General features: G+C 39.8%; 40 protein-coding genes (1 of these 40 running past the window's edge). 23 read left to right on the top strand and 17 right to left on the bottom strand.

Annotated features, from left to right (window positions below):
* The first annotated feature begins 521 nt into the window (after nucleotides 1–521).
* The 7 genes from B3E92_RS01380 to rlmB all read left to right on the top strand — a co-directional run bounded on the left by B3E92_RS01380 (nucleotide 522) and on the right by rlmB (nucleotide 12,251).
* On the top strand, nucleotides 522–1,844 hold the full coding sequence (locus B3E92_RS01380) for an IPT/TIG domain-containing protein (protein ID WP_286895024.1): 1,323 nt from the start codon (nucleotides 522–524) through the stop codon (nucleotides 1,842–1,844).
* A gap of 19 nt (nucleotides 1,845–1,863) precedes the next feature.
* The gene (locus tag B3E92_RS01385; protein WP_286895026.1) at nucleotides 1,864–4,995 is read left to right on the top strand and encodes a SusC/RagA family TonB-linked outer membrane protein; all 3,132 of its coding nucleotides are present in this window, start codon (nucleotides 1,864–1,866) and stop codon (nucleotides 4,993–4,995) included.
* A 23-nt stretch (nucleotides 4,996–5,018) separates the two neighbouring features.
* A complete protein-coding gene (locus B3E92_RS01390) occupies nucleotides 5,019–7,067 on the top strand; it encodes a RagB/SusD family nutrient uptake outer membrane protein (protein WP_286895028.1) in 2,049 nt (682 codons plus the stop codon).
* Between the two features lie 73 nt (nucleotides 7,068–7,140).
* On the top strand, nucleotides 7,141–8,034 hold the full coding sequence (locus B3E92_RS01395; RefSeq protein WP_286895029.1) for a DUF1735 domain-containing protein: 894 nt from the start codon (nucleotides 7,141–7,143) through the stop codon (nucleotides 8,032–8,034).
* An 85-nt stretch (nucleotides 8,035–8,119) separates the two neighbouring features.
* On the top strand, nucleotides 8,120–9,322 hold the full coding sequence (locus B3E92_RS01400) for a BACON domain-containing protein (RefSeq protein ID WP_286895030.1): 1,203 nt from the start codon (nucleotides 8,120–8,122) through the stop codon (nucleotides 9,320–9,322).
* A gap of 218 nt (nucleotides 9,323–9,540) precedes the next feature.
* On the top strand, nucleotides 9,541–11,385 hold the full coding sequence (locus B3E92_RS01405; protein ID WP_286895031.1) for a DNA polymerase III subunit gamma/tau: 1,845 nt from the start codon (nucleotides 9,541–9,543) through the stop codon (nucleotides 11,383–11,385).
* A gap of 77 nt (nucleotides 11,386–11,462) precedes the next feature.
* Nucleotides 11,463–12,251, top strand: a complete 789-nt coding sequence (rlmB, locus tag B3E92_RS01410) for a 23S rRNA (guanosine(2251)-2'-O)-methyltransferase RlmB (protein WP_046672182.1) — start codon at nucleotides 11,463–11,465, stop codon at nucleotides 12,249–12,251.
* A 61-nt stretch (nucleotides 12,252–12,312) separates the two neighbouring features.
* Here rlmB and B3E92_RS01415 read toward each other — a convergent pair whose 3' ends face one another.
* Nucleotides 12,313–14,076 (bottom strand): AMP-dependent synthetase/ligase, encoded by a 1,764-nt coding sequence (locus B3E92_RS01415; RefSeq protein ID WP_286895033.1) that lies wholly within the window; start codon nucleotides 14,074–14,076, stop codon nucleotides 12,313–12,315.
* Between the two features lie 174 nt (nucleotides 14,077–14,250).
* Nucleotides 14,251–16,128 (bottom strand): DEAD/DEAH box helicase, encoded by a 1,878-nt coding sequence (locus tag B3E92_RS01420; protein ID WP_286769272.1) that lies wholly within the window; start codon nucleotides 16,126–16,128, stop codon nucleotides 14,251–14,253.
* Between the two features lie 261 nt (nucleotides 16,129–16,389).
* Here B3E92_RS01420 and B3E92_RS01425 point away from each other — a divergent pair, with 261 nt between their 5' ends.
* From B3E92_RS01425 to B3E92_RS01450, 6 genes are all read left to right on the top strand, one after another.
* Entirely contained in the window at nucleotides 16,390–17,004 is a 615-nt protein-coding gene (locus B3E92_RS01425) for an RNA polymerase sigma factor (protein ID WP_286895035.1), read from the top strand.
* A 134-nt stretch (nucleotides 17,005–17,138) separates the two neighbouring features.
* Nucleotides 17,139–18,098, top strand: coding sequence for a FecR family protein (locus B3E92_RS01430; protein ID WP_286841350.1), 960 nt, complete (start codon nucleotides 17,139–17,141; stop codon nucleotides 18,096–18,098).
* A gap of 162 nt (nucleotides 18,099–18,260) precedes the next feature.
* Nucleotides 18,261–21,596 (top strand): TonB-dependent receptor, encoded by a 3,336-nt coding sequence (locus B3E92_RS01435; protein WP_286895036.1) that lies wholly within the window; start codon nucleotides 18,261–18,263, stop codon nucleotides 21,594–21,596.
* 217 nt (nucleotides 21,597–21,813) lie between these two features.
* On the top strand, nucleotides 21,814–23,169 hold the full coding sequence (locus tag B3E92_RS01440; protein ID WP_286752885.1) for a hypothetical protein: 1,356 nt from the start codon (nucleotides 21,814–21,816) through the stop codon (nucleotides 23,167–23,169).
* 56 nt (nucleotides 23,170–23,225) lie between these two features.
* Nucleotides 23,226–24,029 carry a hypothetical protein gene (locus tag B3E92_RS01445; RefSeq protein ID WP_286841356.1) on the top strand — a complete coding sequence of 268 codons (804 nt, stop codon included), beginning with the start codon at nucleotides 23,226–23,228 and terminating at the stop codon, nucleotides 24,027–24,029.
* Between the two features lie 78 nt (nucleotides 24,030–24,107).
* Nucleotides 24,108–24,422 (top strand): hypothetical protein, encoded by a 315-nt coding sequence (locus B3E92_RS01450; RefSeq protein ID WP_286895037.1) that lies wholly within the window; start codon nucleotides 24,108–24,110, stop codon nucleotides 24,420–24,422.
* 5 nt (nucleotides 24,423–24,427) lie between these two features.
* On the opposite strand, the gene B3E92_RS01455 is transcribed toward B3E92_RS01450, so the two are convergent.
* The 5 genes from B3E92_RS01455 to B3E92_RS01475 all read right to left on the bottom strand — a co-directional run bounded on the left by B3E92_RS01455 (nucleotide 24,428) and on the right by B3E92_RS01475 (nucleotide 30,600).
* Nucleotides 24,428–25,786 carry a S41 family peptidase gene (locus B3E92_RS01455; protein ID WP_286895038.1) on the bottom strand — a complete coding sequence of 453 codons (1,359 nt, stop codon included), beginning with the start codon at nucleotides 25,784–25,786 and terminating at the stop codon, nucleotides 24,428–24,430.
* 207 nt (nucleotides 25,787–25,993) lie between these two features.
* Nucleotides 25,994–27,319, bottom strand: a complete 1,326-nt coding sequence (locus tag B3E92_RS01460) for an OmpA family protein (RefSeq protein WP_286895040.1) — start codon at nucleotides 27,317–27,319, stop codon at nucleotides 25,994–25,996.
* A 145-nt stretch (nucleotides 27,320–27,464) separates the two neighbouring features.
* Nucleotides 27,465–28,808, bottom strand: a complete 1,344-nt coding sequence (locus B3E92_RS01465; protein WP_286752880.1) for an OmpA family protein — start codon at nucleotides 28,806–28,808, stop codon at nucleotides 27,465–27,467.
* Nucleotides 28,809–28,898: 90 nt separating this feature from the next.
* Nucleotides 28,899–29,741, bottom strand: coding sequence for a universal stress protein (locus B3E92_RS01470; protein WP_286895042.1), 843 nt, complete (start codon nucleotides 29,739–29,741; stop codon nucleotides 28,899–28,901).
* Between the two features lie 10 nt (nucleotides 29,742–29,751).
* Entirely contained in the window at nucleotides 29,752–30,600 is an 849-nt protein-coding gene (locus tag B3E92_RS01475) for a universal stress protein (protein WP_070567245.1), read from the bottom strand.
* Nucleotides 30,601–31,022: 422 nt separating this feature from the next.
* On the opposite strand from B3E92_RS01475, the gene alaS reads away from it, so the two are divergent.
* The 6 genes from alaS to B3E92_RS01505 all read left to right on the top strand — a co-directional run bounded on the left by alaS (nucleotide 31,023) and on the right by B3E92_RS01505 (nucleotide 39,765).
* On the top strand, nucleotides 31,023–33,638 hold the full coding sequence (gene alaS, locus B3E92_RS01480; protein ID WP_286895044.1) for an alanine--tRNA ligase: 2,616 nt from the start codon (nucleotides 31,023–31,025) through the stop codon (nucleotides 33,636–33,638).
* Nucleotides 33,639–33,806: 168 nt separating this feature from the next.
* The gene (locus tag B3E92_RS01485) at nucleotides 33,807–34,904 is read left to right on the top strand and encodes a TlpA family protein disulfide reductase (protein ID WP_286895045.1); all 1,098 of its coding nucleotides are present in this window, start codon (nucleotides 33,807–33,809) and stop codon (nucleotides 34,902–34,904) included.
* Between the two features lie 103 nt (nucleotides 34,905–35,007).
* On the top strand, nucleotides 35,008–35,703 hold the full coding sequence (locus B3E92_RS01490; RefSeq protein ID WP_046672195.1) for a response regulator transcription factor: 696 nt from the start codon (nucleotides 35,008–35,010) through the stop codon (nucleotides 35,701–35,703).
* Between the two features lie 239 nt (nucleotides 35,704–35,942).
* Nucleotides 35,943–37,280 carry a dihydroorotase gene (locus B3E92_RS01495; protein ID WP_286895047.1) on the top strand — a complete coding sequence of 446 codons (1,338 nt, stop codon included), beginning with the start codon at nucleotides 35,943–35,945 and terminating at the stop codon, nucleotides 37,278–37,280.
* 9 nt (nucleotides 37,281–37,289) lie between these two features.
* The gene (locus tag B3E92_RS01500) at nucleotides 37,290–38,345 is read left to right on the top strand and encodes a S66 peptidase family protein (protein WP_286895048.1); all 1,056 of its coding nucleotides are present in this window, start codon (nucleotides 37,290–37,292) and stop codon (nucleotides 38,343–38,345) included.
* 1 nt (nucleotide 38,346) lies between these two features.
* The gene (locus tag B3E92_RS01505) at nucleotides 38,347–39,765 is read left to right on the top strand and encodes a M14 family zinc carboxypeptidase (RefSeq protein WP_286895049.1); all 1,419 of its coding nucleotides are present in this window, start codon (nucleotides 38,347–38,349) and stop codon (nucleotides 39,763–39,765) included.
* A 58-nt stretch (nucleotides 39,766–39,823) separates the two neighbouring features.
* Here the strand turns inward: B3E92_RS01505 and B3E92_RS01510 are convergent, their stop codons facing one another.
* The 4 genes from B3E92_RS01510 to B3E92_RS01525 all read right to left on the bottom strand — a co-directional run bounded on the left by B3E92_RS01510 (nucleotide 39,824) and on the right by B3E92_RS01525 (nucleotide 46,929).
* Nucleotides 39,824–41,293: a RagB/SusD family nutrient uptake outer membrane protein gene (locus tag B3E92_RS01510; protein ID WP_286895050.1), complete on the bottom strand. Its 1,470-nt coding sequence runs from the start codon at nucleotides 41,291–41,293 to the stop codon at nucleotides 39,824–39,826.
* Nucleotides 41,294–41,309: 16 nt separating this feature from the next.
* Nucleotides 41,310–44,516: a SusC/RagA family TonB-linked outer membrane protein gene (locus tag B3E92_RS01515; protein ID WP_286895051.1), complete on the bottom strand. Its 3,207-nt coding sequence runs from the start codon at nucleotides 44,514–44,516 to the stop codon at nucleotides 41,310–41,312.
* A gap of 122 nt (nucleotides 44,517–44,638) precedes the next feature.
* Nucleotides 44,639–45,694, bottom strand: coding sequence for a dipeptide epimerase (locus B3E92_RS01520; RefSeq protein WP_286895052.1), 1,056 nt, complete (start codon nucleotides 45,692–45,694; stop codon nucleotides 44,639–44,641).
* Nucleotides 45,695–45,702: 8 nt separating this feature from the next.
* Entirely contained in the window at nucleotides 45,703–46,929 is a 1,227-nt protein-coding gene (locus tag B3E92_RS01525; protein WP_112374222.1) for an NlpC/P60 family protein, read from the bottom strand.
* Between the two features lie 420 nt (nucleotides 46,930–47,349).
* Between B3E92_RS01525 and B3E92_RS01530 the strand changes: the two genes are divergently transcribed.
* Nucleotides 47,350–48,381 (top strand): N(4)-(beta-N-acetylglucosaminyl)-L-asparaginase, encoded by a 1,032-nt coding sequence (locus B3E92_RS01530; protein WP_070567228.1) that lies wholly within the window; start codon nucleotides 47,350–47,352, stop codon nucleotides 48,379–48,381.
* Between the two features lie 151 nt (nucleotides 48,382–48,532).
* Entirely contained in the window at nucleotides 48,533–49,048 is a 516-nt protein-coding gene (gene msrA / locus B3E92_RS01535) for a peptide-methionine (S)-S-oxide reductase MsrA (protein WP_070567226.1), read from the top strand.
* Nucleotides 49,049–49,144: 96 nt separating this feature from the next.
* Here msrA and B3E92_RS01540 read toward each other — a convergent pair whose 3' ends face one another.
* From B3E92_RS01540 to B3E92_RS01560, 5 genes are all read right to left on the bottom strand, one after another.
* Nucleotides 49,145–51,880, bottom strand: coding sequence for a DNA gyrase/topoisomerase IV subunit A (locus B3E92_RS01540; RefSeq protein WP_115047656.1), 2,736 nt, complete (start codon nucleotides 51,878–51,880; stop codon nucleotides 49,145–49,147).
* A 143-nt stretch (nucleotides 51,881–52,023) separates the two neighbouring features.
* Nucleotides 52,024–52,185, bottom strand: a complete 162-nt coding sequence (locus tag B3E92_RS01545; RefSeq protein WP_286895054.1) for a hypothetical protein — start codon at nucleotides 52,183–52,185, stop codon at nucleotides 52,024–52,026.
* Nucleotides 52,186–52,197: 12 nt separating this feature from the next.
* Nucleotides 52,198–52,875, bottom strand: a complete 678-nt coding sequence (locus B3E92_RS01550; RefSeq protein ID WP_112374219.1) for an ATP-binding cassette domain-containing protein — start codon at nucleotides 52,873–52,875, stop codon at nucleotides 52,198–52,200.
* Nucleotides 52,872–53,786 (bottom strand): hypothetical protein, encoded by a 915-nt coding sequence (locus B3E92_RS01555; RefSeq protein WP_286895056.1) that lies wholly within the window; start codon nucleotides 53,784–53,786, stop codon nucleotides 52,872–52,874. Before B3E92_RS01555 ends, B3E92_RS01550 begins: the two co-directional genes overlap by 4 nt.
* 108 nt (nucleotides 53,787–53,894) lie before the next feature.
* Entirely contained in the window at nucleotides 53,895–55,070 is a 1,176-nt protein-coding gene (locus B3E92_RS01560) for an MFS transporter (protein WP_070567216.1), read from the bottom strand.
* A 221-nt stretch (nucleotides 55,071–55,291) separates the two neighbouring features.
* Here B3E92_RS01560 and B3E92_RS01565 point away from each other — a divergent pair, with 221 nt between their 5' ends.
* Nucleotides 55,292–55,672 carry a VOC family protein gene (locus B3E92_RS01565; RefSeq protein ID WP_112374217.1) on the top strand — a complete coding sequence of 127 codons (381 nt, stop codon included), beginning with the start codon at nucleotides 55,292–55,294 and terminating at the stop codon, nucleotides 55,670–55,672.
* 25 nt (nucleotides 55,673–55,697) lie between these two features.
* Here B3E92_RS01565 and B3E92_RS01570 read toward each other — a convergent pair whose 3' ends face one another.
* Entirely contained in the window at nucleotides 55,698–56,447 is a 750-nt protein-coding gene (locus B3E92_RS01570) for a TrmH family RNA methyltransferase (protein ID WP_070567214.1), read from the bottom strand.
* Between the two features lie 8 nt (nucleotides 56,448–56,455).
* Here B3E92_RS01570 and B3E92_RS01575 point away from each other — a divergent pair, with 8 nt between their 5' ends.
* On the top strand, nucleotides 56,456–57,671 hold the 5' portion of the coding sequence (locus tag B3E92_RS01575) for a BamA/TamA family outer membrane protein (RefSeq protein ID WP_145327573.1). 1,136 nt of this gene lie beyond the right edge of the window; only the first 1,216 of its 2,352 coding nucleotides appear in the window; its start codon is at nucleotides 56,456–56,458; the stop codon falls past the right edge of the window.

The raw sequence follows: 57,671 nt of genomic DNA on the forward strand, positions 1-57,671 counted from the left end.
ATTTATTTAGGACACATGTGATGAATTGTAAAGAATTATTACCAAGTTTTTAAAAAATGCTTTTGAATTTACAATAGGAAATTAAGATTTTCAGAAGTTAAATTTTCTACCAATTGACTTTACTCATCTAGGTTAAAAGCTTAGGCAGACTTTGGTTTATGCATGATGTTACAAATTAGTGTGTTTCATTTTATATTTGTAACATTTTCGTTTTATTTTCTTTTTTAGTTTTCTCCTTATTTAGGATTTATTCTTAGCATTAAATTAAAGCAATGTTAATAATATGGTAATTAGCTGAATGCTGGTTTTTGCGTGCTTGTTGTTAGTTTTGCAACGTTCTAATCAAAAGGTCTTATACCTATGTTTGCTTTTGTTTTTTGTTTCTAAAGCTTTCATTTTTTTAGTAAAAAATATTTATTTGATTTCAATTTTTGTTTTATAAATATTTGTTTTGTTTTTTTTTCTAAAATATATTTGATCTGCCTTTTAGAACCAATTGATATAAACTAACCAAAGTTATTATGAAATGTAATCAATTCACATTTTCAATGTTATTGTTGTTGCTTTATTCATCTTGCAAGGAGGATATTGCAACAAAACGGAATGAGCATGATCCCGATTTACCAATTGTGCTATCCTCTTTTTACCCTGCGGAAGGAGGGGCGAAAGATAAAATTTTATTAGATGGTAAAAATTTTGGATTGGACCCAACTAAAATCAAAGTGTATTTTAACAATGCACGGGCCGCAGTAGTTTCTTCAAGTGGAGAACGTATTTATGCCATTGTACCACGCCTGCCGGGAGATGATCCTAAAATTTCCGTTGTCGTCGGTAAAGATTCAGTGGTTTATGAAAAATCCTTCACATATCATATCCAGGCACAGGTCAGTACAGTTACCGGTACAGGAGATAAGGATTTTTTAGCGGGCACGCTTGATCAGGCACATGTTTATGGTAAATATCTTGATATGGACGCGCAAGGTAATTTGTTTATGACTTGGCGCGATGGCGGATCATTTGGTATTGCACGCATTAATGAAAAGGAAAACATTGTAACTCCTCTTTATTCAGTTGCCTCCTCACCTAATCCATATGCGAATGGAGTAACTGTTGACCGCGTTACAGGTATTATGACAGTATCCCATGAGTCAGTCGCCGAAGTGTTTTTTTCTTTTGATCCAAAAGAAGCATGGGCACTTCGCCAGCGAAATGCACAGTTTTCTGCAGCAGATTATGGAAAGATTGTTCAGGCAGATCGATATGCTAATTTTGTTACTTTTTGTCCTTATGATGGTTACTTATACACTCGTTTCCGTGACGGTAACATCGCTAAGATAGACCCTATAACTTATGCTGCGACTATTGTACACAAAGGGCCATACGGTTCGCAATATGGACAGGCTATTAACCCCGCAAAGCCTTGGGAACTTTATATCACATTGCACTCCAATGCGAGTCCGAATACCTTTGCGCAGGGTATATCGGTATTGGATCTAAGGGATCCCAATGGAACAGGGGGCTTTAAACGGATCAATGCCCCTGGAGGTTCGGGATTTCGTGACGGCCCTGTTAAGGATGCTATTTTTAATTACCCAAAAGACATCAAATTCGACAAGGCTGGGAATATGTTTATTGCTGACTATGGTAATCATTGTATCCGTATGTTATCGGCTGATGGTATCGTTTCTACTGTTGCGGGGCAACCGACTAAAGCTGGGTACAAAGATGGCGGGCCAGTGGAGTCCCAGTTCAACCAGCCTTGGGGCGTTGCTGTAAATGATCAGGGAGATATCTACATCGCTGATTGGACTAATGCGCGCATTCGCAAACTAGTTATTGAATAATAAACCTACTTATTATATTATGAAGATTATTTATTTTCTGTGCATCATGCCGTTGTTCCTATGGTTGTCACCTGCATTTGCACAACAAACAGAAGAGCCGTTGACTATTGCTGGGATAGTGGTTGATGTAAAGGGGCAGCCAATTTCCAAAGTGTCAATTTACATTAAGGACAAGCCGGGGGGAGCAACTTCTACGGATGAAAAAGGTAAATTTACTATTAAAGCCATCTACGGCGATATGTTGGTGTTTACGAGTGTAGGTTTCGAAACGACAGAACATTTAGTGGTCGAATCGACTACAGATCTCAATATAAAGATGCTTGAGAAGAGCACGAATATAGATGAGGTTGTCGTCGTTGGTTTAGGTGCCAAACAGCGGAAAATTAGTTCCGTTGGAGCTATTACAACAGTAGATGTGAAACAACTACAAAGTCCTGCACCGTCTATCGCAAACATGCTAGGGGGGCGTGCGGCTGGTATTATATCAATGCAGACCTCCGGCGAACCTGGTGCAAATATCGCTGATTTTTGGGTGCGTGGTATTGGTACATTCGGAGCCAACGCAAAGGCCTTGGTACTTATTGATGGACTTGAAGGCGATTTAAATACCATTGACCCTGCCGATGTGGAGAGTTTTTCTATCTTGAAAGACGCTTCTGCCACTGCTGTATATGGTGTACGTGGGGCAAATGGCGTTGTATTGGTAACAACAAAGCGTGGTACCGTTGACCGTATACAAATTACTGGTCGGGCAAATTCTACCTTATCAAGACTTAATCGTCTACCAAAATATTTACGGTCATATGAATATGCATTGCTGGCCAATGAGGCATCTGTCGTACGTGGTAGTGAGCCCCTGTATAACGATACAGAATTGGGTATTATACAGCAGCATCTCGATCCGGATATGTATCCAGATGTCAGCTGGCAGGATGAAATCTTAAACCGGAGTTTTTGGCGTCAGAGCTATTATGCTTCTGGACGTGGTGGATCTGAAGTTGCAAGATATTTCTTGAGTTTGGGTGGTAATAGTGAAACAGCCGCTTATAAAGTAGACAAGAATAGTATTTACAGTTCCAATGTGGGCTATAATACTTATAATTATCGTGTCAATCTTGATATCAATCTGACAAAAACGACGAAAGTATTTTTGGGTTCAGATGGTTTTTTATCTGTTAAAAAAGAACCTGGCTATGGGAATACGGACGATATTTGGAAAACGCAATCGACACTTACCCCAATTTCTATTCCTCTTCAATACTCCAATGGATTGTTGCCGGGGGTAGGCACTGGGCAACGTTCATCGCCTTATGTGATGATTAATCGTACAGGTAACTATAATAATCAAAATTATAAGGGTAAGGTTACCCTGGCGTTAGATCAAGATTTAAGCAGTATACTAAAAGGATTGAAAATCCGTGGCCAAGGGGCTTACGATATCCATAGCTATTTTTCCGAGCGAAGATGGATGCAACCTGCATTGTATGAGGCAACTGGACGTAATTTAGATGGATCACTGATCATGGTTCAGAAAGTACAGGAAAAACCAGCTTCCTACTCAAAGTATGTAAGCCAATATCGAAAATATCATTTTGAATCTACGTTGAATTTCGAAAGAGCATTTGGTGAGGATCATCGTACTTCGGCGTTGGTTTATTACTACTTGAGCGATGCTAAAGATACCGATGAAGCAACGAACAATTTGACAGCAATACCTGTTCGTTATCAAGGTGTTTCCAGTAGGTTTACCTATGGTTATAAGGATACGTATTTGTTGGATGCTAACTTTGGTTACACAGGGTCGGAGAATTTTCAACCTGGTCGCCAATATGGATTTTTTCCTTCGGTTGCCGTGGGATGGGTACCTACAAGTTACAAATTTATGAAAGAAGTTGCCCCTTGGTTGGACTATTTTAAGATCAGGGCATCTTATGGTACTGTAGGTAACGATCGCATTCTAAATGCTGTCCGTTTCCCATACCTGACCAAGGCTGATATTTACAATGGTAATGTTTGGGGAGTTGGTGGCATTGAAACAATTTCTGAAACTCGTATTGGAGCGGATAATTTAGCCTGGGAACGCTCTATTAAGTCTAATCTAGGGATAGAAGGAAAACTTTTTAACAGTAAAATTGATTTCGTAATTGACTTTTTCAAAGATCAACGCAATGGTATTTTTCAACCACGTGTGCAGGTGCCGGATTATGTGGGGGTGATCTCCAATCCGTATGCTAACGTGGGCCGAATGAAGAGCATGGGTGCTGATGGGAATATTACCTATACGACTAAACTCAATAGTGATATGACTTTGACCCTTCGTGGTAATTTTACATACTCTAAAAATGTGGTGCAAAATTGGGAACAAGCCTATCTGGAATATTCTTATTTGGAATATAATGGATATCCCTACAATTCGATTCGTGGTTATCAGTCATTGGGCTTATTTAAAGATGAGGACGATATCAAATATAGCCCAACACAAAGTTTCGGAGCTGTATTGCCGGGTGATATTAAATATAAAGATGTCAATGGCGACGGTGTCATTAATACGCTGGATAAAGTCCCATTGACCCATAGCAACTATCCATTGATCATGTATGGATTTGGGGGCGAATTTCGTTACAAAAATCTATCGCTAGGGGTGCTTTTTAAAGGTACAGGCAAGACGTCCTTCTTCTATGTAGGTCAGCCGATGGTATACAAAGATGTTACTGAAAACACAGGTATGGGGTATATGCCATTTTTTGGTGGTACAGATGGTAATGTGATCTCCTTGGCTAATGATCCTGCCAATCGTTGGATCCCTCGGGATTATGCGTTACAGCATGATATTGATCTATCTTTAGCTGAAAATCCGAATGCCAAATTCCCGCGCTTGCAATATGGTAACAATAGCAACAATAGTCAATTATCCTCTTTTTGGATGGACGACGCCCGTTATTTGCGCTTACAAGAACTTACCTTGAGCTATAATGTAAGTCCGAATTTCTTAAAGCGACTAGGTGTAAAATCTATGGATCTTCAGTTTGTTGGTAACAACCTATATATCTGGGATAACGTTAAGATTTTTGACCCAGAACAAGCGGCTTGGGGTGGACGTAAATACCCGATCCCGACTACTTATTCATTACAAGCCTATATTAATTTTTAATTGTATATAAATAACTTAAAGATATGAAAACGTCAGTAGTCATAAATAGAATAACCACAGCTAGTTTAGCCATATTGGTTTTGTTTGTGGTAACATCTTGTAAGGATTATCTAACTATAGATAAATACTTTGACGATGAGTTCAATATTGATTCGGCTTATACAAATACCCGATATATCGAAGCTTATATGTGGGGAGCAGCAGCATTATTTCCTGACGAATCCAGGACAATTAGGTCAAATTATACTCCTGGACCAATGGCGACAGATGAAGCTATAAACGGTCTCACCGGATCAGGAACGACCAATGTTTATTATGGAATGGATTTTGTCACCGGAAATATTACGCCTGATTTTTACGGTGGGCTTAACCAATGGGGTAAATATTATCAGATTATTCGTAAAGCGAATAATGTCTTGAAAAATATTGATGTGCCAAAGGATATGAGTTATGCTGATCGTAACCGCATCGAAGGATACACCCGTTTTATTCGGGCTTACGCTTACTATAATCTTATTATTGATTTTGGACCGCCAATCTTATTGGGGGATGAAGTAGTGAATACTAATGAAGATATTGCCTACTACGATCGACCTCGTGCTACATATGACGAAGCCATGGAATATATCTGTGGTGAATTTGAAAAATCAGCCATACAACTCCCTGATAATGTTGGTCTGTTAGATTTTGGTAAACCAACAAAAGGAGCGGCTTTTGCATTGATCGCTCGTTTGCGCCTGATTCATGCTAGTCCTTTATTTAATGGCGGGTCGGTCGCAGCTTCCTATTTTGGTGGTTGGGTGCGAAAAACCGATGGAGTACATTATGTATCGCAACAATATGATGAAAAACGGTGGGCTTTGGCTGCTGCTGCCGCCAAACGGGTCATGGATATGGGCCGATACAAACTATATACAGTAACTTCTGACGAAAGAACGCCTAAACTTCCGGTCGGGGTGACTTCTGATCCTAATTTCTACGGCGCCTATCCAAATGGAGCGGGTGGTATTGATGCGTTAAGATCTTATTCGGATGTGTTTACCGGTGAAGCTGTGGCTTCGATCAACCCTGAATATATTTGGGGACGAAACACAGATTATATCAGAACGGATTTGAACCAAGGTGCATTTCCTCCGACCTTAGGCGGATGGGGGCGTTTTTCGGTAACACAAAAAGTTGTCGATGCCTACCTTATGGATGATGGACGTACTAAAGAAGAGGCGCGTGGTGAAACTTATTTTGAGGCTGTGTCGGACCTTCCCGCAGGTGGTACATTTGGTGATTTATTTACTGCTCAAGCGCGTAATTTTTCGGGTTATCCACTTAATGCGGGGGTATATAAGATGTATGCTAACCGTGAAATGCGTTTCTATGCATCCATAGGTTTTAATGGTGCCGTATGGCAGGCCTTATCAAGCACCACGTTAAACAACCATACAGCCAAGTATTTCTACCAAGAGCCTGATGGTCGAGGTGGTGTTTCAGCATCGTCGCCTAATTATCCATTGACAGGATATGTTATTAAAAAATGGGTTAACGCTTTTGATGCAATCAGCGGAACAGGTGCTAGAATGATGCCAAAGGCATACCCCATCATCCGTTACGCGGAGATCTTGCTTTCTTATGCGGAAGCTTTAAATAACCTAACAGGTAGTCATACCGTACAACTTGGTGATAAAATGTATACCTTGAGCCGCGATGAGAACGAGATCAAAACATCTTTTAATACAGTTCGTTATCGCGCAGGTCTCCCCGGGTTATCATCTTCTCAGCTCAGCAGCAAGCCAGAAGTTCAACAACAGCTTGAGCGTGAGCGTATGGTTGAGTTTTTATGGGAAAATCGCCGTTTCTACGATGTCCGACGTTGGGGTAAATATGAGGAAACGGAGCGTGAGCCTATTCGTGGTATGAATCCAGATGGTGCTGATCGCGAGTCGTTCTATAGGCGGGTTTCACCAGGTACATCTTCTTTCCTAACGCGTCAGGTCGATAAAAAATTAATCTGGGTGCCTATACCACGTGCGGAGATGCGTAGGTTGCCATCTCTCGATCAGAATCCTGGATATAATTAAGATTTAAGAAATAGAAAATATAAAGTTTTCCATCTGCTAAAAATGCTTAAGGAAGATATTAAAATATTAAAATATGAAACGAGGTTATATAGCAATAATAACACTTTCGATCGCTTTGGTATCCTGTAAAGATAATGAGGTATTCGAAAAGGAGATGTATAAAAACGAAGTGGCGTTAATAAGCTCTGATTATCATAATACATTCAAGGAAGTTGTCCGTCTGACGGGAGATGAGGTTATAGGGTATGTAGCGGCATCGTCAGGTGGGACGCATGCGCCTAGTAACGATCTTGTTATCGGTCTGGAAGAAGATTCAGAACCTTTAATAAAATATAATTTTGCCGTGTACGATAATTCAGATGATCTCTATGCCAAATCTCTTCCAAAGGAAAAGTATGAGATCATGGACAATAAGATTGTGATCAGAGCTGGGGAGCTAACAGGCCGTACGATGATCAAATTGAGACCGGATGGATTATCGCCTGATTCCACTTATTTCATCGGATTAAAAGCGACAAACGCATCAGGTGTTGAAATCAAGTCTAAAAAAAGCACGATGTTATATCAAGTTATCATCGAAAATGAATATGCTTCGCAAGCTAGTAACACGATGTATTCGATGGTAGGTTTTGCCAATGGTCTGGCGACAGCGGCGAATAAACAGTTATTTCCATTAACGAGCAATAGTGTACGGATGGTCGCTGGAAGTGAAACCTTCGTGTCTAAATTGCCTAATATTGCGAAAAACTGCCTCATACTGGAGGTGGATGAATTTAATAGTGTAAAAATTAAGCCTTATAAGGATATACAGGTGGTACAGCTGGATAATGACCCGATGTACCCGAATAAATTCAAGGTAGAAGAAGCATTTGGTATGCGTACAAACGTGTTTCTGTTATCTTACCAGTACACAATAGGTAATGTAACAACCCTTATGAAAGAACGAGTTGAAATGCAGGTGAAATAAATTTATTAAATCCATGAATACGACTGATTATTATACATTGAATAAGCTTACAAAAACCATATTTGTTTTTTGCTTCAGCTTGATCATGATAGTATCATCTTGTAAAGATGATATCGAAATGGATGGTTTGTTTGCGATAAAAGATAATCCAACAAAACTGGAAGTCCCAGCGGCTGGTTCCACTGAGACCTATACCGTTCAGGCAAATGGGAGTTGGAAAGTAGAGCCTCTTAGGAAAGAGAACTGGTTTAAAATTGAGTCCGTAGAAGGGAATGGTCATGGCACATTTACGGTTACGGTAAGTAAAAACACCGATCCTGAACATCGTGAGGTAACATTGCTCTTTACCCTAAATGGCAAGTTACAAAATAAAGCCCTTAAGATAGAGCAAGCTGGAGCTGCGAATCAAGGTCAAGTACAGGATCCTTATTTAAAAATAGATGGACTAACTAATCGTTTAGAAGTGCTTGAGCCTGGGATAACAGAACAATATATTCTCCGTTCTACCGGCAAGTGGAAAGTCATGTTGCCAGATGAAATAGATTGGCTTACAATTTCTCCTATGGAAGGTGAGGGTGATACACCTATATCGATTAAAGTAAATAGGAATACAGATATTGAGCGTACAGCAAGTGTTTTATTATTTTTAGACGACGTACAACAGGCCTCTCCACTTATTGTATATCAGAAAGGCGTGAAGTTACAGGTGGAGGGAGATGTTGTTCTCAAGGAAGATTTTAATTGGTTAAGCTATGGTAGTGAAATTTTCAATGTTACAAACGGGGAAACAAGGGTTGGCTTATGGACTTCAGATGAAATTGCAAAAGGTTGGTCCAGTACAATCAATACGACGGAAGGCGGAGGTAGTTATGCTTCAATTTATGCGCGTCCTGGCTTTATTAAACTGGGACGGACAAATTACGGAGGTGATCTGATTTCGCCAAGATTGTCCAACGTACAGCGTACAAAAAACTTGTTGGTTACTTTTAAAGCAGTACGATATGCCACGGGTGACCACTATCAACTGACTGTTGGTGTCAAGGGGCCAGGTAAAGTTAGCGCAAGCCAATTTAATGTCATGAACGTAGCTTCACCTAACTCGAGCTTAGAGTCGTGCAGGGCCGCCTGGCAAGCGCCAGAGGCAACTTATTCTTTTGAGATAACGGGAGCCACTGCTGAAACTCAATTTTGGTTATTGGGCGGAGCATTTGACCAGCGTACTGGCAATTGGCCTGTCGCTGTTAACCGTATTTTTATTGATGATATTGTCGTTACGGTAGGCAAATAATACAATTTGGCCCATGAAACTATTTCCAAAATAATTTCATGGGCTTTTATTCGCATAAAACAGACTATAAATTATTCATTTTATTTTTGTTTCTCTGTCCAAGACAGGGGCTTAACAGCAAGTTAGGCTTAAAGTTCCTAGGAATCTGACGAATTGGTTTTTGATATCGATATAGCCCTTATGTAAAAAAATAACTATAAAATCCGTATCTTCGTGCAATGGATAATTTTATTGTTTCTGCACGTAAATACCGCCCGATTACCTTTGATTCGGTTGTAGGTCAGCAACACATTACTGGTACCTTAAAGAATGCGATACACAACAACCAGTTGGCGCAGGCATTTTTGTTTTGTGGTCCCCGTGGTGTGGGTAAAACGACCTGTGCACGTATTTTAGCGAAAACAATAAATTGTGAAAATATCTTAGCAGGCACCGAACCTTGTGGCGAATGTGATAGCTGTAAGTCTTTCCAAAATGGAAATTCCTTCAGTATTCATGAACTGGATGCTGCATCCAATAATTCCGTAGATGATATCCGTAACTTGATTGATCAAGTGCGTATACCGCCGCAGGCTGGAAAATATAAAATCTATATTATAGATGAGGTGCATATGCTTTCTCAAGCGGCTTTTAATGCTTTTTTGAAGACTTTAGAGGAGCCACCTTCCTATGCCATCTTTATTCTGGCGACTACAGAAAAACATAAGATTTTACCTACTATTCTTTCGCGCTGTCAGATTTTCGATTTTAATCGGATCAAAGTGGAAGATATGGCTAGTCATTTAGCTCGTATCGCTGATGGAGAAGGCATTGCTTATGATCAGGACGGTTTGCATATCATTGCCCAAAAAGCAGATGGTGGTCTTCGGGATGCCTTGTCGATGTTCGATCAGATCGTCAGTTTTTCCAATAAAAATGTCACGTATCAAGCGGTAATCGATAATTTGAATATCTTGGATTACGATTATTATTTTAAGCTAACAGATGCTATTTTAAGGGAAGATGCGGCACAAACCTTATTGATTTTCAATGAGATTTTAAATCATGGATTTGATGGCAGTCATTTTATAGCCGGTCTGTCAGCGCATTTCAGAAATTTACTGGTGGCTAAAGAGCCAACTACGCTTAAATTATTGGAAGTAAGTGATAGTATTCGTCAAAAGTATTTACAGCAATCCCAAAAAGCCTCTCCAGGATTTTTGTTGTCTGCATTGAATATTTCCAATCAATGTGAGATAAACTATAAGACAAGTAAAAATCAACGCTTACAAGTTGAACTTTCACTCCTCAAGACATGTCATATTGCAAGTGCAATTAAATTGAGCCAGCTAGGGTCCATACAGATTCCTTCGGCAGCCGAGGGTGTAAAAAAAAAACTTCCTGAGCCAGTAGCGGGACAACCACAACAAAGCTCTGTAGCTCTTAGTCCGCAAGCGACTTCTCCAGCGAATGCTCCTGTCGTTGAAAACCAGGTAACACCGCGTCCGCAAGCTAACCCCGTAAATTATCAGGCTTCCGAGACAAAGGAAGAGGTGAAAAAAGATATTATTTCCAATGTGCCGCCTAAAGTAAAAAAAGGGGGCTGGGGAGCATCTACTGCTGCAATTATTCCGTCTTTGCCGGATTTGAATACCATATACGATAACAATATCGTTGCCAAAGAAGGTGATGAACCTGAATTAATACGTGGAAGCGAACAGCGTGATGTTTCATTCGGCCAATTTATTGCTGTTTGGAATAGTTATGCTGAACAGCTGAAAGCAGAAAACAAGATTAACTTGTATACCATGATGACTGCTATGCAACCCCGCTTAAATGGGGTATTGATTGAAATTGATGTCGAAAATGGTGTTCAGATGGATGTATTGCAAAGCGCAAAGGTTGATGTGCTGAATTACCTGCGTGTGAAACTTCAGAATTTTTCACTGGATCTGCAGGGGGTAATGATGGAACATACTATTTCACGCAAACCCTATACTTCTCAGGAGAAGTATCAAGCTATGGTCAACAAAAATCCGCTCTTAGATACTTTGAGGAAAGAGTTTAACTTAGGACTAAGCTAATTCAAACACAATAGTTATTTTTTATTTTTGTACATTTGCAAACTCTTCTATGAAGAGGCAGATATTTAGTATTTATTATGCAAGGAAATTTTCAGAGACGTGATCGCGACCACGGGGAAAGACGTGAAGTGAATCAGATGGTATTTGGTATTCGCGCTGTTATCGAAGCAATCGATAGTGGTAAAGAGATCGAGTCATTATTTATACAACGTGGTTTGAGCGGGAGTTTGATTTTAGAATTGAAAGCCTTGTTAAAAGAACATAATATCGCTTCTCAACAGGTGCCAATTGAAAAATTAAACCGGATAACACGTAAAAATCATCAAGGTGTAATTGCGGTTATTTCTCCAATTACCTATCATGACATAGAGGAACTTCTGCCGCAGATTTATGAAAAAGGTGAAACTCCTTTACTGCTGATGTTGGATGGAGTAACTGATGTTCGCAATTTGGGAGCCATTGCACGGACTGCTGAATGTTCTGGAGTACATGCCATCATTGTCCCTAAAAAAGGCTCGGCTGAGGTCAATCCTGATGCGATCAAGACATCTGCTGGCGCACTCTATAAAATCCCTGTCTGTCGCCATGATAGCCTCTCAAAAGTTGGTAAATTTTTGATTGATTCAGGTGTGCAGTTAGTTGCCAGTACAGAAAAAACAACCTCGAGTATCTACGACGTAGATTATACGGCTCCAACTTGTGTCATTATGGGTGCGGAGGACGTTGGTGTTTCCAATGACCTAATCCGCATTGCCGACCATCTGGCCAAGATACCAATGTACGGTGAAATAGGTTCGTTAAATGTGTCTGTATCGGCTGCAGTAGTGATCTATGAAGCGATTCGTCAACGGATTGTTAAAAAATAAAGAATATAATATAGTTGATTATAGAAAAGCCTTTGTCAAAAACAAAGGCTTTTTTTGTAGGCTAGATTTTATAAATTTCTTCAATCTCCCGATCGTATTTTTGTAAGATAACTTTTCTTTTCATTTTTAAGGTCGGTGTCAATTCACCCGTTTCAACAGTCATTTCGTTGGGGAGAATAGCGAACTTCTTGATCTGCTCCCAGCCGCCAAAATTTTGATTAATACGGTTGAGTTCCGATTCGATTTTCTGCTTCAGTTCTGGGCTATTTAGAAAATCTTGTTTAGAAAGATCGGCAAGGGAGGGAAAAGTACCTTTTGACCATTCTAGTAGTTTATTATAGTTGGGAACGATCAAAGCAGCAGGAAATTTGCGGGCTTCTCCAATTACCATGGCCTGTTCGATAAACGAGGATTCCACCAGCTTAGATTCGATCTGCTGAGGAACAATGTATTTCCCTCCAGAAGTCTTGAACATCTCTTTCTTTCGGTCTATAATTTTGAGAAATTTACCGTCTACCCATTGACCAATGTCCCCTGTGTAAAGCCAACCATCTTTGATCACTTCAGCTGTTGCCTCTGGATTTTTATAATACCCTATCATGTTATTTTCACCTTTGGTTATTATCTCTCCATCGGCCGCGAGCTTAATTTCAATGTGAATTAAGGGCAAACCTACTGTTCCGATTTTCATACCCCGTTTGTAGCAGTTTACGGCGATACATGGACCTGCCTCAGTGAGGCCATAACCTTCATATATTGGAATTCCTGCTGCCATATACAGACGGATTAATCTTTCCTGTAAAGCAGCACTCCCAGAGGCAATCCCTTTGATGTCGCCACCTAATGCTTCGCGCCATTTTGAAAAAACTAATTTACGGGCAATGTTCAGTTGAAAGTCATACCACCGTGTACGTCCCTCCAGTTTGTATTGTTCGCCGAGACTTAAGGACCAAAAGAATAGTTTGCGTTTAAGCCCAGTCAACTGCTCTCCTATTGCCATAATCTTTTCATAAACTTTTTCCAATACACGAGGTACAGCGGAAAAAATATGGGGTTTAACGGATTTAAAATCTTCACCTATGGTATCCATAGACTGCGCAAAGAAAATGGTCAACCCTTTGTACATATAAACATATTGGAATACGCGTTCGTAAGCATGACATACAGGAAGAAAGGAGAGGGCACGATCACCTTGTTCGACGGGAAAGGAATATTCACTACTCAATGTATCTGCCAATAAATTTCGATGGGATAACATCACGCCCTTGGGGTTACCCGTGGTGCCAGAGGTGTAAATGATCGATGCCAATGTATCTGTTTGGATAGTATCACGCAATTGGTTTAGTGTCTCATCCGGAATGATAACGCCTTTCGCAACAAAGTCCTCCCAGTGATTGAGGTCATTCTCCTTGTCGAGACTGTAAATAGCTTTCAGTTGTGGACAATCTTGTTGTATCGCTAATATTTTTGTATATAGTTTCTTTGAACTAACGATACAATTTCTGATTTCCGCATGATTGAAAATATAAGCGTAATCTGAAGTCGAAATGTTGGGGTAAAGGGCGACGACTACGGCACCGATTTGTTGGATTGCGAAATCCAAAATATTCCATTCGATACGGTTCTCACTAATCAATGCCACATTCTCTCCAGGTTGAACACCAAGGGCGATCAAACCTTTTGATGTCTTATTGACCCGATCAATAAATTCGGTATTACTGACCTTTACCCATTCGTTGTCTTTTTTGAAAGAAAACATAGGGAAATCTGGCGCAATAGCATATTGCAAGCTTGCTAAATCAAATAATCTCGTTGCTGTTGGCATGTTGGAAATCCAGTTCGTGTAATACAGCTAATTTACGGTTTTTTAAAGATACTATTGTATTGGCAGGCGAGATTATAGTAGTTGTACCGGAAGAGGATAAAAGAAAAGACTCTGGCATCTCAAGCTGATCGCTTTTGTGCCAGAGTCTTTAACTCTTATGCTAAATACGAATGATTAGTATTTGCTTTTTGATTCTTTACGTTTTCCAGAGAAATCACGGAAGCCGCCACCATTGCTGCTGCGCTCACCACGATCACGACGTTCGCCACTGAATCCACCTTCGCGTCTTCCGCCACGTTCACCGCCTCCAAAACCACCTTCACGTCTTCCGCCGCGATCACCGCCACGGTATCCACCTTCACGTCTTCCGCCACGATCACCACCACGGCTTCTTCCGCCACGGTCGCCACGACCTTCACCTCTTGCTTCACCAGATACTTCGATACGTACTTGACGACCGTTGTAATCTACACCTTGGAATCCTTGGAATACTTTTTCTACTTCTGCATCTTGAACTTCGAAGAATGTGAACACGCCTTTCAAATCAATTTTACCGATTGATTTTCCTGAAATATTCGCATTGTTACAGATGAAGCCCAACATGTCTCCACGAGAGAATTCATCTACTGAACCTAAGTTCATAAATAAACGCGTGTAGCCTTTTGAACCTTCACGTGAACGACCATCACGTCTATCACCGCGGTCTTCACGACCACCATCACGCGCTTCGATATTTAAATCAGGTGCATTTTTGTAATAATCCAAGAAACGGTTGAACTCAAGAGAAGCGAATCTTTTGATGATATCTTCTTTTGAAAGTGACTCCAAATTTTCCATAATTGCAGGCAAGAATGGGCTGATTTGTTCATCGTTTACTTCAACATTTTCAATCTTTTTAACGATAGAAAATAATTGTTTTTCGCAAACTTCAGCGCCTTGAGGTACTTGTTTTTTCTCAAAAGGCTTACCGATGATCTTTTCGAGATGACGGATTTTGCTTAGCTCTTTTACGTTTACCAAAGAAAGTGAAATACCAGTTTTACCTGCACGGGCGGTACGGCCTGAACGGTGTGTATAGTTTTCTGTTTCATCAGGTAAAGAGAAGTTGATAACGTGAGTTACATCACTCACATCAATACCACGAGCGGCTACGTCTGTTGCGATCAATAATTGTAAACTACGGTCACGGTAACGTTTCATCACTTTATCACGTTGTTGTTGTGATAAGTCACCATGCAGTGAATCTGCATTGTAACCATCTTTGATCAACGCTTCAGCGATATCCTGTGTTTCGATTTTTGTACGACAAAATACGATACCAAAGATATCAGGGTTTGAATCCACAATACGTTTGAATGCAGCATATTTATCTTTTGCTTTGATCAAATAATAGTGGTGTTCAATGTTGGCATTACCGGTGTTTTTTGTACCTACAGTAAGCTCAACTGGATCGGTCATATAATTCTTTGCGATACGACGTACCTCAGCAGGCATTGTCGCCGAAAATAACCAAGTTTTTTTCTCGTCAGGAGTTTCTGACAAAATGTTGTTGATGTCTTCTTTGAAGCCCATATTGAGCATCTCATCCGCTTCATCCAATACAACATATTTTACATTTGAAAAATCAATCGCATTTCTGCCGATGATATCCAACATACGACCTGGGGTCGCTACTACAATTTGCACTCCACGTCTAATTTGACGTAGCTGGTCTGAGATATTTGCACCTCCATATACAGCAACAACATGTACATTGTCAACGTATTTAGCAAATTTTTCTAAATCTTTTGAGATTTGTAAACATAATTCCCGAGTAGGGCAAAGAATTAATGCCTGTGGGTGTTTTTGAGAAAAGTCTAATTGCTCTAATAATGGAAGACCAAATGCCGCGGTCTTTCCTGTGCCAGTTTGGGCTAATCCGACAAAATCGTCGTTACCAGTCAATAAAACAGGAATGGCTTTTTCCTGAATTTCAGAAGGTTTTTCGAAACCTAATTCTGAGATGGCATTAACAACTTCCTCACGGATTCCCAGTTCTAAAAATGGGTTCATGAAATATTTTATACAATAGGCACTATTGCCTAAGGCGTTGCAAAGGTAAGAATAATATTGGAATAAACAAATAATTTAAATAATTGATTTTTAGGGTGATCGGATTCTTTTCTGCTAAGTGATAATAAATTGAGCCGTGTTATATAGATTTAGCTCGCTTTGAAAAGTTTTATTTTGAATGTGAAACTATTTTATAGTCTACAGTTTGTTTATTCATTTATTAATAGAAACTTAATATTTCAACCTTAAATTTGGTGTAGCATGAATCAAGGACCAGTTGTACATCAGCGTTGGCTGCAGGCTATAAAAGAGAATAACGATACGGCTGCATACGAGGAATTATACCGATATTGCTGGAAAGATCTTTATCAGCATGCTGCTCGTCGAATCCTAGACCGACAGGATGTGGAGGACATTCTTCAGGAGCTGTTTGTTCAATTTTGGGAACGACGTCATACCATCGATATCCAGATGAACCTCCAGGCCTATTTGAAAGGAATGCTTAAATATAAAATTATAGACTTTTTTAATTCCAATAAAGTCAAAGATAAATTGTTGGATCATTGGAGCAAACATATTTTTGATTATGTACAGGAGCATCCGGAGGATCTCAACACTTATCTAGCTTTAGAGAAGTTGTTGGAGGAAGAACTGGAGATTATGCCCCATAATATGAGACAGGCCCTTTTATTGAAATGGGAACATTTATCCATTCGAGAGATTGCCACGCGTATGGGCCTATCTGAGCAAACGGTCAAAAACAATCTTACGGAAGCATCCAAACGACTACGTAAAGCTATTTTGGGCTACCAACATGTTCAAAACGGTAGTTTCACCCTGCTCTTGGTCTTTATTATTGACGAGTTCATTAAGTAGCTTGCTTACACATTCCCAAAATTTCTATTTCCAGAACTTGGATCATTTAACAATTCTTTCATACAACATTAACTATTTCTTGAAGTACTTTGGGGTTTTTTTGCGGACTTGTATATAAACAGTGGGCATAAAAAGTGAAAAGAAGAATTTTTGAATTGTTAATGGATAGGTACCGCCAGAATAAGGCTAGTACAAGTGAACGCAGACTGATTGATCATTGGTATGCTGGACTGGACAAAGAAGAAGTGCCTGATGATAACGTTGACGAAAATCAGTTATGGGGAAGAATTCAACAACAGATTGGAAATACGTCCACGAAGAGCGTGCCCGTCCGAAAGATGCTGTATTGGTCTGGAGCGGTGGCGGCATGTTTATTACTCTGTTTGAGTGCGTTGTTTTGGAAAACAGCTGATCAAGCAGTTTCTCGCAAAGAAGCTTTACTTCAGCCAGGATATCGGATTTTTGAAACGGGCGTTGCGCAACGTAAAAAAGTTCAGCTTGCCGATGGGTCAACTGTGATTTTAAACGCACGTTCGAAGTTAAAATTGGATACAGTTTCTTTCGGTAGAAAGGATCGTGTGGTGGAACTCCTTGTTGGGGAAGCTTTTTTTGATGTTAGGAAAGATTCTACTAAAGCTTTTATTGTCAAAGCTCAACAAATACAAACTACTGTTTTAGGAACTTCCTTTACGGTGAAGAATTACCTCGAACTTGATGATATTTCGGTGTCCGTATTTACTGGAAAAGTGCAGGTCACTGCCAATAACAATCCGCTGGGTGTGCTGACCCGCGGCGAACAGATCCGTCATACCAAAAATAACCACAATAGCAATCAGGAGACTTTTGATCTGACGACACGTAATAGCTGGATTGAGGGAAGAGTTTATCTTAAGCAAAGCAGTTTTGCAGAATTGGCACTAGCGGTCAAAAATATCTATGATGTGGATATAAAAACTGACGATCAGCGGATTGTCAAACAACGGTATAGTATGCCAATATCAAAGCAGCTGTCCTGGACGGCAACCTTGGAAAGTATCAAAGCAATTCATCACAACAAATCAAGGAAGGAGGGCAGGATAGTGCATATTTACTAATTCGAGGATAAAAAAGAGAGCTGACGATGGCCATCGTCAACTCTGCATCTCGTACCATTTGGAGATGGTATAAATAACATATACAACAACTTAAGAGATATTATATACGCATACAAATTTATGAAATTTAACCAATACGTTACGCAAAACGATATTAAGTTTATGATAAGGACATCGTTGGTAGGTTTACTTCTTTCGATCGTGTCGGCCGAAATGCTCTTAGCTTCGGGCGCATACGGGCAGTTACTCAATAAAAAGATTACAGTTTCTTTTAGTGAATCCAATATTCCGGCGGCTTTCGAACGTTTGGAATCCCAAAATATACATATCGCTTTCGATGCAGCGAAATATAATCTGGCAAAGAAAAAGGTAAATGCCAAAATTTTTAAAAGTAATAGTGTTCGCGATGTCATGCGTTATCTGCTTAGGGAGACTGACCTGATGGCTCATGACAACGGTGTCTATATTACATTAGTCAAAAAACCGGTACAGCAGCATGGGTACATTTCAGGTAAAGTTATTGATGATCGCGGTCAGCCTTTGGCTAATGCCAGCATCAAACTGATCGGAACCAATAAATCAACACAGAGCGGTATCGATGGGAGCTATCTTTTGAATGCTGAACCGGGAACCTACGTACTGGAAGTCAGTTACCTCTCTTACCAGACCCAACGTATTGAAGGGGTTAGGATACAGGCCGGACAACGGACAGGGTTAAACATTGCCATGAAGATGCAGGTAAGCGCGTTGGAAACGGCAGTTGTCAGTGTATCCTTTAAAAAAGCTTCTGTAGCGGGATTGTATGCGGTACAAAAGAATGCTGCTTCGGTGACCGATGGTATTTCGGCTGAACAGATCGCCCGTACACCGGACAATGATATGGGGCAGGTTTTAAAACGCGTAACAGGATTGACAACGGTTAATAATAGAAATGTAATTGTTAGAGGAATGTCGGATCGCTATAATCAAGCGATGCTCGACGGTGTGGTGATTCCCAGCACGTCGCAGAATAGACGGGATTTTTCGTTTGATATTATTCCGACTGAGATGGTAAGTTCTGTGGTCGTTAATAAAACAGCAACACCGGACGTGTCGGCAGAATTCTCCGGTGGACAGGTTTCGGTGAATACATTAGACATTCCAGATCAGAATTTTACCACAATTCAATACGGATTAGGTGGGAATTCCCGTACAACAGGCAAAGACTTTTATCGGCTGGGGGAGCGGCATACGAGTGAATATTTGGGTTTCTTTAACAAATCGTCCAAGATGCCCGATGGAATAAAAACTTGGCAGTGGAATAGTCGGGCGATACAATTGGATGCGCCTCCCGGTTATATTTTGACTGATCCTGAATTGAACAACACTCCTTTAAATCCAACGGAGTTTGGCGATGCCGTGAAGTATAACGATTTGGATGCTATCGCACAGTCCAAGCGTTTTAATAATGATGCATTGCGACAATATAAATATAAAGCATACCCCAATCAGAATATGCGTTTTTCGCTTGGACGGGTTTATGAATTAAATAATGGACAGCGATTGGGGTTTGTGGCATCCACAAATTTTAGAAACGAACAAAATATCATTGCATTTAATAATGTACGTAATTCGGTAAGTATCAATAATTATATTGATAGTGTAGGTCTCGGTGACAATGGAGCCGGAACATCCTATCGCTTCAATAGCAGCGCCGGATTAATGGCCAATATGGGCTGGCAGGGACAAGCTTTTAAAGTTTCCATAAAGAACATGTATGCGCGTACGTACAGTGATATTTATAATGAATCTATTCAAAAGCCCTATAGTGATTCTAATCCTGAAGTAAGCAAACTGAATTATCAATTGCCTGAAGCGATGTCTTTGCAGCAACACCAATTGGTTGGAGAGTATCAACTGCCGTGGGAGTTAAAAGCTGAAGGAATGTTTACGGTCAACAAAATTAAACAGCAAATTTTAGATGAACGAAAGCTTTCCTATAGGGTCACTGCCATGATAGATAGTATTCCTTATTTTCAAACCCCGGGGTTATTAACTCATCGTAATTCATCTGTGGCGGGGGTTTTCAGGGACTCGCGAAGATGGACAAATATTGATGAAACAGATTATAATTGGAGCGCTGCATTTTCGCGAAAATTCGGCAAAAATGCAGCTGTTCCAACGTTGGTGAAATTAGGCTATCAGGCCTGGTTGAAGAAGAGAGCGTTGGATTTATTCAATTTCGTCCCTTGGACGAGAGCATGGGCAGAAGGTACTACGAATCAGTTGCCTCCAGAGATAGAAATTCCTTATGACCAGTTATTCAGCGCCGATAATATCGGCAACGGAAATGGGCAGGCCTATTACTACGCAGATGCATTGGGCGGTCGATATTATGATGGTAAAATGTCTTCACAGGCAGTGTATCTGATGGTAGATCAAATGCTATGGCATAAATTGCGTTTGGTGTATGGCGTGCGTTCAGAATATTTTAATTTAAACTCTAAGCAGGAAGAATTATATAGGAGGACTTATCAGGATGAACCAGATCCCAATGATGTCCAAAGACATCGTTTTGGTGTAAAAGAAAATAACTGGCGGTTTTTGCCCTCTATTAACGCCACCTATAAGGTGACATCCGATTTCAATATTCGAAGTAGCTACTCAAGGACGGTAGTTAGACCAGATTTTAGAGAAGTTGGCATGTTTGCCATGTATGATTATGAGTTAGACGGTTACGTTTATGGAGAGCAAGTTAAATCCACGTTAATCGATAATGTAGACCTTCGATTTGAATGGTACCCCTCACCAGGTGAAATCATTTCTATAACGGGATACTATAAATACTTGGATAAGCCCATAGAACTTGTTCATAGTGGGGGGAACACGTATACTTTTGCTAACATGGAAAATGCGAAAAATCTTGGACTTGAAATGGAAATCAGGAAGAATTTAACATTTCTGTCGGAAAAGGAGTGGTTTAAAAACTTATTTGTCTACGCTAATGGAACACTACTCAAATCGAAAGTCAATGTCTTAAGTTATTGGGAATGGATTAATAACCCTGAAACCCAAGTTGCCGAGCGCGTTCAACAGCGCTATCCCAATCAAGATAGACCACTGATTGGGCAGTCACCTTGGTTATTGAATCTAGGCGTAGGATATTGGGGTGAATTTTTCGGGGTAACAGCAAGCTATAATCATCGAGGTTATCGAACAAACATAGCGAATGTTAATATGAATAATGTTGAATATGAGTTGGCGCCAAAACAATTGGATGCACAACTTTATACACGTTTTCTAAAGGGCAAGATGGAAGTGAAATTTAATATGGCCAATCTATTGGATGAATGGACGCGGTATTATATGAATATTCAAGATTATGAACAAGATGATACAAAGTTCTATGTATTGAAAAAAGGTAAATCTATACGATATGATAAAAACGAAGGAGATATTATTACTTATCGTAGAAGAGAGGGACAAAGGTTTAATCTTTCATTTAGCTACAATTTTTAAATAGAAAAATTTCTGCGCGAGGCAGTTTCATATCACTCCTCAATACTGTACATAAGTTCCGGGTTTGTCCAAGTCGCACAACAGGAGATAAAATAGAAAAATACAGAAAAAGGGTGATTGAAAACAACTATGCAACCTTATGAAATGCTATCCCACAGGGATGCATAGTCTAAAAAATGATCTTGTGATGGCAAAACTAGTAATTATTTAACACAAAATGAAAAAAATCTTAACAGTAGCGAGCGTATGCGCAATCGCATTGGCTTCTTGTAACAAAGACAACGTAGGACCTAATTCAGATTTGAATGCTGGTTTGCCAAACAAACCTCAGGCAACGATCCCAACTGATGCTGCCGGTATTATTACTAAAACTACGCTTTCTGCAGATACCGTATGGAAAATTGACGGAGTTGCTTTTGTAAAACCCGGTGCGACATTGACGATTCAAGCTGGTACTTATATTACTTCTGGTTTAACTAAAGCATATAATGACCAAATCACCGGAATAACACAAAATATCAAAGGCGTTTTGGTTGTTCCTAAAACAGCGAAATTGATCGCTAACGGTACTGCGTCCGCACCAATCGTATTCACTTCTCCAAATGCGGCAGGATCTCGTAACCCTGGTGATTTCGGAGGGGTCGTATTGCTGGGTAGCGCAACTACCAATCAAGCTGCCACACGGAGAATCGAAGGAATTCCTCAACCTGTGGGTGTAGATGTTACTTATGGTGGTACAAATGCTGCGGATAATTCAGGTTCATTGAAATATGTGCGTATTGAATTTGCTGGTTATAACTTAACTGCTGATAATGAGATTAACGGACTAACCTTGGGCGGTGTGGGTACTGGTACTACCTTGGAAAATATTCAGGTATCTTGGGGTAAAGATGATGCGTTTGAGTTTTTTGGGGGTACTGTAAATGCGAAGTACCTGGTAGCCTTGTCGAATGACGATGATGACTTTGATTTCGATCATGGATACACCGGAACAATTCAGTATGCCTTATCATTAAAGGATCCTAATTCAACCAATAGCACATCAAGTGGTAGCTCGGATTCAAACGGTTTGGAGTCGGATAACGAAGGTACAGCGCCATATGCAGCGACACCTAAGACTCGCCCAGTATTGAAAAATTTTACATTCTTGGGAATTAAGGATGCTACTGTAGCTGCTACAAAACTGAAATTTGGTAACCGTTGGAGAAGAGCTTCACAGTACGATATTCAAAATTCGATTATCGCTGGTTATGGAACAGGTGCTGCATTTCAGGATGGTGCAACAGGTACTTTTACAGGGAATGTTGTACATGCTTATACTGCGGCATTCAGTGGTGCTACACCAACAGGAAACCAAACAAATGTGTCAACAGATGCAACGACATATTTGAATTTAGCAGGAGCTGGAAATATTTTTTATCCAACAACATCTACATTTAATCCTGCTTTTTTAAGACCATTGTCAACTTCTCCTGCATATGGTGATGGAAGTACTACTTATAAAGGTGCATTCCATCCGACAACTGCTCCTTGGACTGCGAACTGGACTCAATTTGCTCCAAAAACTTATTAATATTGATTATTTAATTGAGTGAGCCATACAATGGCTCACTTCTTTATCCTTTATATATGATTAAAAATTTATTTTGCTGTTTGATAGCTCTTTGGATTGGATCGCTATTGCCTTCCTGTCAAAAAGGTGAACTTATTGTAGAAACTGAAGAACTGGCCCGGATTGCTTTTAGATCCTATAGCACGACGTCAGTGGATGTAAAAAGAGTAACGATAGATGGAAAAGTTGCTAATCCAAGCGATGCTAATTTTATTTTTATCCGAAATAAAGATGCCGATTCTTCATCGGTCGTCGCATATAATAACAATGATCAGGTCATCCTAGAGCAACGGCTTCCTCTCAAATCGGGATTGAATACCTTTGGTGTACATAGTAAAAGTCCCATTGATCCGTCACTCGTTGTCGGGCCAAATCCATTAGGAGATGATGTCGAATCGATTCCGGGTGTGAGACAAGTAAAGATCTTAAATTATAATAAAACAATTTCACCTAATGGTGAGCCAATTCGATTGGCAGTTTATCAAGGTAAGCCTGTCTATGATGAAAGTTGGGGAATGGATATGGTCAAGTATGACGAAAATCCAATCCTGATTACCGACTTGATATCAGATAAAATTCCCGAAGAATTTATCAAAATACCGATTGACGCTACTTTTGTGCCAAAGGCGCAAGTATTGGATAAGGATTTAAAACCGATCCTTATAGATGGACAAAAAGTCTTTTTGTTTTTTAATTTTTCGGTAGACATTGGTATTGTGTATCTCGTTCAAAAAGAACCCGATGCATTTTTTGATGTTGATGCATTCTCAGAAATTGGAGGTATAGGCTATGGTTTGGATAATATCTGGTTACAGAAATAAAACTCATTACAAAACAAACACAGGCACCCATCAATACTTCCATAAATGGTAAGCCATTAATTCAAAAGAAGAGTCACTATGAAAGGCATCAATGCTATAAAACATCGTAATTTATTTGCTGTCTCCCTGAAAATTCAGGGAGGTGTAGATCAGTCCATTGACGCCGCTGCGCCGCTCGCCTTACGGAATGAAATGGCGGAGCTGAATGAACTTTATCGGCAATATTTGGAACTGTTGCAGCAGCTGAAAGGCATCGTGCAGGAATATGAAACGAAAGAACGGTGCATTCGTTCTGAAATCTTGTCTCGCCCTCTTCGCAAATTAGCCAAAAATGGGCAAACAGGGGCTGATCTTCGGATGGTGATTAATTCGTTAAACTCCTGTGCGCATTGATGAAACTATTTTTTTGACTTATCCTGTATACTTACTTCAATAGGTATTGTCTGATAGCTGCTGCCTATATATTTTGGACTTAAGGCATTCATTTTTTCATATGTAAGAGCAGTGCTTTTGGTGCGCGCGCTTTTAGTATTGATTATTTTCAAGGCTTCCTGTATTAACGGATCTCTACGGTCACCTATTGGAGTTAAAGGTAAATAGGCAAACTCATCCGTCACCTTCTGCGGAGTAATTCCATTGCCATAATCTCCTTGCCCTATAGTATTGTAGATTTTATAGATCATAGGGATCAAATGCCATGAACGCTCATTACCGTGGATCTCTTCGGGAGTGGAAATGGTTGTTGAAGCCATATCTTTACCATAGGTTCTGGCACCAACCTGAACAATTTTTAGGTATGGATTTAATCCATTAATCATCATTTCGGATGCGGAAGCCGTGTTCGGTCCGGTCAGGATAAAGATTCTTTTTAGTTGTAAACCTTGTTTTAGTACTTCGCTAGCGATAAAGGAATAGCCATCTGGCTGTCTCTGTAGCGTTGCTTCAAACGTTTCTTCAATAGGTTTAAGATTTTTGTTTCCTCGATATTTGGCAAAAATATCGTTTTCTTTAATATCCGCCATTAATAATGCGCAGAATGCGGCAAAGGCGACTTGACCACCTGGATTATATCGAAGATCGACAATCAATTCCGTTACATGTTTTGATTTGAAATCTTTTATTACTTCTAATAAGGAATAGGCTCCGCTGAAATCAAATTGGCTTATAAAAATGTAACCGACGTTGGGAGAAGATGAAATGACTTTTGATGTATAGACAACCGGCTGTGAGATGTACGACGATGGAAGGTTGAATACTTTACCGTCAAGTCGTTTTACTTGGATCGTTGGTAAACGTAATGATTTGTTTAATAGTGATTGGAAGTTCATCTGATCCATTAATGTCGAATTCATATGGGTTAGACTGTCTCCTCTTTGAAGTCCTGCTAAGTCTGCCTCACTAAAAGGAACTACTTGGGTTACTAATTGAATAGATCCCGACTGATTGTGTAATTGAACCATATCGAAGCCAAAAGTATTTGTTAGCGTATTTCCATAGGTATCACTATTTAGGGTTTGTAAGATGGTTGAAAAATGATCTTCAGGGTATAAGATGCTTTTGAAAAACAAATCCGGCTTTTGTTGGTAGCCCTCAGTTGATCCAATTTTATCGTTCCAGTAGTAATAGTGCTTCATCTGGTCCAATGTCCATCGGTTAATGGTTGCATTTGAGCCTGGTTCGTTAAGTGGAGGATCTTTCTCGCATGAGAACAGAAACGATGAAAAAAAAGCTAAAACAATAATTTTTGATTTACGCATTTTTAAAATTTTACTAAAATAAAAATAGGTATTATGTTGGTGATACTTGTGTTATCTTTTTGTTGTTCAAATGTTTAATTGCTTTAAATAGGGGGGCTTTTATAGCTTATACCGTGTCAAAGAATGAGAATTTTATACAGGGTAGAATTAAAAAAGGCATCACGGTGAAGTGATGCCTTTGGTTTATTATAGATCGAAGAATATCGATTAATAAAGCGTGAACTCTACGCGACGGTTTTGTTGACGACCATCAGCGGTTTTGTTTGATGCGATAGGTTGGTCAGGACCATATCCCGTAGCTTCAATACGTGATGCATTAGCACCTTGTGATACAAGATACGCTTTCACCGATTCAGCGCGTTCTTTTGATAAACGCATGTTCAATTCACGAGAACCTGTGTTATCGGTGTGTCCAGCTAGTTTTAAGCTGAAGTTTTTCTCGATTAACAGTTCGGCTACTTTATTCAACGTCGCGTAAGATGTAGAACGTATTGTTGCTTTTCCTAAATCGAATTCCAAGTTTTTAATGGCATCTGCAACGACTTTTCGGTCAGCTTCTGTCACAACAACCTTTTCAACCACTCTAGTTTCGTTTTTCACAACGATTGGACAACCTGCACCGTCTACTTGTACACCTGAAGGTGTGCCTGGGCATTTGTCATACTTGTTCGCTACACCATCGCCATCATCATCTTTCAAGTCACTGTTTAGACCATCCAATTGATTTTGTAGCGCTTGGTTTTTAGCATTTAAAGCATCATTTTGCGCCTTAAGATCATCATATTTTACCGTATAGTCATTCACTAAAGTAGCGACAGGGTTTGAATTGTTCAATGCAGGTTTGCTGCTGCTGCCCAATGCAAACTCTAAGCCACCATGAATGTAAGTAAATAGATCGTTTTTATATTGGCCGCCTCGAATACCATCGAAGTTTTGGTTAACCCAGTTTAATTGGTATCCAAGCTCAAAGTTGATTCCTTTGGCAACAGCAAATTTAAGTCCCATATCCAATGGTACATATATCTTAGAAATACCGTCAGCTTCTTGAGAAGTAGAACCTGTCGTCAACGTTGTTTTGCTATTCATGACACCAACACCAATTGACGCATAAGGTTTGATAAAACTGTTAAAGAATCTCCAATTGGTATTCGCCGCTTGGAACTCCCCAGACAATGCAGCTGACCAAGGTGTTTTCGCTTCAAAAGATTGTGTACCATCTTTAAATGCGCCACCTGTTTTACCGCCAAAGTAGCTCGCTTTAATGCCAAAAGAAGGAGAGATTTGTTTCTTGATATAGGCACTGTAACCCAGGTTCCAAGCCAAATCCTCATAATTTGCACGGTTAAAACCAGCAATATTAGTTTGGTTAGTCACCCCCGCACCGATTCCGATGGACCATGTTCTGTATTGTGTAACAGGGCCAAATGGTGTAGTTCCTTCAATGGATGATACCTTCGCATTTTGAGCAATTGCAGAATTTGCAAATAAACCCGCAGATGCTAAAGCAAGTGCTAATTGTAATTTTAGTTTCATATAATTTGCGTTTGTATAAACCGATGCAAAAGTAATAAGTTAAAAATTAAATTCGCTATAGGTTTGTAGTTGAAATATGACATTTGGTAAATAAAAAGGTGTTTCTGTTTAAAAACACCTTTTTATTAGTGTAATTTGTTAGTTATTAATAAAGTGTAAATTCAACCCGACGATTTTGTTGACGACCCGCTGCATTTTTATTGGATGCGATTGGTTGGTCTGGACCATATCCAGTTGCCTCGATACGCGACGCATTAGCACCCTGAGATACCAAATATGCTTTTACTGACTCTGCACGCTCTTTTGATAGACGCATATTTAATTCACGTGAGCCTGTATTGTCGGTGTGACCTGCAAGTTTCAAACTGAAATTCTTCTCAATCAATAATGCAGCAACTTTATTCAATGTTGCAAACGAAGTAGAGCGAATAGTTGCTTTACCTAAATCGAATTCCAGGTTCTTAATTGCTTCAGCAACAACTTTTCTGTCTGCTTCAGTAACCACGACTTTTTCTACGACTTTGGTCTCGTTTTTCACAACAATTGGACATCCTGATCCATCAACCTGAACACCTGAAGGGGTGCCCGGGCATTTATCATATTTGTTGGCAACACCGTCGCCGTCATCATCTTTTAGATCATTGTTTAAGCCATCCAATTGACCTTGCAACGCTTGATTTTTAGCATTCAATGCATCGTTTTGAGCTTTCAAATCATCGTATTTAACCGTGTAATCATTCACAAGGGTTGCGACAGGATTTGAATTATTCAATGCAGGTTTGCTACTGTTGCCCAATGCAAACTCTAGCCCGGCATGCGCGTAGGTGAATAAGTCATTTTTATATTGTTGTGGTGGTGTTGTATTGTAGCGATTGTCAAATCGTTGGTTCGCCCAATTCAATTGGTATCCCAATTCAAAGTTGATACCTTTGGCAACAGCGAATTTTAAACCAAAATCTGCTGGTACAAAGATTTTAGAATAAGAATCCCCGTATTCGCCTCTGTTTCCACCAGCGATTGCTGCAGTTTCAGCATTCATTACCCCGACACCAATCGATGCATAAGGCTTAATAAAACTATTGAAGAATCTCCAGTTGGTATTAGCTGCCAGGAACTCACCCGATAGCGCAACAGACCACGGTGTTTTGGTTTCAAAGCCAGTTTGCTTGTCACCGTTATCATATCCAGCTGTCTTTCCACCAAAATATGTAGCCTTCAATCCGAAAGATGGCGAGATTTGTTTCTTGATATAAGCACTATATCCTAAATTCCAATCCAGTTTATCATAACCACCATTGTTAAACTTAGCGATATTCTGCAAGCTTGTTACACCGGCTCCTACACCGATAGACCAAGTTCTATATTGTGTTGCCGAGCCTAACGGAGTTGTGCCTTCGATTGATGCTTCTTTTGTGCTTTGTGCAAAGGATGCGGTTGATAGAATTCCTGCCGCAACAAGTAATCCTGATTTTTTAAGGCTAATTTTCATAATGCGTGTTTGTAAAATTATCTACTATAATACTGTTGTTAAATTAACTCACTGAACACTCTTGCAATAAATTTGCCAAAAATTATTTGGTTACTCTACACGTCCAAAAAAGTTTGGCACCTCAATTTCAAAAGCCAGATGCTTAACAATATTTTCAGTAAAAATGTTTTGGAAAAAAGTTTTCCTGCTTTTTGTGATCAAAATAACATCGACATCTTCATCCCGGATAATGGTATGAATACCGTTTGCAATATTCTCTCGGGAACCCGCAAAATAACTTGGCGACTTGATAATATAGGAAATATCCTCGATACCGGTTTCAGCAATGATCTGTTCAATCCAATTTTCAAGTTTTTTACCTAATGTGTTGATTTCTAGTTCGTTTTTATTGATATGGATAAGCTGTAAGTGGAAGTTTTTTCCGTACAATGGTATGGCTTGTTTGAGGACCTCAAGTTCACCGGGTTTGAAATTTGTCAATAACGCAATGTTGTCATTTTTCAATTTTATCGCGTTTTTCGGGATGGCTAAAACAGGGATCTTCGACTCTTTTATGACATCATATGTATTGCTTCCAATCAATACAGATTCAAGTCCAGTCACGCCTTTTGTACCCATAATCACCGTTTGATAGACCTCTTTTATCTCTTGTTTATCCAGTGTTTCCGCTAAAATACCGTTAGCAAATAAGGTAGAAATTTTAAGCGAAGGATATTCCTGTAGAAGTTCAGCTACAAGTTTTTCCATCTGATGGCGGGCTTCTCCCTCGGTAGGGTCTACTAAATGCTTCGCATTTGCAAATTTGTTGATATGTGAAGTGAACGAATGAAAGAGTGTAATCTCATCGTTTGTTGTCACTGCGATTTGAGCGGCATAAAATGCGGCAACTCGTGCGTTTTCGGAATAATCTACAGGTATTAATAGTTTAGACATGGCTATAAGGTTATGCTTTAGTGAAAAATATTGGAACTAACGGATGACTAAATAGTGCTTTTGCAACTGAACGCGTGAAGACACGTTCAAAGAACGATTTTCTCGATCGTGTCACCAATAATATTTTGATCTTTTCCTCATGGATCATCTCATTAATGACTTCCGGAACGGTATCGAGGTCCTCAATATCACCCTGTATTGAATCGACTTCGATAGCAATATTGGTCACGCCGATATATTTTTTGATCTTATATTTCCATACTTCAAGCTTGTCTTCGATTCTGTTTTCTGAGGAATGATCGTAGTGAACATGCATCAATTTTAATTCAAAATCCTTGCCGATAATGTTGACAAAATCCTGTACGGTTTGTACCTCTTCTTCTTTAAAATTAGACAGTAAGCCAACTTTGTCAATAGGGGTAAAGGATGCTTCAGTTGGAATGGCCAAGACAGGTATTTTGGCTTTTTTGCTAATAACATAGGTTGTGCTGCCAATTAGCTGGCTGTCGTCATTGGTGATGCCTTTAGTTCCCATGATGACAAAATCAAATCGATTAGGAGTGGCGAGCTCGGGTAGTGTTTCTGTAATCATACCGCGCTCACATTGTGTTGTTATTTCAAGCGTGGGATGTTTTAATTTTATTGATTCTGCCAGATTTTTAATAAGGATATCAGCTTTGAATGTTGGAGAATCAGCCTCATTACGGCTGTTTTCCTCCTCAAATACTGCAGAAGCTGAAGTATAATTGTGGTAAAGATGGAGTGAATACCCCTTTTCGAGGGCAAGGTCCACTGCGTAATCTACAGCATTATTAGAATGAGCCGAAAAATCTACCGGTAGTAGAATGTTTTTTTTCATTAGAAGGAATTTAATCTACAAAATCTAATCTTATTTATTTTGCCTTTAGGGAATGTGCGCGAAAGTGTACTAGATTCCCTATTTTACTATCAAATGTAATAAAACAAATGTAATTGTGGATGACCTTAAGTCAAATAGTTTTTGTTGTTTTACATGTTGAATTTGACGAGCTTTAGACAAATATGAATAACGAATAACGCTTTTAAAATGTTGTATTTAATGTCAGTTTGTGATTTTTGTCACCTATAAAATACCTGTGCTCTAACTGTCTGTATGTTATCTCCTGATTTTTTTGTTTGAAAAGTCAATATTGGAGTTTTTCTCGTTTAGAGAAAACGGTCGTTTCAAGGTCAATATATGGAATTCTACATTGCATAACCTACCAATTTTGAGTAAGTTTGCACATATTTTTAGATAATTAAATGACAAGTAGAGAAATTCGTCAAGCCTTTTTGGACTTTTTTAAAAGTAAAGGGCATCAGATAGTACCTTCAGCACCAGTAGTTGTAAAAAATGACCCTACATTAATGTTTACCAATGCGGGGATGAATCAATTCAAAGATTTGTTTCTTGGTGAAGCACCCATCAAATTTCCGCGTGTTGCCGATACACAACGCTGTTTGCGCGTTTCCGGCAAACACAATGATTTGGAAGAAGTCGGGATTGATACCTACCACCATACATTGTTTGAGATGTTAGGAAATTGGAGCTTTGGTGATTACTTTAAGAAAGAAGCTATTGCTTGGGCCTGGGAGCTGTTGACAGAAGTATATAAGTTAGGCAAAGATCGTTTATATGTAACCATTTTCGAAGGGGATGCAAAAGAAGGTTTAGAACGTGATATGGAAGCTTTCGATTTCTGGAAGGAATGGATTGACGAAGATAGAATTCTCCTTGGTAACAAAAAAGATAATTTCTGGGAAATGGGAGAGACTGGGCCTTGTGGGCCTTGTTCCGAAATTCATTTCGATATGCGCAGTGCAGAAGAGCGTACACAAACTTCAGGACAGAGTTTGGTCAATGCCGACCACCCTCAGGTAATTGAGATCTGGAATCTTGTTTTTATGCAGTTTAATCGCTTGAAAGATGGTTCACTTCAGTCGCTCCCAGCTAAACATGTTGATACGGGAATGGGCTTTGAGCGTCTGGTGCGATGCATCCAGGGAAAGACATCTAATTATGATACGGATGTATTTACACCTACCATTGATTTTATTTCTGGGAAATCAGGCATAAAATACGGTATAGATGAAAAGTCTGATATTGCTATGCGTGTAGTGTCTGATCACATTCGTGCGGTTAGTTTTGCAATTGCCGATGGTCAATTGCCATCTAACAATAAAGCTGGTTATGTGATCCGTCGTATTTTACGTCGCGCGGTGCGTTATGCTTATACATTTTTAGGTTTTAAGACTCCTTTTATTAATGAACTCGTCCCTGTCTTGGCATCACAGTTTGCCGGTGTATTCGACGAACTGATTCAACAGCAGGATTTTGTACAGAAGGTAATCTTAGAGGAAGAAGTTTCTTTCCTAAGAACATTGTCTACGGGGGTCCAACGATTTGAAAATTATGTAGAGGACCACAGCGTAATTAATGGAGATTTTGCTTTCGAGCTTTATGATACTTACGGATTTCCGATCGACTTAACTGAATTATTGGCCCGGGAGAAAGGGTTAACGGTTGATATGGAAGGTTTCAACCAAGCACTTCAAATTCAAAAGGATCGTTCTCGTGCTGCCACTGCTATAGATACAGGTGATTGGGTTGTGGTAAATGATGATGAGGGATTTGAATTCGTAGGCTACGACACATTAACTGCCGTTACAGAGGTTATTAAATACCGTAAGGTTGTAGCAAAAAATAAAGAACAATTCCAATTGGTGCTTTCTGTCAGTCCTTTTTATGCTGAGGGTGGTGGCCAGGTTGGTGACTCTGGAGAATTGGTTTCCGAGGAAACGGGCGAGAAGATTTATATCACGGATACAAAAAAGGAAAATGGTCTATTTGTACATTTTACAAACAAATTGCCATTAGAATTGAAAGGAACATTTGTTGCTCAGGTCGATAAATCCAAAAGAATCGATACTGAAAACAATCACTCGGCGACCCATTTATTACATGCTGCGCTAAAACAGGTGCTAGGAAGCCATGTGAATCAAAAGGGATCATTGGTCAACGCCGATATTTTACGCTTTGACATCTCTCATTTTGCGAAAATGACTGACGAAGAGATTAAACAAGTTGAAGATATTGTCAATGCTAAAATTCGTGAAAATATTCCGTTGAAAGAGGAACGTAATGTCCCTTATCAACAGGCATTAGATTCTGGTGTAACAGCACTATTTGGTGAAAAGTATGGCGATTTTGTTCGTGTGATCACCTTTGAAGATCAATATTCTAAAGAATTGTGTGGTGGTACGCATGTCAAAGCAACTGGTCAAATCGGGTTTTTCAAAATTGTTTCTGAATCTGCTGTCGCAGCAGGCGTACGTCGTATTGAAGCAATTACCGGCACTCGTTCAGCTTCAGTTATCCGTGAGCATTTCGAATTGGTGCATCACCTGAAAGAGCTTATGAATAATCCAAAGGATTTCGTTTCTGCATTAGGTAAAATCATCGACGAAAATGGCGCTTTGAAGAAAGAAGTCGAGAAGAGCATTACAGAAAAATCCTTGGCATTGAAGTCAGATCTGGAAGCGAAGATTCAACAAGTTGGATCTATAAACTTCTTGTCCACAATTGTTGATCTGCCCAATGCCGAAGCTGTAAAAACTTTGGCGTATGCGGTAAAGGGAGCTGTTAACAACTTGTTTTTGGTCATTGGTGCTGAGTTTGAAGGTAAACCGAGTTTGACCGTCGTCATATCAGATGAATTGGCCAAAGAAAAAGGGTTGAACGCAAGTCATATTGTTCGTGATTTGGCTAAGGATATCCAAGGCGGCGGGGGTGGTCAACCATTTTTCGCAACAGCTGGAGGTAAAAACCCTGCTGGATTAAAGGTTGCAATTGAGCGAGCAATAGATTTCTTGAAATAAATTTTATACAATACCAAGCCATCGGATTTATTCGGCGCCTTCCTTGGGAGATCCGAATAAATCGGATAGTTTTCACGATTCTTAAAGCTGTGACATGTAGCGTGAATCAAACAGAGCAAAGCCATTTGCGTAATTGGGAATAGGTACTTAACAAATAAAAATAAACGGATGAAAAAGGCAGTTTTTTTAGCAGTAGGGATCGTTGGTTTGATGATGGGTTGCCAAAATAAAGAGCAATTTACCATCGCTGGAAATGTCGAAAATCCTGGCAATATCAAAGTTATTTCATTGTATGAAGGTGATACCAAGCTAGATTCAATGTTTTTTGGCGATAATAACAAATTTCAGTTCGTACGACCTGCTAGCCAATCCAGACTGTTGTCCTTGCGTGTAGGTAAAAATCGGTACGATTTGATTGCTTCTCCGGGGGAGACGATCACATTTAAGACAGATCTTCATAAAGATGTAAATGATTATCAAGTGGATGGGTCTGAATTGTCAAAGACGATACAGCCTTTTGCCAAAGAGCGAAATTATCGCGATTATTTACAGGACTCCTTACAGACGGTGTTTTCTAAGCTGACAGCAAATTCAACAGCATCTGAGATCGAAAAGATTCGTGCTGAATATAAATCAAAGTTTGCGGAAGAATTGCGTACATATACAAAAAAAGCCGTCGATTTCGCTAATAAACACAATGATCTTGCTGGTTTTTATGCGATCTCTACCTTAGATCCCGAAGTCGCCGAAAATGAAATCATTACCTATGCAGAGAAAATAAAAAATGAATTTACGGAGAACAGATATGTGACACAGTTTAAGGAGGAGACCCAAAAGCTAAAAAAAATGGCTATTGGACAACCTGCTCCCGAACTGACTTCATTTACGCCTTCCAACAAAGAGGTAAAATTGTCGAGTTTTAAAGGAAAATATACCTTGGTTGATTTCTGGGCTTCATGGTGTATGCCTTGTCGCCAGGAGAACCCTAATCTCGTTAGGTTGTACAATACTTACCACGCTAAAGGCTTTGATATACTCTCCGTTTCATTTGATGATAATCCTGGCTCATGGATGCGTGCTATCGAAGATGACAAGTTAACCTGGACACATGTATCAGATTTGAAAGCTTGGAGCTCACCAGTTGTGATTGATTACCGTGTGAAAGCCTTGCCTACCTCTTATATTCTCGATCCGAACGGCATTATTATAGCAAAGAACCTGCGCGGCGAGGAGCTGGAGGCATTTTTGAAGAAAACAATTAAATAATCAATCTGTTATTGTTAAATATTATATTACTTAATAATTTGGTAACATTAGATTAACTGATTGTTATCATTTTGTTTATAATTTAGCAAAAAAAATAAGACAAATGAGTTCTTCGAAACAAAAGATTTTAATTGTTGATGACGAAAAAGATATCTTGGATTTAATTGCATTCAACTTAAATCGTGAAGGTTATCAGGTCTCTACAGCGCAAAATGGGGAAGAGGCAATCAACGTTGCCAAACAAGTAAATCCGGACCTCATCATTTTGGATGTGATGATGCCAAAGATGGACGGAATTGAAGCTTGTCGCATCATGCGCGCAATGCCTGAATTCAAAAGTACATTTATGGTGTTTTTGACTGCTAGAAGCGAAGAGTATTCGGAGATCGCAGGATTTCATGTCGGTGCAGACGACTATATTGCAAAGCCGATCAAACCGCGTGCGCTAATGAGTCGCATCAATGCTATCTTAAGAAGAAATGCTTCCGAAGAGTCAGATGCTGCCGTTCAGGATAAAATTGAAATTGCCGATCTGGTTATTGATCGAGATTCTTTCTTAGTCTACAAAGGGGAACAAAAGATCGTTCTTGCAAAGAAAGAGTTTGAGCTATTATATTTGTTGGCTTCAAAACCGAATAAGGTGTTTACGCGTGAACAGATCTTAAAGAGCATCTGGGAAGATTCTGTTGTTGTGACTAACCGTACAATTGACGTTCACATCCGCAAGCTGCGTGAAAAGATAGGAGACGATTATGTAACCACTGTAAAAGGAGTGGGATACAAATTTGATAAAGAATAAAAAAAAAGAGGCTTTGGCCTCTTTTTTTATTGATTAACTTTCCGCAGTATAGATTCTATACGATTCGCCTTGCGCCAAATCTGGACAAATCTGGAGCAGATGTTTCCAATTTAACATAAGAGAAAGGAGCGGATTTAGTGAAGGAATTGCCATCGTTATAGGGAACTCTTTCTCGAGATGACTTGATATCACCGCAACAAATCTTTACTTTTGACCTAAAGCAAAGTAAAAATTTCAACATGTCATCTATTCTTATAAAATCTGCACAACTAGTCAATGAAGGTAAAGTTGAGGTTGCTGACGTATATATCAGCAATGGTCGAATCGAAATGATTGCTCAGGAAATTAATCATCCTGCTGATCAGGAGATAAATGCTGAGGGGCTACACTTGCTACCGGGACTTATCGATGATCAGGTTCATTTTAGAGAACCCGGGTTAACTTATAAAGCGGATATATGGCATGAGAGCCGCGCCGCAGTTGCTGGTGGGACAACCTCCTTCATGGAAATGCCTAATACTGTCCCGAATACGTTGACTCAGCAGTTGCTTCAAGATAAATATGATATTGCAGCAAAAAATGCATTGGCCAATTACTCATTCTTTATGGGGGCGGCTAATGATAATCTTGAGGAGGTGCTTAAAACGAATCCAAGAGATGTCTGTGGTATCAAAGTTTTTATGGGGTCATCTACAGGGAATATGTTGGTGGATAATGAAAAAGCGTTGGAAGGGATCTTTGCGAATGCTCCGACCTTGGTGGCTACGCATTGTGAAGACGAGGCGACGATAAAGGCAAATCTGGCCCTATTTAAGGAAAAATATGGTGAGGATGGATTGAAAATTGAGATGCATCCATTGATTCGTTCTGAGGAAGCCTGCTATTTATCCTCGTCGAAAGCTGTCGAATTGGCAAAAAAGCATAATACACGCTTGCATATCCTTCATATATCAACAGCCAAAGAAATTGCATTATTTAGTCATGATATTCCATTAAAGGATAAAAAAATAACGGCTGAAGCTTGTATCCATCACCTTTGGTTTTCTGATCAGGATTATGCTTCAAAAGGTAATTTTATCAAATGGAATCCAGCTGTAAAAACAGCCAATGATCGCGACCAAATTCTAAAAGCTTTATTAGATGGGCATATCGATGTGATAGCGACAGATCATGCTCCGCATACAATGGAGGAAAAATCGCAGCCCTATGCTTCAGCGCCAAGCGGAGGACCTCTTGTACAGCATGCATTGCAAGCCTTGTTGGATATGGTCAAAGCGGGAAAAATGCCCCTGGAACAATTGGTGCAAAAATCTGCACACAATACGGCTACATTGTTCCAAATCGAAGATAGAGGTTACATTCGTGAGGGATATTGGGCCGACCTTGTGTTGGTCGATCTGAATAAACCTTATACGGTTTCGAAAGCAAATATCCTGTCAAAATGTGGCTGGTCACCATTTGAGGGACACACATTTAGCTCAACGATTGAACATACTTTCGTATCAGGTAAACTTGCTTTCTCCAATGGGCAACTTATTGAGAAAGGTGCTGGTGAACGTCTGTTGTTCAACCGATAGTATTTAACAATGGAAAAAAGAGCCTTTCTAAAATCGGTTGCTTTAAGCATGTTGTCTATTCCTGTATCGGGAATGGGATTGCCAACCGGAGACAAAAATGAGTTGTACGGCCAAGCGGCTTTGCTTGCAACGAGGTTAAAATTGGGGGATACCATAGGTTTAATTACACCTGCAGGTGTATTGGATGAGGAAGAGTCCATTAGCATTGCGCGTGAAATATTCGAGACACTGGGTTTTAGAGTAAAAGAAGGTAAACATATTCGCAGTCGCTACGGTAATTTGGCCGGTACAGATCAGGAGCGTATTGCCGACATACACGATATGTTTGCAGATAAGACTGTCAAAGCGATTGTCTGTATCAGGGGTGGATCGGGTACTTCGCGCCTTTTAGATCGGCTAGATTATAAACTGATTTTCAATAATCCCAAAATTCTATTGGGTTATTCAGATATAACAGCGCTTCTTTTGGCCCTGTATACAAAAACAGGACTTGTTACATTTCATGGCGCAGTAGGTATCAGTACATGGACCCAAAAACTTGCAGAGGCTTTTAAAGCCCAGTTTGTTGCCAATCAGCCAGCGATATTTGAGAATCCCAAGTTGAAGGGGGATACCATTGTACAGACCAAAGACCGAATAGCAACGATTCATCCTGGCATAGCAGAAGGAATATTGTTGGGTGGGAATATGACCGTATTGACCGGATTATGTGGTTCACCTTATCTGCCGGACTTTAAAGATAAAATTCTTTTTATTGAAGAGGTAGACGAAGATATGGAACGGGTAGATCGGATGTTCTGTCAATTGAAAAATGCGGGTATATTAGGCGTAATTAAGGGCTTTATTTTTGGCAAGTGCACCAATTGCAAACCATCTGCTGGCTATGGATCCGTAACACTTGACCAATTGTTCAATGATTATATCAAACCGTTAAAAATACCTGCTTATACAGGGGCTGTCGTTGGGCATATTGCCGAACAGTTTATTTTGCCCGTAGGAGCAAAAGTCCGTGTAGATGCTTCGCAAGGAACGATTGCTTTAATGGAGCCTGCATTAAAAGATTAATATGAAATTAGTAAAAGTTGATTTCATCAAAGCCTTTTCTTTATATGAAGAAAAGGCTTTGATGCATAGAAGATTTAAACATGCTGATATTTTACCGTTATTAGAAAATATCAGGAGCTATGGACGTTTCACTGTAGCGGAAATTGGGAAGTCCACTGAAGATCGTTTGATCTTTCGACTACAATACGGACAAGGGCCAATCAAGATACTTTTATGGTCACAAATGCATGGTGATGAACCTACGGCGACAATGGCCCTGTTTGATCTATTTAATTTTTTCAACGGGAAAAATGATGGTTTTGATGCCTTTAGAGATGACATCGCATCAAAAATGACCTTATATTTTATTCCGATGCTAAATCCTGATGGAACCGAAAGGTTTCAGCGTAGGACAGCCATGGATGTGGATATGAACAGAGATGCAAGGGCAGCAGCAACAGTGGAAGGAGCCTTATTGAAGTCGCAAGCCATGTTGCTAAAACCTGATTTTGCTTTTAACCTGCATAACCAAAACAATTACTACAACATTCCCGGAACAAATACGCCAGTGACAATTTCCTTATTGGCGCCTGCTTATGACTATGCGCGGAGTATCAATAAAACTCGGGGAGATGCGATGCGGGTGATTGTCGGAATAAACAAGATCCTTCAGGAATTTGTTCCAAATGCAGTGGCAAAATATGACGATGAGCATACACCGCGCGGTTTCGGTGATAATTTTCAAAAATGGGGCGCCAGGACGATTTTAATTGAATCAGGAGCTTATGTTGGTGATATCGAAAAAATGCTGGTCCGAAAATGTAATTTCGTGGCTTTGTTTAAAGCATTTGAGGAAATTGCTGACCAATCCTTTAAACAGCATTCGATTACCGATTACGATGCAATTCCCTTCAATGATGAAAAGCTCCATGATGTGTTGCTGAGAAATTTGACCATTGAGCGGAGTGGAAAAACATTGCTTGTCGATGTTGCCATCCGGCAGAATGAAAAGACAATTGGATCAGACTATTACGTAGAGGGTATTGTTGAAGATATTGGCGATCTGCAAGATTTTTATGGTTATGTAGATATTGATGTTACAGGAATGGAGTTTGGCCCAGCCAAGATGTATATGGAGCCATTTGCTTCGTTGGCAGATTTAGATGATGCCATCGTGATGGGATTACTTGAAAAAGGCTATGCCGCTGTTATGATTGAAAATGTGATCCCGGGAGAAGTTTTGCATAACCTTCCAATTCGTGTATTAACTAAAAAAGCTATAGAATTTTCACAACAATTAGCTCCCGGAGCTCAGGCGGATTTTTTCCTTCGGAAAGAAGGTAAGATCATTTACGCCGTAGTTAATGGTTGGGTGGTCGATTTGAAAAAACCAAGGCAACAGCAGTATAAAAATCAGATAAGTCAGGAATGCTTAATATAGCTCAAAAAAGAAAAAAGGTCACAGCCTAGGCTGTGACCTTTTTTCTTTTTTGAGACTACTAGTAGCCGGTATTCTGTTGATTTGCTATAGCTGGGTTTGCATTCATCTCATCCAGTGAAATAGGAAGAATGGTTTTAAAGAAGGTTCTATCGATCGTTTTTTGTCTATTTGTTGTGCTTATATTTCCTAAATCATCATCAAAAGTTATCGATTTGTTCCAGCGCATCATATCAAAGAAGCGATGACCTTCTCCAAGGAGCTCTTTGCTTCTCTCATCGGCAATCATATCTAAAGTAATCGTGCCTGAGGTCGCGACATCTAATTTTGGAGAACGTTGGCGTATTGCATTCAGGTAATTTGCTGCAAGGACCTTGTCAGGAGATGATTTTAGTAGAGCAGCTTCAGCAGCGATAAGATATACTTCGGACAAACGGATGACCTTAATATTGACAGCGGTACTATTTGCTGTTGAATTTTTATCACCGGCAAGCGTGGTGCTACCGCTATATTTATAAACCGCTCCTAAATGGGTGGTGCCGACTTCATCATACGCCATAACACCCCATCTGACATCTGTCTCGTCTTTCTTAAGTTTGGCCAAGAATGGATCTGCGGCTATAAAGTTTCCCAATATGGCTGTACTGCCATGTCCTTTTCTGCGGAACATCGCACCCAGTGAACTAGTCCCTGCATCAGCTTCATTCGGATAAACACCCAATTCTAGAATAGATTCAGTTCCAAACATACCTGTCCAGGATTTTACCCAATTTTCATTGCTATATAATGTGTAAACTTTGGAGTCTATTACTTCTTGAGCGGATTTTAGCGCGTTTTCATAATCGTTCATGTAAAGGTACACGCGAGCTTGAAGCGCTTTATTGGCGAAAAAGTTAAAATATCCATCCGATTTAGATTTTGGCAAAATGTTTTCCGCATCCTTTAGATCCTGTACAATTTGTTTGTAGTTTTCTTCGACAGAAATGCGTTTTTCCTGCGTACTATATTCGAGGACTTTTGTCACATTAGGAATACCAAGGGAAGATTTATCCATATTGTAGGGTTTTCCATATAGCCTCACAAGATCAAAATTGATGAGGGCTCTTGCGGTCAATGCTTGTCCTTTGTAGGTATTAAAATTTTCGGTTGAACCGGCAGCGACTAGTTTATCGATATTCGTCAAAAAATTATTAATCTGCACAAGTGCATGAAATCCTTGTGTCCAGATACCTGAGTAAGGATTAGAAGAGGCTGAATGATTAAAAACATAAAGATAATCATAACCGCGACCCTGAGATGCTATCGTAAAGTCTCCTCCTTTAGCATCAGCATAGAGTGGGAAATTTCGTCCGTAGTAGGCGACGTTTGCCATTTTACTCATTAACCCATTGATGATAACTTTTGCGTCGGCAGCAGTTTGGATAGAGGAATTAGAGTCACCCATATTAGTCGGTGTGACATCCAGAAAGTTGCTACAAGAGCTGATTGCTAATGATATTGTTATGCACGAGGCAATAAAAAGCTTTTTCATAATACTGTTTTTTTTATTAAAAACTAAATTCGACACCAAAAGTGTATGTTTTTGCCAATGGTGTTTCCCAACCGCGCGTACCAAACTGGTTGACTTCCGGATCCATATACTTATATTTCGAAACAGTCAACAAATTGCTTCCATTGAAAAATACTCTTGCATTGGAAATGCCGGCCCGCTTTAAAAACTCATTTGGTAATCTATAGCTCAACGAAATGTTTTTTAATCTAAGATAGGATGCGTCAAATAGCTGCCTGCTACTGATTTGGTTAACATCTTCCAGATCTCTTCCCGTTACCATTGGGTAAGATCCTCCGGTATTTGATGGTGACCAGCTGTTTTCCGTAAAATAAGCCGCATGAATTCGCTCCCAATAATAGCCATCGTCGGCAACATCTTTGGATGTAGCGTCATAAAGTTTACCGCCTATTTTATAAGCGAAATTAAATCCTAGTGAAAAGTTTTTATAGTCAACATCAGAGTTTATACCTCCGTATAACTTAGGATTTGCATTTCCGATGATGGTTTGTTTCGCTTTTTTGTAGTCATAACTTGCCGCCTTTCCATTAAATATAAAGTCGCCATTAGTGCCATCATTTGTATACCAGACATTTTTGCCATTGGTTTGATCGGTACCTGCCCATTCCAAGCCAAAGAATGATAAGGATGACTCTCCTTCACGGTAAATAAATCGGGCTCTATCGTCTCCCCCTGTGGGATCGAACCAAACGATATCCCGTCCACCATATAATTTTGTAATTTTGGATCCGATGATTGCGGCATTTGCGCTTAATGTCCATTTCCAATTTTCGTTTTTAACGATATCTGAACCTAATTCAATCTCGATCCCTTTATTGTTCATTTCACCAACATTTCGCAGTATGGAGCCGAAACCAGTTATTGTGGAGATTGGAACGTTCTGTAGTAGGTCCTTCGAGTCTCTGTTAAAATATTCAATTGTACCGAATAGTTTATTGTGGAACAGACCAAATTCCAAAGCGATGTTTGTGGAGTAATTTTTCTCCCAAGCTACGTCCGGATTGCCTAAATTATTAAGGCCACCACCTGGCTGCGTCATATATTTGTTGGAATAACTTGTTAAATTGCGCCAAGCAAAAAGATCCGTAGGTAATGTTCCATTTACCCCATAGGAACCTCTAATTCTTAGGTTATTGATTTCCTCGATCTGTTTAATAAAAGATTCCTTGGCTAAATTCCAGGAAGCTGCTAAAGACCAAAAGTTGCCCCAACGAGGACCTGGTGCTAAGCGTGATGAACCGTCCCTTCTAAAGGATGCTGATGCAAAATAGCGTTCATCATAATTGTACTCGGCCCGCGATAGTACAGACATCATATTATTGCCCCAAGAATAAGCCGATGCATCCAATATACCTGCAGTGGCGACTGTATGAAGTGATGAGGATGGTAAATCTTTACCTGTAGCACGGATAAAATCCGTCGTGTTTTTTTCAGCTTCGAAACCAGCTAATAACCCGATATGATGCAAGCCAAAGCTCTTGTTGTAATTGGCGGTTGTGGATGATACCAATTTTTCAATAGACGTAGACACCTCTGTGACTCGGCCATTGTCTGCCATACCGTTATAATGTTTAGCGCTATAATAGATATGATCTTTGACCTCGGTTCTGTCATAGGAGAAAATGGTCTTCAATGCAAGTTCAGGTAACAGCTTTAATGATAAAGATTCTATAGCTGATAATTTGCTTGTTTTCGAAGAGTTTTCCCATTCCTTGTTGTAATACAATGGATTATAAGCGAGACTACCATAACGTGCTGTATATTCGTTACCTGTTTTATAATCAGTTGGCCAATACATCTGCCATAATAAATTACTCGCTTGATACAGGTAATTTGTTCCTGTATTCCTGGTGTCGTTCATCCCGATAAGCTTGTTTTTAGCGTAGTTGACGTTTGAGCCAAATTCAAGATATTTGCCAATCTTTTGCGTTAAATTAATCCGACCATTGATTCTGTCGAAGTTATTCTCAATAATCCTGCTTTTGTCTTGGGTGTACCCTAAAGACGCGTAGTAATTGGTTTTTTCTGTTGCTCCGCTTACCGAGATATCGTTGCTGTTGAATATCCCGGTTCTAAACAATGTTTTGTTCCAGTCATAATATTGACCATCTCGATTCTCTACACCATCTGTTTTTCCTGAGATATGTACATTTTCCCATTGTGAGGTTCCATCCGTGCTGAATTGATAGCCATGAATACCAAAACCATAAGAAGAAGTTGGTTTACCGTAATTTGCCGAATTTGGATTCCAGTCCAAAGAATTTAAGCGGAATAAGGTGTTTTTATTCGCCTGTTCAGCCGTTTGACCAGCTGCTATTCTAGAGTCGTATAAAACACTATAAAGCATATTGATTTGATCCTGTACCGAAGCAGGTTCATTATTTTTGGTTGCCCAGGAAGGACTAATGCCAATAGAGGACTTGACATTGATCTTCGGATCTCCGTTTTTTCCCTTTTTTGTGGTGATGATGATGACACCATTTGCCGCGCGGGACCCATAAAGGGATGAGGCAGCAGCATCCTTAAGCACAGAAATAGATTCGATATCGCTGGGATTTAATGTGCTCATGACGTTGTTGGTATTGACAATATAATCGCCCATCTGTCCGACACTACCCGAAATGACTGGAACACCGTCAATGACATAGAGTGGCTCATTCGACGCGTTCATGGAGCCTATGCCTCGAATGCGTATAGCTGAAGTTGCACCTGCCTGACCAGATCCATTTGACATTTGCAGACCTGCAACACGGCCAGTAAGAGCTTTTTCAAAAGAAGTGACTGGTTGTTTATCAATGGCATCTGATTTTACTTGTGCTGCCGAACCTGTATAGGTACTCTTTTTAGCCGTTCCATAGGCAATGACAATCACTTCGTCCAATGCCCGTTCATCACTGCTGAGTGAAATACTAATGGTTTTTCGGCCATTGACCTGAATTTCTTGTCGGCTATAACCTACGGCAGATATCGTTAATGTCGCATTGGCGTTTGTGTTTAAGGTAAACAGACCATTTTCGTTTGTTGAGGTCCCTTGGCTAGCGCCTTTTACATTTATTGTAACTCCGCTAATTGGTTTTCCGTTGCTGTCCGTTATCTTACCAGCAATTTGGATCTGTTGTGCATATAAAGACTGCATCGAACTACAGGCTATGAGACACAACGTTGTGAGCACATGTTGTTTCATAAAAGTGTGAATTGATTAATTTAGTTGTTAATATTTTGGTGCTGTCGAGTGTTGGTCAAACTTGCGATAGCAATTCAGTGCAATCTTTTCTTTAAGAAAAAAACATTGCACTGAATATAGGGTTATTTTCTTACAATTCCAATTCCCGGACGGTCGGGGAGAAGGCAACTGCCATTTACCACGGTCATGCCGTCGTATATATCATTTCCAATTAATAAAGCACCGTCTAGATCTGCCCAGTCTGTTAATGGTGCAAGTTGTGCCGCTGCACTGATGGCGCAAGAAGTTTCTGTCATACAACCGATCATAACTTTCATTTCCAAAGAACGAGCAAGTTCTGCCATTCGCTTCGCTTCGCGCATGCCCGTGCATTTCATCAGTTTAATGTTAATACCCGAATAAACCCCCTTTAAACCCGGCACATCGACCAATCGTTGGCATCCTTCGTCGGCGATTGTGGGAATTGGGCTATGTTCTGTCAACCAAGCATTATCATCGATCTGCTCCTTGGGCATCGGCTGTTCCAAGAAAGAAACATTTCTTTCTGCAAGCCAGTGTGCCATTTCCAAAGCCTCTTCACGTGTTTTCCAACCTTGATTGACATCGGCACACAAGGGACGATCGGTAACCTGACGGATGGTGTCTATGATCATTTTATCCGTATCAAGACCCAGTTTCACCTTTAAAATTTTAAACTGATCAGCTTCGGCGACTTTTTGGCGGATCATTTCTTCTGTATCGATTCCGATGGTGTAGGACGTCGGTGGGATAAGGTCAGGATTTAATCCCCAGATCTTATAATAGGGCTGGTTCATAATTTTACCAAGGATATCATGTAGGGCAATATCAATGGACGCTTTTGCAGCCGTGTTTTTCGAAGCAAGCTGATCAATATAATGCAGAATCTCTTCAGTTTGAAAAGGTGAGTTAAAACCTGTGAGATCAATTTGATTCAAAAACGAAATCACGCTATCTTGTGACTCGCCAAGATAGGGTGGCATACTCGCTTCGCCATAACCGATAACGCCATCATACTCTAATTCGGTCAATACAACCGGTGTTGTGCTTCGGCTAAAGGAAGCTACTGTAAAGACATGGCACAAAGTTAGCGTGTAAGGCCGAAACCTTAATTTAAAGGCCCCAAAATCTTTACTAATCCATTCAGATTGATTGCTCATCGCTATGTTTATTTATTGTTGTAGTAATTGTTTTCAACGACTTTCTGTATTGCGCTATCGTGAACTCCGAGGTAACGGCGTGCAGCAACCACAGTTCGGGTTTGAAAATCATCATAGTTAGCCGCATCCTTTAGCATGCTGTTGATCCGTACCAAGCCTGCAGCATGAATAAAGGTTCCGTTGCCGATATAGAGTGCAACGTGTGTTACACGCGCATTAGGATTGCTATTTTTGCCTGCCGCAAAGAATAATAAGTCTGCCGGTTTCAGATTTTTAAGTGCTTTCTCAGGGTCGAAATGCCCTTCTTGATCTAAAATGTCGATTTTTTCACCTGCAAGTACTTGTTGCGATGCATCTCGCGGAATTACGAAGCCGTTCATAAAGAAACTTGTTTTAGTAAAACCGCTGCAATCTACGCCTTTTACTGATGTCCCACCCCATAAATAGGGTAGACCCAACATTGTTTTTGCACTGGCAATAATATTTTCCGCCGTAGGTTGGCGTGTTTCAAACCAATTTTTTAAGGTTAGACTTTCTGATTTTTTAATATAACCTAAACGTCCATCCGGATAGGCAATTTCATAAAAATTGCCTTTCTGTCCTTTCAATTGAAGGATGTCACCATAAACGAGATCAGATACCCGCTGGCTTTTTTCATTGGGTTCAGAATATGATTTTCCAAATTCAGCTGTATAAATCACTTTTTCCGCTTGTCGCCAATTGGCCAGCATGGTTTTGTCCATGGCTTCAATAGACGAACTAGGAACCCATGCGATATAGCCGTCGGGTGTACGGACACGGTAGTCACCGCTCTTTTTTTGCAGAAGGTCAACTTGCGTTCCTAATAAAACCTGGCTAGTCAGCTCGGCAGCATTATCTGGAAATGTGCGCATATTTGCGACGGAGAGTCTGATTACTCCAGTCGTTTTTTCGCCTACACTTGCATCGGGCAAGAGCTGTACTTGAATATTGGCTGATATATCTTTTGCCTTTTGCTCTAAAACGAATTTAGCATCTTTTTCAGTTGTTTCGAGCACATATTGGTTCTGTGCTATATCCGCTTTCTGGATGGCCACGATCTTGGTTCTTTTATCGGGAGCAAATTCACGTTTTACGTTTTCTTGCAACTCTTTGATCGTGAAATAAGTCGTGGAATCTAGCTGCTGCGCCTGACTGCTTTCAACCCCTATAAGGCTTGCATAAGCTAAAATAGCGAATTTAAGAGTGTTTTTCATGCGAATTAGTTTGTTTCTAAAGATAGGATTAATTCATAATATAAGTCAATTTTTATTGTCGATTTTTAAGTGATTTTGATGTTATGTTGCTAAAAAACGAATGTTTAGGTTTAATTTTAATTAAATCATCTATTTGCTAAAACCATTTTGTAATATTGCTTATTGATTGTGACGGCAACATTCTTCTTCCGTTTACGGCGAAGCTGTAAAAATGTAGCATAACATTTTACAGCGGATATTGACGAAGTAGGTTTGGGGGAGATCTGATGCAAGATAGTGTAATATGCTAGAAAAGAAAGTTATCCTCTTGTACAGTCAATGATGAAAATTTCTTGTATTCGGTAGACTGAAAGCAGTTTTAATGATTGTTTTTTGCCGGATTAATAAATAGCGATAGTTTTATAAAATAGTAATAAGGAAATGAGTTCAAGACGTGATTTTATTCGGCAAGGTTTGATTGCTGCGACGACAATGGGGACATTAACCGCATTTGATGCGAAAGGATTGACGATTGCAGCAAAAGGCAGTGTTAAAAAATACCCTATTGTAATTTCAACTTGGGACTTTGGGATCGCAGCAAATAAAGCCGCTTGGGAAATATTGTCCAAAGGAGGCAAGGCATTGGATGCGGTAGAACAAGGTGTGCGTGTACCCGAGGCTGATCTCAAGAATATGACAGTGGGTAAAGGTGGTTATCCCGATCGCGACGGTCACGTCACACTTGATGCTTGTATCATGGATGCGGATGGTAACTGCGGTGCTGTTGCCGGAATGGAAAAAATTGGACATCCAATATCTGTAGCACGGCTGGTTATGGAAAAAACACCCCATGTCATGCTAGTAGGCGAAGGCGCATTGCAATTTGCGTTAGAAAATGGTTTTAAGGAAGAAAATCTACTGACCCCGGAAGGTGAAAAGGCCTGGAAGGAATGGTTGAAAGAGAAAAAATACAAACCTGTAGCCAATATTGAAAACCAATCTTTTGCCGCAGAACGTTTGCCGGGAAATCAATACAACCACGATACGATCGGTATGTTGGCGTTGGATGCCAATGGAAATATTTCTGGAGCCTGCACCACGAGTGGTATGGCTTTCAAGATGCATGGTCGGGTAGGAGATAGCCCTATTATTGGAGCCGGACTTTATGTCGATAATGAAGTTGGGGGTGCTACTTCGACCGGAGTTGGTGAAGAAGTTATCCGAAATGTAGGTAGTTTTTTGGTAGTCGAATTGATGCGTCAGGGTTATTCTCCCGAAGATGCCTGTAAGGAAGCTGTTATGCGTATCGTTAAGAAGAAGCCTGCAATTGCAAAGGAAATCCAAGTTGGATTCTTAGCAATTAATAAAAAAGGGGAATATGGTGCCTATGCGCTACAACAAGGTTTTTCCTATGCGGTTTGTGACAGTAAACAACAAGATTTATTGATTAAAGGAAAGCACTACTATAAATAGTAAAAATAGGGGCTTACGGGTTCGAGGAGCGATGATAGCAAGGTATATCATTGCCGATTAATCATTATATTTGTCTAAACTTATAGCCGCAGCTGATGCATCGGCTATAGGTTTATAAAAGTAAGAGTAAAATACGCAAGGTTATAAAAGTATGAAAGCAACATTTGGAGGAGGATGTTTTTGGTGTACAGAAGTTATTTTCCAAAACACTGAAGGGGTAACATCGGTATTACCTGGTTATATGGGGGGACATGTAGATAAGCCGACTTATGAGCAGGTCTGTACGGGGACAACTGATCATGTTGAGGTTGTCGAGTTAGAATATGACGAAGAGCTGGTGAATTACGAAGATCTCTTGAAAATCTTCTTTAAGACCCATAACCCGACAACATTAAACCGTCAAGGTAACGATGTGGGTACGCAGTATCGATCAGTTGTTTTTTATCATAATGAAGAACAAGAGATCTTAGCACAGAATTTTATCGATGAATTGGAAAATGAGGATGTTTACGAGGACCCTATTGTCACAGCGGTAGAACCTGCGTCTACATTTTGGTTGGCAGAAGATTATCATCATAATTATTTCAATGATCATCCTGAAAATCCATTTTGTTCAGTAGTCATTGCTCCAAAACTTCAAAAATTCCTAAAAGAATTTAAAGCTTAAAAAGACAATATTTTTAAAAAGACAATATTTAAGGTGTTGTATCCCAAAAAAAAGCTCGAATATTTATTCGAGCTTTTTTTGTGTATTTAATATGAGTTAGAACATTTCCATCTGTCCTTTATCATCGATTTGAATATCATTTGGATTGGTGATCTCCAATTTGATGTCGTCATTTTTTTCGGTTGACTCGACCTCTTTTTCGTTCACGGAACTGTCAACTTCTGTCGTCGTACTATCAACTGTTGGTTCTGTGGTATCAGTACTTGATTCGGCTGCCTTTTCTTTACTTTTTTGACTTAAATCTTCATCCGCTGTCAATAGTGTAACCGATTTTACGGTATGGAAAGATAGGCGGTTTCCTTGCGCTTTTATTCCTTTTACGTCAATAATTTCAGTCAAAGGTTGATCAAGGGTTTCTTCCGTTTGGGATTTGCCTTTTAAAATCTCCAATTTGACCATCGGTTCAGCTGCATTACTCATCAGGATCAGTTTGGATCCGGCATCTTCATTGATAAAGGAAATACGTTTTCCAATAGGCTGATCGTCAAATTTAAAACGTTTGACAAAGTACGTTCCGCTCTTGCCGTCCTTATGCACGACTGTATAGATATGGTCTGGATAATATTTTTCGATCCGGATCATTTTCTCGTCGAAGTGGTTGCTTAGATCAAAGTTTGCTAATTCGTAGCTACCATCCGAAAGGACTACTAATATCTTGTCGTCGCCGTCAAACTCGCCAAGGTATTGTCCACGCTCATCTGCGTTTAGACGTTTCATGATGGTATCGTACCATATTTTTCGTCCTGCTAGTGTGGAGACTCCAGAGCTTTTAAAGCTGATTTTTTTGACAGGATATTTTGATACAATGTTTCCTTGTGAAGCACGGCCCTTGATTGCAATCTCGGCAAAGTCCATGTCAAAATTCAACTTACGCAATTTTGTGTGCGGTTTAAGCTGTATATTAACGACTTCCGCTTCACCATTGGGATTGGCTGTGAAATACAGGATTTTTGAGCCCTTGGATCCCTTGGACACATCATATTCCTTATCTCGCGTAACTCCTACTACCGAGAAACGTTTGATAAAACTGGTTCCAGTTTCACCTTCTTTATAGATGGCGTTATAGATTGTCCGTTCATCACCTTTTTTGAAAACAGCAACGTGGATAATTCCTTTTCCAACAAATACTTTATCCTGAATTTTACTGACAACATATTTGCCATCTTCGCGGAATACAATAATATCGTCGATATCCGAACAGTCGCATACAAACTCATCTTTCTTCATTCCCGAACCAATAAATCCTTCTTCGCGATTGACATATAGTTTGGTATTTGCTAGCGCAACTTGGGTCGCTTCTACTTTGTCGAATACCCGCAGTTCAGTTTTACGCTCGCGGTCTTTACTATATTTATCACGCAATTTCTCAAACCATGCAATGGCATATTCCGTCAATTGACGTAGATGACGCTTGACTTCTTTGATCTCATTTTCGAGTGTTTTCATCATTTCGTCCGCTTTTTTAACGTCGAAACGTGTAATGCTACTCATTGGTTTATCGATCAATTTTTTGTAATCTTCTGGACGTATCTCGCGGTAAAATTGATCGAAGAAAGGCTCAAATAAGCGATTCAGAACTTGCACAACAACCTCAAAGTCACCTGCATTTTCATAATCCGGATGCTTGTACATCCCCTCTTGAATAAATATTTTTAATAAACTACTGAAGAAGATTTTTTCTTGAAGATCGTTTAAACGAATCTCCAATTCTCGTTTCAATAAATTTTTGGTGTTTATTGTGTTTTCAGTCAGAATGTCGTTGACACTCATAAAGTGAGGTTTCTCATCCTTGATAACACAGGTGTTAGGAGAGATAGAGACTTCACAGGCGGTAAAGGCATATAATGCATCGATCGTTACATCGGGAGAAATTCCAGGAGCCAAATGTACAATGATCTCTACATTTCCCGCTGTATTGTCCTCGATTTTTTTGATCTTAATTTTTCCCTTATCGTTTGCGGTAACCACGCTTTCAATCAGACCGCCGGTTGTCGTTCCAAATGGAATTTCTGTAATTGCGAGCGTCTTTTTGTCGCGTTCTTCAATTTTTGCACGTACACGGATTTTACCACCACGTTGCCCCTCATTATAATTTGAAACGTCGGCCATACCACCCGTAGGGAAGTCTGGGAAGATATTCGGACGTTCACCGTGTAATACCTGAATTGATCCGTCAATTAGCTCAATGAAATTGTGGGGCATAATCTTGGTCGCTAAACCAACAGCAATCCCTTCGGCACCTTGAGCCAGTAATAACGGGAATTTTACAGGAAGGGTGACAGGTTCGCGATTCCGTCCATCGTAACTTAATTGCCACTCAGTCGTTTCGGGATTGAAGACAACGTCATTTGCAAATTTGGATAATCTTCCCTCGATGTACCGTGGAGCAGCAGCAGAGTCACCCGTAATTGGGAAACCCCAGTTACCTTGACAGTCAATCAAGAGATCTTTTTGTCCCAATTGTACCATGGCATCACCGATAGAAGCATCACCATGTGGGTGATATTTCATCGTGTTACCAATGACGTTGGCAGCTTTATTATATCTTCCATCATCCATTTCCTTTAAGGAATGGAGGATACGACGTTGTACGGGTTTCAAACCGTCATTGATATGTGGTACGGCTCTGTCCAAGATAACATAGGATGCATAGTCCAAAAACCAGTTTTCGTATAGTCCTGATAAAGGTATCGTCTGACTTCCGCTCTCTGTTTTTCCTGATCCCAGTTCTTCTTGATTATCTTCCGTTGGGAAGTTCGTTTCGTCACTCATTTACTCAGCAATAGATTAAATTGTACAATACAGAAATGTTCGAAATAGTATTTTATTCGAACGTGTAAAAATACAAAACCATTTTGTTTTATCCCAGCGAAACTATGAAAAGTTAAAAAAATTAGTTTTTAAAACTAATATAATTAGCTTGTTTCGTTGTCAGTGGCCAAATCATACCAATAACAGGGAATATCCCATAGATCGAAATGAAATTCTTCAGTTACCTGAAATCCTACTTTTTCTAAGACAAGTCTTGACCCTAGGTTTCCAGTATAGGTAAGTGTTTTTCCATATTGTCTACTCAAGTGTTAGGCATGCTAAAGCCACAATTTGTCGATATCTTTTTGTAATATTTTTTCTTTCATTTCCTCCTCAAAGTCTCCGAACAGTTCTTTGTTAACAGATTTACTGATTCTGCCATTTTCGAGTACCAAGATTTCATCGCAGGTATCTTTTAGTGTGGAAAAGATATGCGACGAAATTAGGATCGTTTTACCCATCGCTTTTAAGCGTAATATAATCTCCGTAAGAATAATGCTGCTTTGTAGATCAATGCCATTAAAAGGTTCGTCAAGGATATAATAATTATTGTCCTGAAGTAAAGTAGCTGTCAGGGCTAGTTTTTTTTTCATACCCGTGGAATAGTCGCTCGCATACTCTTTTAAGGGCAACTCGAAAATATTTCTTTCACTGAGGTTTTTGATCTGTTTACCACGCGCATCTGTCAGCAGATAAATATACTCTTCACCTGTGAGCTTAGAGAGGAAATATGGATCGGAGGTCAGGTAACCTAAATTGTTTTTGAGCGGCGCCAAATCAGATTTTATACTTCCCGAGGCGGTTTCCAGTCCAGCAATACATCGAAACAGCGTTGTCTTTCCGGCGCCATTTTCACCGACGATACCATATACTTTTCCGCTTTCAAAAGTGTAAGTAATCTCGTGGAGCACTTGATGCCGTCCAAAGGACTTGCTGATATTCGTAAGCTCGATCATAAGTGGTTTTTTAGATTGTTGATTGCTTTGATATAATAGAAGGGCAAGAGCGCGAGGATCAAGGGGTAAAAGCTAAAACAAAGTGCCAATGCAAAACCTTCGGGGAAATTGATCTCCCGTGGATAAGCGACGTATTTTAAGGTGATTGCAAAAGGAAGCAAAAGTAATATTCCGCCCAATACAATACAGACATTAAATAAATCCGATGGAAAGATTATAACATACAGAAAAAGAAGGGGCAGTACCAAGAGTAGACATTGTAAAATTCCTCTTTTAAACTTTCGCATCAGAAAGATTGTTGGTGTATAATGGTTATTCCAAAGGTAAAAAATAGGTTCCGGTAATTGATAATAGAAAACACAGGCGAGCGCAATGCAAACCACACAAAATAAAACAAGATTGGAATTGGCCACATAAAAGCCGATTCCGGCCAAGAGATACAATACAAGCAAGAGCAGGTAGCTCCGTCGGAATCCGATGATAAATTCAAAAGGTTTTTTTGCGAAAGGTGTCGGAATAGATTTTCCGAAAGCCTTAAATGTCAAAAATGCAAAGATAATAGCCAAAATAGCTAATAACATTGCATAGCCCCATTGGTTGTGGAGGAAAAGAATGATGAAGGACGGCAGCGTTAACAAGCCATTTTCCAATATTCTGATTTTGTGGAAATCGTATTTACTGTATGTATTTTTGAGAAAGTCATTTCTGTTTTTTTCTGTGAGCAGAAACAGTGCTTGGAAATTGCCAAGCAGTAGGGCATAACAACCAAAAAGCGGATATTGAACCAATGCATAATAAGCAAAATAACATAATCCAAACAACAGGAGAAAGGCGAGCCAAACCGGCAGTCCTGTAGCGCGAATATGCCGAGACAGTAAAGTATATTGAAGCTTTAAATAATTGCTAACCATGATACGATCAAAAGTAAAAAATCGAAGTTAAAAACAAGGGACTGTTCCCTTATTTTTATTTCGGCCTTGCAACGATCGATTGTTGGTCGTTTTGACGCTTGAATTTCTTTATTTTACGGCCCTGTGTCTTTTCTGCCAGCTCAGCATATAGGTCAGAGCAAGTAGCAAAACTACTGCATTGGCATACATAATGACTGGAATTCGTAGGATAACATCACTATAGTACAATCCAGCAAGCAGTGCGCCAAGTCCTATTCCGGCTTCAAGGGAGATATACATGGTTGCAACCGCCTTGCCGCGATGTTCGGGTAAACTAAGGTCAATCGTCCAGGCATTCACAGCAGGGGAGAGTATACCCGTGCCTACACCATAGATGCTTGCGCCGATCATCATGCCAATGAAACTATTTCCAATGCCAATAGCAACGAGTGCAATCGCGATAATAACTATTCCGACAACAATAACCTTAGGTCTTCCATAACGGTCCGAAACTTTGCCGGAAACAAAACGTATCAATACTGACGCAATGGTGAAGGCTAGGAAAAATAGCCCTTTATTTTTGAGTCCAAGGTATTCACTCCAGTCGGGAATTAGGGTTAAAATGACTCCATAAGCGGTGTAAGATAAAAACGTGACGATTCCCGCAGGTAGTGCACGCCATTCAATGATATCTTTTCGGTTTATTTTGAGCATGGAGAGATTGAATTTCTCTTTTTTCGCCAGTGTTTCCTTCATGTTAATGACGATAAGGATGGAGAGAAGTGCCATGAAAGAAGAGCAATAAAACATCACATTGATACCAAAGGCCTCGAAAATAGCGCTGCCAATTGCTGGGCCGACAGCTGTACCGACGCTAAAGGCCAATCCATGCATCCCAAGCGCCTCACCCCATCTTTTTTGTGGAACCAGATCGGCGACATAAGCAGAAGTTGAGGTAGGTTTAAAACCAGTGGAAAAACCATGTATCAATCGTAAGAATAGAAAGCCCGCGACTGATGTTAAAATGGGATAAAGAAAACCACAGATGAAACAGACAATGGATCCAATGGCCATGACTGGTACACGTCCCCAGCGATCGGTCAATTTACCACTAAAAGGCCGCGAAATTCCGGCAGTCAATGTAAACAGCGCTATGATCAACCCTTTGTATTCTGCTCCGCCCAAACTGCTCAGATAATTGGGTAGTTCGGGGATGATCATATTGAAGCTAGAAGAAAATAGGAGTGAGCTTAAGCAAAGTAAAATAAATTGAAGCGTATAGATGGATTTCTGTTCAGCTGGCATGGCGCTATTTTTATCGTGTGTGAGTATTCAAAAAAGAATAATGGATTGTGGCGATTATCCATCCTTCTAGGGAATGGAGCAAATGTACAGTTTTTGGAACGATTAAGCGGTTTCTTTTGGTGGAAAAATAATAGAATTCTTTATATAAGATAGAAAATACGAAGGCGAGGACGTTAGTGCCTAAAAAAAGATTATTTTTGGGAAGACCCTTTATTTAGAACATGCAAGAACTTAGAAATCCTGGTGTTTATTTTGAAATTCCGGTATCGGATTTGAATCGCGCAATCGCGTTTTATAGCCAGTTATTCAATTTTACCTTTGAACAGGAAGATTTTGACGATAACCACATGGCTTACTTTCCATTTCAAGAAACCTTATCTGGGATTACTGGCGCCCTGGCGAAAGGCGAAATTTATAAACCTACACGCGAGGGAGTACTCCTTTATTTACATGTAGAAAATATATCTACTACGTTGGAAAGGGCCATGAGCTTGGGTGGAAAAGAGCTATATCCCGCCACTTTTCATGCCGATCTGGGATTTGCTGTTGCGGAGATTGAAGATTCTGAAGGAAATAGGATCGGGCTACATCAAAAGTTATAAGCGGCAATTCAGATCATATAGCTTACTAGATCAACTGTTGCCGGACTATTTCGCTGCAGAAGATGGTCGTTGCAACGGCTACGTTGAGTGATTCGGCTTGGCCTATGCGCGGAATAGTGATAGCTTGATCGATCAACGCTATTATTTCATCACTGATGCCATTTCCCTCGTTCCCCATAACAATTAGCCCCTCATTAGCCCACACAGTCTGATAAATGGATTGACCATTAAGTAGGGCGCCATACACTTTTAATCCAGTAGCCGGAATAAAATCCGTTAAATCAGTATAGTGGATTTGCAGTCTAGCCAGTGAGCCCATGGTTGCTTGCACTACTTTAGGGTTGTAGGCGTCTACAGTTCCAATGGAACAGATAATATGTTCGATTCCAAACCACTCCGCCGTGCGGATAATTGTACCCAGATTGCCTGGATCCTGCACATCATCGAGTACAAGGCTAAACTTGTTTTTTAAATTACTTGGTACAATTTTCTGCTGTAAAGGAAGTTTGACCAAAGCGAGGATACCTTGTGGCGATTTCAGTGTACTAATCTTTTGGAATTCAGTATCCGTTAGTTCATAGGATTTTATATTATGCGAGATTTTACCCACTTTTGTGTTTGCGTCGCCCGTGTAGAAAATAGACTCAACCTCATAGCTTGATGAAATAAATTCCATCACGGATTTTATACCCTCAACGATAAACAGGCCGTGTTGTTTTCTATACTTTTTATTTTGTAGAGACGTTATTAGACTGATTTGCGCTTTTGACAACATTTTTATTGATGATTAAGTATCCTCGTTTTATCGGATTTGCAAGTATAACGCTTTTAGTGTTATTTTTTGCATCATGCCGTTCTTCAAAATATCTTGACGATGACCAAGCTCTGGTTACAAAAGTACAGATTTCTGGTGTCACCCCTGCATTGAAAGAATCATCCGAAACGTATATTTCCAATCAAATAAGACCTAATTCAAGGGTAAATCTATTTATTTACAATACGTTCAATACTAAAAACGGGCGTTATAAAACCAAGAAAATTCGGAATGTTGGCGAACCACCTCATTTGTTGGATTCGGCAATGGTCGATTTATCCGCCAATCAAATCCGACGCTTTCTATTTTCAAAAGGTTATTTCAAAGCTAAGGTCGAACCAACAATTTCAGTTTCCAAAAAGCGAGCACATATCGATTTTAAAGTGGATGAAGGTGTCCCATATCAAGTTAGAAATATAGATCGAAAATTTGAGGATGAAGATATTAAGGCAATATTTGAACGGGAGGTACTCCCCAAAACTGCCGTAAAATCCAATACCCAGTACGATGCCGCAAAGTTGCTCGATGAGCGGGAGAAACTTTATATTTCGATGCGTAACAATGGGTATTACGATTATGTAAGGCAATATATGCGTGCTGGGGTAGATTCAACGATCGATGGACCTTTGATCGACTTGAAAATTAATGTCGAAAATCCGTCTGACTCAACGATACATAAAAAGTATCAAATAGATAGTGTTTATATGACGATAAGGAATTATGGAACAATGTCGAAGAAGGAGCCTCGTCGTATAGTAGATTCTGCAAAACGTCTTTTATTTGTTGATGAAACAAATAGTTTCAGGTGGAAACCTTTGGAACGCTATATGTATCTACGCTCAGGTCAGTACTATTCCTTGCGGGAGGAAAATAAGTCATATGACCGATTGTATGAGATGAATGGTTTTCGTTCTGTCAAGATGCAGTTTGTCAAAAAAGATTCCAATAAACTCGATGTGCACTATGATTTCGTTCCAAGACCGCGGATGGGAAACCAGATAGAGGGCGAGTATACCTTTAGTTCGGGTATGAGCGGATTTAATATTGGAAATACATTCTCTCAACGTAATATCTTTGGTGGTTCGGAGCAATTGGAAGTGAAATTACGTTATGGTGTATTGTTTGATCCGCGCCTCGCAGGTGGGCTTTCCAGCAAAATATTCAATAACGATTTTCAAGCGGGCG

It is taken from the genome of Sphingobacterium sp. UBA6317 (assembly GCF_002440385.1).
In the GTDB taxonomy this organism is placed as follows: Bacteria; Bacteroidota; Bacteroidia; order Sphingobacteriales; family Sphingobacteriaceae; genus Sphingobacterium; species Sphingobacterium multivorum.

Coding starts and splice junctions, on each gene's coding strand:
- B3E92_RS01380 (WP_286895024.1), top strand. CDS start 522: ATGAAATGTAATCAATTCACATTTTCAATGTTATTGTTGTTGCTTTAT.
- B3E92_RS01385 (WP_286895026.1), top strand. CDS start 1,864: ATGAAGATTATTTATTTTCTGTGCATCATGCCGTTGTTCCTATGGTTG.
- B3E92_RS01390 (WP_286895028.1), top strand. CDS start 5,019: ATGAAAACGTCAGTAGTCATAAATAGAATAACCACAGCTAGTTTAGCC.
- B3E92_RS01395 (WP_286895029.1), top strand. CDS start 7,141: ATGAAACGAGGTTATATAGCAATAATAACACTTTCGATCGCTTTGGTA.
- B3E92_RS01400 (WP_286895030.1), top strand. CDS start 8,120: ATGATAGTATCATCTTGTAAAGATGATATCGAAATGGATGGTTTGTTT.
- B3E92_RS01405 (WP_286895031.1), top strand. CDS start 9,541: ATGGATAATTTTATTGTTTCTGCACGTAAATACCGCCCGATTACCTTT.
- rlmB (WP_046672182.1), top strand. CDS start 11,463: ATGCAAGGAAATTTTCAGAGACGTGATCGCGACCACGGGGAAAGACGT.
- B3E92_RS01415 (WP_286895033.1), bottom strand. CDS start 14,076: ATGCCAACAGCAACGAGATTATTTGATTTAGCAAGCTTGCAATATGCT.
- B3E92_RS01420 (WP_286769272.1), bottom strand. CDS start 16,128: ATGAACCCATTTTTAGAACTGGGAATCCGTGAGGAAGTTGTTAATGCC.
- B3E92_RS01425 (WP_286895035.1), top strand. CDS start 16,390: ATGAATCAAGGACCAGTTGTACATCAGCGTTGGCTGCAGGCTATAAAA.
- B3E92_RS01435 (WP_286895036.1), top strand. CDS start 18,261: ATGATAAGGACATCGTTGGTAGGTTTACTTCTTTCGATCGTGTCGGCC.
- B3E92_RS01440 (WP_286752885.1), top strand. CDS start 21,814: ATGAAAAAAATCTTAACAGTAGCGAGCGTATGCGCAATCGCATTGGCT.
- B3E92_RS01445 (WP_286841356.1), top strand. CDS start 23,226: ATGATTAAAAATTTATTTTGCTGTTTGATAGCTCTTTGGATTGGATCG.
- B3E92_RS01450 (WP_286895037.1), top strand. CDS start 24,108: ATGAAAGGCATCAATGCTATAAAACATCGTAATTTATTTGCTGTCTCC.
- B3E92_RS01455 (WP_286895038.1), bottom strand. CDS start 25,786: ATGCGTAAATCAAAAATTATTGTTTTAGCTTTTTTTTCATCGTTTCTG.
- B3E92_RS01460 (WP_286895040.1), bottom strand. CDS start 27,319: ATGAAACTAAAATTACAATTAGCACTTGCTTTAGCATCTGCGGGTTTA.
- B3E92_RS01465 (WP_286752880.1), bottom strand. CDS start 28,808: ATGAAAATTAGCCTTAAAAAATCAGGATTACTTGTTGCGGCAGGAATT.
- B3E92_RS01470 (WP_286895042.1), bottom strand. CDS start 29,741: ATGTCTAAACTATTAATACCTGTAGATTATTCCGAAAACGCACGAGTT.
- B3E92_RS01475 (WP_070567245.1), bottom strand. CDS start 30,600: ATGAAAAAAAACATTCTACTACCGGTAGATTTTTCGGCTCATTCTAAT.
- alaS (WP_286895044.1), top strand. CDS start 31,023: ATGACAAGTAGAGAAATTCGTCAAGCCTTTTTGGACTTTTTTAAAAGT.
- B3E92_RS01485 (WP_286895045.1), top strand. CDS start 33,807: ATGAAAAAGGCAGTTTTTTTAGCAGTAGGGATCGTTGGTTTGATGATG.
- B3E92_RS01490 (WP_046672195.1), top strand. CDS start 35,008: ATGAGTTCTTCGAAACAAAAGATTTTAATTGTTGATGACGAAAAAGAT.
- B3E92_RS01495 (WP_286895047.1), top strand. CDS start 35,943: ATGTCATCTATTCTTATAAAATCTGCACAACTAGTCAATGAAGGTAAA.
- B3E92_RS01500 (WP_286895048.1), top strand. CDS start 37,290: ATGGAAAAAAGAGCCTTTCTAAAATCGGTTGCTTTAAGCATGTTGTCT.
- B3E92_RS01505 (WP_286895049.1), top strand. CDS start 38,347: ATGAAATTAGTAAAAGTTGATTTCATCAAAGCCTTTTCTTTATATGAA.
- B3E92_RS01510 (WP_286895050.1), bottom strand. CDS start 41,293: ATGAAAAAGCTTTTTATTGCCTCGTGCATAACAATATCATTAGCAATC.
- B3E92_RS01515 (WP_286895051.1), bottom strand. CDS start 44,516: ATGAAACAACATGTGCTCACAACGTTGTGTCTCATAGCCTGTAGTTCG.
- B3E92_RS01520 (WP_286895052.1), bottom strand. CDS start 45,694: ATGAGCAATCAATCTGAATGGATTAGTAAAGATTTTGGGGCCTTTAAA.
- B3E92_RS01525 (WP_112374222.1), bottom strand. CDS start 46,929: ATGAAAAACACTCTTAAATTCGCTATTTTAGCTTATGCAAGCCTTATA.
- B3E92_RS01530 (WP_070567228.1), top strand. CDS start 47,350: ATGAGTTCAAGACGTGATTTTATTCGGCAAGGTTTGATTGCTGCGACG.
- msrA (WP_070567226.1), top strand. CDS start 48,533: ATGAAAGCAACATTTGGAGGAGGATGTTTTTGGTGTACAGAAGTTATT.
- B3E92_RS01540 (WP_115047656.1), bottom strand. CDS start 51,880: ATGAGTGACGAAACGAACTTCCCAACGGAAGATAATCAAGAAGAACTG.
- B3E92_RS01550 (WP_112374219.1), bottom strand. CDS start 52,875: ATGATCGAGCTTACGAATATCAGCAAGTCCTTTGGACGGCATCAAGTG.
- B3E92_RS01555 (WP_286895056.1), bottom strand. CDS start 53,786: ATGGTTAGCAATTATTTAAAGCTTCAATATACTTTACTGTCTCGGCAT.
- B3E92_RS01560 (WP_070567216.1), bottom strand. CDS start 55,070: ATGCCAGCTGAACAGAAATCCATCTATACGCTTCAATTTATTTTACTT.
- B3E92_RS01565 (WP_112374217.1), top strand. CDS start 55,292: ATGCAAGAACTTAGAAATCCTGGTGTTTATTTTGAAATTCCGGTATCG.
- B3E92_RS01570 (WP_070567214.1), bottom strand. CDS start 56,447: ATGTTGTCAAAAGCGCAAATCAGTCTAATAACGTCTCTACAAAATAAA.